The sequence below is a fragment of the Limnoraphis robusta BA-68 BA1 genome, assembly GCF_034932365.1.
In the GTDB taxonomy this organism is placed as follows: domain Bacteria; phylum Cyanobacteriota; class Cyanobacteriia; order Cyanobacteriales; family Microcoleaceae; genus Capilliphycus; species Capilliphycus robustus.
The window spans coordinates 1-57,671 of record NZ_JAYGHR010000014.1 but is presented as its reverse complement, the minus strand read 5'-3'; the positions used below and the strand labels follow the sequence as shown (position 1 = coordinate 57,671).

The following is a 57,671-nucleotide window of genomic DNA, read 5'->3' as shown; positions in this document are numbered from 1 at the left end:
TGCGAAAGGATTAGCCCCGAAAATTCGCGTTGTGGTTCGCAGTCAAGACCCTCAATTTGCCCTGATGGAACAACAAGTATTTGACTTTGAAACGGTTCTCAGTCCGACGGAAATAGCGGCCCCTGCGTTTGCGGCGGCGGCGATTGGAGGGCGAATTTTAGGGAATGGAATTACCGCCGATAGTCTTTGGGTTGCCTTAGCCACGTTGATTACACCGAATCATCCATTTTGTGGGCAACGGGTGCAAGATGTTGCCCGTAGTGTTGATTTTGTGCCGCTTTACATTGAAGCGAATTGTCAGACGATTCACAGTTGGGAGTTGTTAAGTTTTGTCCTGAAGTCGGGAGATGTTCTCTATTTAACCATACCTGCTCATCGCCTCGAACAGTTGTGGAATCCAGTTAAGGATGACTGTCTCAGCGTCAGTCACCAGTCTTTACAGTCACCAGTTTAGGGGCAATTCATCAAGATCCCGTACCAGTCACCAACCCCAAAAACCCGGTTTATGGCTAAATATTGATGAATGTCTATTTATATTATTTAAAATAGATAATTGTTAAGAATCTGTTGAGTATTTATGCTGAATGATTTTAATTGAGAGTTTAATGCAATAATAAAATCAGCTTTACAGATTGAGTCAAATTAAATAGGAGAAATTATGGGTTTATCTGAACTGAAAGCCGGACAAGTTGGCTTTGTTGATTGTATTCAACCCCATCATTCTAATGATGGTTTAGTTCATCGATTAGAAGCAATGGGAATTCTTCCGAATAGACCGATTCAAGTGTTAAGAGTGGCTTGGTTTGGCGGGCCACTGCACGTTCGCATCGGTACAACGACAGAAGTTGCCATTCGCCGACAGGAAGCTGCACAGATTCGGGTAAAAGTCTGTTAAAACTTCATTAAGGTCTTCATTAAAATTTGATAAAGTCTTCAGTGTCATTCTGAGGCTTTATCGTTCACAATCTTTAAGGGGGAAAATACGATGACTTGTCATTCTCCAACCGTCACTCAACCGAGGGACAGCAAAGCGGTTAAACGGGTTGCTTTAATTGGAATGCCCAACACGGGAAAATCCACCTTCTTTAGCCGGATTACTGGGGTGGCTGCCTATGTGGGAAACTGGCCGGGTTTAACTGTAGATTTGCTGCAAGCCAACGTTAAAATTAATGGCGAAACCGTTGAATTTGTAGACTTACCGGGAATCTATGATCTCAACGGTTATTCTGAAGATGAGAACGTTGTCCGAATCTTCTTAGAAAAGTATGCCATTGATTTAGTAATTGTTGTTTTAAATGCTGCCCAAATTGACCGTCAAATTCGCTTGGCACTGCAAGTGAAAGCGTTAGGTTTGCCTGCGGTGGTGATGTTAAATATGTCGGATGAAGCCAAACACTATGGCGTTGAAATTAACTCAAAAGAATTATCCCGACATTTAGAAATGCCTGTTTTTCTGATTAGTGCAAAATACGGGAAAGGCTACATGAAAGCCTATGAAACGATTTGCCATCAGTTAGAACAGATTGAACTTCCGGTTATCGTTAATGATATTCAAAAAACCTTAGCCCTACGGGGAAAAATTTCGGTTGAAGAAATCGAAGTCATCCTCAAAGATGCGGTGGAAATGCCCTCACAATTGGCACAAACATTAACCGCAAGATTGGATAGTGTTTTATTGCATCCTGTCTTGGGTTTACCCGTGTTTTTTATGGGGATGTTTGCCGTTTTTTGGATTGTTTGGAATGTGGGGTTGCCGTCTCAAGATATCATGGATAGCCTCACCGGATGGCTAGAAGAAACGGTAATTTCTCCGGTTTTAAGCGTGTTTCCGGGAGTCGTTCAAGACTTTTTTATTAACGGAATTTGGGCGGGTGTTGCGACGATTTCCTCCTTTGTGCCGTTAATTGTTATCTTCTTTATGGTGATGGCAATTTTAGAAGATAGTGGCTATCTGTCTCGGGCGGCTTATTTGATGGATGCACTGATGGCGCGTCTGGGTTTAGATGGGCGGAGTTTTGTTTTGCAAATGATGGGGTTTGGTTGCAATGTTCCGGCGTTGATGGGAACAAGGGTGATGCGTTCACGGGCGTTGCGACTGTTAACCATGCTGATTATTCCGTTTGGTTTGTGTTCGGCAAGATTGCAAGTTTTTGTGTTTATTATTGCGGCAGTTTTTCCGAATGGAAACGGGGCGCTTGTCTTATTTTCTCTCTATATTCTGAGTTTCTTAGCTGCCTTTTTAACAGCGTTTCTGTTTCAAGGAACGTTCAAAAATGAAGATCCTTTTGTGTTAGAATTGCCGCCTTATCGGTTCCCAACAATTAAACAAGTTGCCCTGCGAGGATGGGGAGAAGTTCGAGAGTTTTTAGTTCGTGCTTCGGGCTTTATTACTATCGGTTGTATTGCGGTTTGGGTGATTACCAGTTTACCTCCCGGTGCAACAGGTTTAGATACCATTGGTGGGCAAATTGGTCAATTTCTCAGTCCGGTTATGCAACCAATTGGCATTGATCCTTATTTGACTTTAGCCTTGATTTTTGGTTTCATTGCGAAAGAAGTTGTTCTGGGTTCGTTAGCGGTTATTTACGGCTTACAATCAGCGAGTGTTGGCGCACATATGGCAGAGAGCATTACCTTTATTCAAGGATATAGTTTTTGTATTTTCTGCTTACTGTACACGCCTTGTCTGACAACGATTGCGACCATTTTAAACGAAGCTAAATCTTGGAAGTTTACGCTATTTTCTCTCGGATTTTCTTTGATTTTAGCTTGGGTTTGTAGCTTTATTTTCTATCAAAGCGCGTTGCTTTTGGGCTTTCAATAATTGTCTTCAATTTGGGGCGAGTTGATTACAGTTTACAATTATCAGTGACCATAGATTTCAGTGCAGATTTTACAGTGATTTCAGCAATCAGTTATCAATATTGATTGGTCAGGTGATTACTGTTCACTGTTAACTGTAAAAACTGGTCACTGGTAACTGTTAACTGTTCACTGTTTAGAACTCGCCCCTACCAAATTATAATTAATGAATCGGAGATGATATCATTCACGATTTGAACAATCTAAACCCGCTTTTTTCGGTGTTGAAAACTCAGTTGGGAGAAAGGTAAGACCATACTCTTGATTTGCACAAGCAGCAACTTTAACAATATCAAGGGGTTGTTCTTTGCGATCGCCTGTTCCCGGTTGAAACTCTATTTTTCCAGTTACGCCGTCAATCTTGAAGCTTTCACTAGAAAGTACCTTTTGAATTCCTTTGCGGGTGGGATTTTGGCGAATTCCTTCAATCAAAACATGGGCTGCATCGTAGGCTAAAGCGGTACGAAGACTCACGAATTCGCCCCAAAGCTGCGAAGTGATTTGCGAAAAATCGGGCTTATAACTGTTTAAATGATGCCAGAAAATGACTAAATATAGTTTTTCTAGATATTCTTGACCGAGCGCTAAAGTTCTGGGCGTGTCAACCGAGGAGTTACCCAACATCCAATATTCACCTTTATTTTCTTTAATGACTTCTACAGAATTAATCACGGAATTTGTGACTTGACCATCAGGTATTAAAACAATCGCCGTTTCCCCAGAATTTTGAACTTTTTCGATCTGGCTTTTAGCATTAAAATTCGGAGCAGCTAGGTTAATAGATTCAATAATCGTTCCTCCTCTCTCTGTGAATTGTTGTCTAAATTGCTTTTGGTAATCACTGGAATAGGGACTCGCAGGGTTATAGAAAACAACAACTCTTTTTTTGTTGATTTGATCACTCATCAAATGATCAACCATTGCTTTTGCTTGAATATCAGTCACAGAAGGAGTTCGGAAGAAAAAAGGTTGAGGTTGGACGGTGAGTTCAGAGGTTGTTGTTCCAGGAGAGACTAAAACCAGTTTATGATTATAAGTCTCTACAGTTTTTAGGGTCATTTCACTAGAATAATGACCGACAACTCCCAGTATTTCCGATTTTTTAACTAAGCTTTTAGCCACATTTAAGGCTTTTTCTTCTAAGTTAGAGTCATCAGAAATTATAACTCGTAAACCTTTTCCATTTAAGTCTCTAGACTTGAGAAAACCTGAACCCGGTAAAGCCAAGTCACTAGACTCCTCCCCATTGAATAAACTTAAGTTAATTTCTGTTTGTATTTGGGCAACTCCCCGCAGGATTTCTTGTGCATTTTCCGTATCTCTAACCTCTCCAGTTTCATTCTTTAAAATAGGAAGCACAACTGCAATGGTATAGTAATCGACTCCTCTGTATTCTAGCAGTGCATTATTGTAATAAATTAAAGTTTCTGGATCTTTTATTTCTTCTTGCCAGCTTTTTTTAAAGTTTTGAGCGGCTTGCTGATAGTTGATTTTAGTCTCAAAACAATCTTTCCATTGTTGTCGAATTTGAGCATTCCATATTGGGATAAAATAATGTAGGGGTTTCTGACAATTTGCAACCCATGTTACACCCCGTTGTTTACCTCGCTGGTTAGACATCAAAATCTCCTCACCCTCACTGATAGCATCTCCGATAACAGCAGGTTTTTTAAATAAGGCTGTAGAAGTTCCCCAGAAAATCCCAATTAAAACACCAATTAATAGTAACCCTAACATCATCATTACTTTGGGTTGGATTAAGGGTTTTTCGGGTTCAGGTTCAGGTTGAGGCCAATACAGTTGGGGGGCTGTCGGATTTTGTAAGAGTATCGGTAGCCAGGATGCTCCCGGATAATAGAATTCATTGTTAACAGTGGGAACTTCTATTCTGTGTAGTTCTTGTCTGGCGTTATGAACAGCAGCATGAAGCGGTTTCCCTTGAGTAAATTCGGCTAAAAAATACTTCAAAAAACTCCTGGCTACTATATCAGGAACGGGTTCTCGCATAACGATAAAATGGGGAATATTAAACTCGGCTAAATATTCCGCCATCCCCAGTCCATCACAGGAATTAAAGATTGCCAGCTTAATCCTGGGAGCCGCTCTTTTCAGGGCATCTTTTAAAAGGGAGACATCGAAATTTAAAGTACCAGCAACTTGCATAGTTTGCCCTGAACTGTGTCCGGCATAGAAAATGATATCCCAATTTCTCAACCAAAGGCTATCACAGAGTTCCTGCGAAGTGAGAACATTTCCTCGCTTGGGAATGCAAGTAATTTCAGCGCCATATTCAGCTAAGTTTTGAATCTCTTTTAAATCTTCTTGGAGTTGCAAACCGCCTTCGTCACTGCCAAAAATAGCTAGAATTCTAACGGGTATTCTGAGCGTTTCTGGAGGTCGATTGTATCGAGACAAAAGAACGAGTTCAGCATTGGGTAAGAAATAATCTCTTTCAAATAAATCCCACCTATCCCAAGACAATCTCCGTAGATAAGGATTAGCCGTATCCAGAATAACCCTTACAGATTCGTTGGATGCTACATCCCTTAAACGTCCCACAATTCGCCCTCGAATATCCCCAAAAATAGGATTATTAAACCAAGTTTCTAGAGTAGATTCAAGGGTTTGAGTAGCCTTTAAACAATCTTCAAATGTCGATTTATGGGTAATTTGTGCGTCTGGAACTTCAAGAATTCTCTCTCCTAAATCTCTATAAATTTTTTGCCATTTGTCATAAATTTGTGGAATTGCAGGTTGAGCAGGAAGTTGAGGACAATCACGGTCTGTAGCAATGATTCTACCATCTTCCCAAAACTCTAGAACAACAGGAAAACCTGTGTCAAAATCGCCCCCTGGTATTTTGATAACAACTTGTGTCATTATGATTCGGTGGATTGAGTTTTCATGGATGAAGTTATTTCACTGGTTATATTATACTCTCCGTTCTCTGTTGAGTTAGTCCTTTACCGGGAAAAACAAGACAGTCTCCAATACTATTCACGATTTGAACAATCTAAACCCGCTTTTTTCGGTGTTGAAAACTCAGTTGGGAGAAAGGTAAGACCATACTCTTGATTTGCACAAGCAACAACTTTAACAATATCAAGGGGTTGCTCTTTGCGATCGCCTGTTCCCGGTTGAAACTCTATTTTTCCAGTTACGCCGTCAATCTTGAAGCTTTCACTAGAAAGTACCTTTTGAATTCCTTTGCGGGTGGGATTTTGGCGAATTCCTTCAATCAAAACATGGGCTGCATCGTAGGCTAAAGCGGTACGAAGACTCACGAATTCGCCCCAAAGCTGCGAAGTGATTTGCGAAAAATCGGGCTGAGAACTGTTTAAATGATGCCAGTAAATCACTAAATGTAGTTTTTTTAGATATTCTTGACCGAGCGCTAAAGTTCTGGGCGTGTCAACCGAGGAGTTACCCAACATAAAATATTCACCTTTATTTTCTTTAATCACTTCTAGCGCTTGATCAACAGAATTTGTCACCTGACCATCAGGTATTAAAATAATCACGGATTCTTCAGCATTTCTCATTTGTTTGAGTGCATCTTTGGCGTTAAAGTTAGGACTAGAAAGGTCAAAATAGGCAACAACTTTTCCTCCTTGTTCTAACAATTTTTTTTCAAAGTGTTTTTTGTAATCACTCGAAAATGGACTGGCAGGATTATAAAAAATCGTGACTTTTTTTTGCTTGGTTTTTTCGTTCAAGAGATCAACCATTTTATAAGCCTGCTCAGAATTCACTGCCGGAATTCGGAAGAAAAACTGTTTCGGGCTTTCACTGAGTTCAGAGGTGCTTGTTCCTGGGGTAACTAAAACCACTTGATTTTTGTTATAAATATCTATAGTAGCGAGGGTCATCTCACTAGCATAATGACCAATTACTCCTATAATTTCTGAGTTGTTAACCAGGCTCTGTGCATTTTTGATAGCTTGAGGTTTGAAGTTAGAATCATCCGCAATAATCACTTTTAAACCTTTTCCATTTAAGTCTCTACGCTGAAGAAAATCTGAACCGGGCAAGGTATACTCAGCAGATTCATCCCCATTGAATAAATTCAAGTTCACTTCTGTTTGGGCTTGAGCAATTCCCCGCAGAATATCTTCAGCCAGTTCGACATCAATGACTTCTCTAGCTTGATTTTTTATCGTGGGAACAACAATAGCAATGGTATAGTAATCGGCTCCTGTCGCTTCTAAGATTGCGTTATTGAGATAGATTAAAGTTTCGGGATCGGGTTTTTCTTCTTGCCAGCTTCTTTGAAGGTGTTGAATGGCTTCCTGATAACTTTTTTTGGTGACAAAACAATCATCCCACTGTTGTCTAATATAATCCTTCCAAAAGGGTAAAAAATACTTCAAGGGTTTCTGACAGTCGGCAACAGGTTCTACACCCCTTTGTTTACGCCGTTGTTGAAACATCTTCACCACAATTTCTTCACCCTGACTGATAGCATCTCCAATCACATTAGGTTTCTTAAAAAAGCGGCAAGTTCCCCAGAAAACACCTATAAAAATACCGATAAATACTAACCCTAACATCATCATTACTTTGGGTTGAATTAAGGATTTTTCAGGTTCCGGTTCAGGTTCCGGTTCAGGTTCCGGTTCAGGTTCCGGTTCAGGTTCCGGTTCAGGCCAATATAGTTGGGGAGCCGTTGGATTTTGTAAGAGTATCGGTAGCCAAGATGCTCCCGGATAATAGGGTTGCTCATTATTTTGAATTTCTACTCGGTGTAACGCTTTTCTCGCTTGATGAACCGCAGCATGAAGCGGTTTTCCTTGAATAAATTCTTCTAAAAAATACTTCAAAAAACTGCGGGCTACTTGATCAGGAACGGGTTCTCGCATGACGATGAGATGGGGAATATTAAACTCCGCTAAATATTCTGCAATATCTAATCCATCACAGGAATTAAAGATGGCAAGCTTAATATTACGAGCCGCTATTCTTAGGGCTTGTCTTAAGTGTGAGTTATTGATGGATAAGTTAGGCTCATTAGAAAGGCAAATGCTTTGTCCTGAACTGTGTCCGGCATAGAAAATTATATCCCAATTTCCCCGAGAAAGGGTATTACACAGTGTTTGGAGAGTGAGAGAATCTCCTTCTTCGGGAATGCAAGTAACTTCTCCTCCATATTCAGCTAAGTTTTGAATTTCTTTTAGATCTTTTTGTAGTTGCAAACCCCCTGCATCGCTGCCAAAAATAGCCAAAATTCTAACAGGTATTCTGAGCGTTTCTGGAGGTCGATTGTATCGAGATAAAAGAACTAACTCCGCATTGGGTAAGAAATAATCCCTTTCAAATAAATCCCACCGATCCCAGGATAATTTTCGTAGATAAGGATTAGCCGTATCCAGAATAACTCTTACAGATTCGTTGGATTCTACATCTTTTAAGCGTCCCACAATTCGCCCTCGGATATCACCGAAAATTGGATTTTTAAACCAAGTTGCTAGAGTATATTCAAGGGTTTCTGTTGCATCTAAACACTCTTGATATGTCGATTGATTCGTAATTTGTACCTCTGCAACTTGAATCATTCGATCTCCCAAAACCCTATAATTTTCTTGCCATTCTTCATAATTTTTTTGTATTTCGGGTTGGGCGGGAAGTGCAGGACATTCGCGGTCTATGGCAATGATTCTACCGTCTTCCCAAAACTCTAGTACAACAGGAAAACCTGTATCAAAATCGCCCCCTGGTATTTTGATAACAACTTGTTTTTTCATTGTTAGTCGGTTGATTGAGTTTTAATCTAGAAAGCTTCTGCACATTACGGGGCTGTAGAAAGGTTGAATGAGTTTTAAACTTGAAGCAGGCTAGATGCCTACACTACAGCTTCTCGAAGATTGTGTTCCTTTAGAAAGGATTTATAACTTGTAGATATCATATCATATATAACATTATATAAGTGATTTTTTACTAAATCAAGTTAAGTTGATTTGTCAAGCTAAAACCGGGTAAAAACTTTATGAAATCAAACCAATATAAAAGCCAAAAAAGTTGATTAACTGATGTCGCTAATCAACCCTTAAACTATTCTATAGTCGCTGTTAAACGATGAAGTATTCTGTTACATTCGCATCATTAAGAACAATCTGAACACTAAACTGATCGCCCGGGTCTGCGGTGAATTTGAACTGAATATAATCATCTCGCTCTCTCGCCCGAACTTCAAATAAACTTTGACCCAATTCATCCAAACCAATCAGTTTTAAATGATCAGGTAAGAAACCTTGTAGGGGATAAACCCTTAAAAGAATGGCAATTCGTTGATCTGGTTTGGGTAAAAGGGCAACCATTAATGCAACAGGAACCCCTAAAAGTTGCATTCCTAAATCAATTGCTCGTCGCACACCCACAGCCGGATGAGTGGGGTTTAGTTCCCATAAGAATTCTGCGGCTTGCCAACGGGTTTCTTCATTGTTAGTGGTTTCTAAAAGCTCCACTAAAACATCACTGAGTTCAGTCTGTGATAAATCTCCTGGGTTTTGATGTCCTAAAGCTCCACTCATTTGTAATGTTTTTAGACTTTTTTCTATTGTTTTTTGTGAGGATAAGTTCCGGGTTCTGAAATTTATTGCTGACGCAAACGGAACAAGAGGTGGTCGGTTTGCCAAAAGTTGTTCAACAGGTTGCCAGTCGGCTGTATAAAGATGTTCCAGCCATTGAGTTAACTGTTGAAAGGATGGTTTAGATAAGCCATTTTTAGGAAGTTCTATGGCTGTTGAATCTAAGTATTTTAGGTTTAAACCTAAATGGCTGGGTTCAGGATTAAATTCTGACAAAGACAGTTCATAATTTCCTGTTTTTGTCTGTTTTAAAGACTGCTGGTTTAATTGATCATAGCGGATAAATCCGATTAAAACAGCCTGTTCTTCTTCCAAAACGACCTGAATTAATGTGTAAAAATGGGCGGCAAACTCTGGCTCATCAATCATTTTTTGAGGAATTTCAATGGTTTGATCACCTATATTCTCACGAGCGATCAAGCAGAGTTTAAATGGCTCAACATTGAGAGGACTAACGGCGTCTAAATTTAAAACTTGAGTTCTCAGGAGAGAATAGGTTTGATAACTCAAGGTTAACTGGCGATCGCTTAACCATTTTTCTAAAGCCAATAACGCCAATGTATTCAAATAGGCTTGCCATTGTTCAGCTTCATTACTAAAATGACGACTGAGGAGAGTAGCTTTCTCAAAGAACTCTGGCTCTAGATCAATCGTTTCTAACTGCAATTCTCGGTAATAATGCGAATTAATTGGAGATTTTTTAGACTCAGAATACGGGCGCAAATTCATTTTATTCTCCGGGTTTGGATTTACTGTTGGTTAGGAAAAATGACAGTATTTAAGAACAATCAAGAGCTAAATTGAGAGGGTCATAACTGAGAAAATCACGCATCTTTTCTGCAAATAAACTGGTCATTTTTCGGTACTGTCCGGCTTGAAGTTCCCTCGCCGCTTCAACAAACACAGTTTCATCTAAATAAGCACTCAAGTGTTGAATTAGATTATTAAAAGCCTGAGCATCTTGGGAAACGGATTTAAAAGACTCTTGACTCAACAAGATTTGAAACAACTCCGCCATCACCTGTTCTCGAATTTGATTGAGCATTTCCTTTAGTTTTAAAAATCGACTGACTTGAGATTGATTGTTCATGTGTAATTCTTCGGCGACCTCACCTTGAGATTTTGCTTCAAAATAAATGAGCCGTAAACAGGGGAAAAAGTAATCAGCGTTCTCAGCATACCAGGAACTCTTTTGGAGTCGATAAAAGCGTTGTAATAGTACCCGATGAATCGCATTAAAAAGGGCTTTATCCCGAGCTTCATTCAGCATAGTTTTTAGGAGATTAATCGGCGGTTCGGGTGACGGTGGCGGGGGTGACGGAGGTAAAGGCTTCTTGAGAAACTCAGCAATCCTTTTTAATTGATCTAACATTTCATCCGAAGAATCGGCTATAATTCCTCGTTGATGAAGGAGATCGCGCATTTCCTGAAGTTGGGCTTCCGAGGGTGTTGGACATTTACCCCGAGCGCCCTGTTCTCGTCTGTCGCGTCGATACACCTGATGGAACACCTCTACCCAATGACGCTCGTGGGGTGAAAGGATTTTCCATTGACTCCCTTGAACTTGATTAAGTTTCGACCAAGAAGTTTCCAGCAAAAGCCCATGTTCTATCCACAATGTCCGAGTCAGTTTTTCATCTTGACGAGTGATTAAACAAGCCCATTTTCCCAGTGCTGTTTTCGTCGGATCGAAGGTTCTCAAAATCTCCACCGATAAAAGAGGGTAAGTAGAAGGTTGAAGATTTCCAAAGCGATCTAGAATTAACTGGGTTTTGCGGTCAGAGTCAAGCCCTATCCACGTTTTCCCGTCATCGGTTAACACCAGGGGTAACAAGTCATAAGGAGAAAAACCATAGCGCTGACCAAATTTTTGAGCTAAAGTTTGACAAGCCGATTGGATCGCATGGGAAACATAACACCGCAAAGAAAGCCCTGCTATCACCCAACTCGGGGGAACCGACGACTCAAAATCCCTAGAATCTTGACGGAGAAACCAAGATAATAATTGAGTTTGAATGTCTTTATCTTCTTGACTGAGGACTTCCTGAGTTTCACAGTAGGATGGAAACCACGCTTGAAACTGTTCCCTAACAACAGGAAGCTCCGAGGCTTGATATCCCCCATGAGAACCGGATCGATGAAAACGCCCATCAACCTTGCAGATTGTCCAGTATTTGTAAAGATTCATCTGTCACCCCTTTGTATACCTCAACAGCCTGTAGACTCAAACTCCTGATATTAGCAATAGGATTCACATTCAAAGTTCATTGTCCTCAATGTTCCATTTTCATCTAGTCCGGGACGATTTGAACCTATGCAGGTTTGATTGAGCGATCGCCAAAATTGCTAGAATTTCCAGAGGTTTACTCCGATCAACTGTTTGGACGAAACCACTGTATAGCAGGTTTAATCTTTCTGGGGTCTAAATCTCATCTTTGAAAAACAAAACTTAAAAAAAGAGAAACAACTTCTTGGGTGATGATATAATTATTGAGCGAGAAGGGTTAAAGTAATATGACCACAACATCTTCAGATTTTGTCAGCGCTATTCCCATTCAAACAACAGAGACTCGCATTGCTGATTTCCTGCAAGAACATGGGGAAATTGAGGCGATTTTGCCTGTGGTTATTGGGATAGTTGTGACTTCCCGCTTTCAACTGCGCGGCGCCCAAGCTCTTTTAGCCAATTTAATCATTGCCAGTCTGATGCGTCAAATCCTGACACATCTTAAAAAACAGTCTCATTTTGTTACAAATGAAGCGGAAACCACAACAAATTCAGTTGAAAATAATCAAGATTCTGAATATACAATTGTTCACTCAATGCCGGGAAGAATTCGCTTAAGAATTCCCCGTTTAGCTAGCGATGCAGATTTTGCCCAACGTCTTGAACAATTACTCTCTCAAGAAGAACAAATTGCCAATATTCGGATTAATCGCGCTGCGGCTTCAATTACAATTAATTATAACGCTCAAGGCGTGAGTGATTGGGAACTGGGAATGCGTTTAATGAATTTGATTGAAACCGCCCTCAACCCAGAAACCCCCGCAAATTCACCCGAAACGACACCATCAGGGGTAACTTCAGATGACACTGACTAATGGTAAATTAATTTCTCTTGCTGCCACCAATGGGGCGATAATAGAATCAGAACGCTTTATTGAACCGGCACCCTATATCGTTCATGCCGTACCCGGACGGGTAAGATTTCGCGTTTATCGTCTGAGTTCTGATGAATATTATGCCCAAACTCTAGAGAAGGTTTTGCAGTCAGAACCCGGAGTCATTCAAGTTAGAATTAACCGTTCTGCGGCTTCTATTGCGATTCATTATCAACATTTAGACTTTCCCGATATTGAGATTTATTCTCGATTATCAGCTTTAATTCAACAAGCCGGAACCACAATTACTGTAGAAGATATTTCCGACTCCCCCCAGCCCGAACCCAACGAACCCGACAACGAAGGAGAATGGTCCAGTTTACTCGCCCCAACGGGTGCAACCCTCCTCGCCCTCCTCAGCAGTTCAACTCGTTTAGCTTGGTTACGTCCTCTGGCTTGGGGTTCTCTGGCGCTCGTCACCTTTCCCGTTGCTCAACGTGCATTTTATAGCCTATTTGTCAAGCAAAAACTGAATATTGACTGCTTAGACTTACTAGCGTTAAGCTTGGGAGGAGCGCAAGGAAAACTCGTGACTCCTGCTTTAGTTCTCACCCTCCACGAACTCGGCGACGTCATCCGCGAACAAACCGCCCGTTCAACCGAACACCAAACCGCAGACCTACTCGACACCATCGGACGCTTTGCTTGGGTGGAACGACAAGGCGAAAAACAATCCATTCCCAGTGACCAAGTGCAACCCGGAGAAATCGTTTTCGTCTATCCCGGCGAACAAATTCCCGTTGATGGCATCGTCACCGAAGGAAAAGCCGTCGTCGATCAACAGCAACTCACAGGCGAATCCATGCCTATTGTTGCAGAAAACGGCACCTTTGTCTATGCCTCTACTTTAGTTCGCTCAGGAAATCTCCACATCAAAGCCGAACGAATAGGCAAAAAAACCAGGGCTGCGGCGAGTTTAGAACTATTACAAAAAGCGCCTGTTCACGATACTCGCATGGCAAATTACGCTGCAAATTTAGCCGATCGCTTAATTACGCCTTCATTAATTTTAGCAGGAATTGTCTTCGCCGCAACCCGTGATCCTGCCAGAGCCGCTTCTATTTTAACCCTTGATTTTGTCACCGGAATTCGAGTGTCTATTCCCACTGCTTTTTTAGGAGCCTTAAACCACACCACCCGACATGGTATTTTAGTTAGAAGTGGTCGAACTTTAGAACAATTAGCCGAACTCGATACCATTGTTTTTGATAAGACGGGAACCCTCACTCAAGGAAATATTTCAGTGGTTAATGTGAAAACCATTTCCGGCCGAATGTCTGCCAAAGACGTGATAAAATATGCAGCAGCCAGCGAACAAAGAATCACTCATCCGGTCGCAGAAGCCATTGTCCGTTATGCCCAAGAACAAATGATAGAAATTCCGCCTCGAGTTGATTGGAATTATGAAGTCGGTTTAGGCATTCGGGCGGAAATAGAAGGTCAAAAGGTGTTAGTGGGAAGTGGAAGATTTCTCACTCAAGAAGGGATTAGTTTAGAAGGATTAGACCAAAGCGAAACGGCAGAGAATTCGGCTTGGATGTCGTTAATTTATGTCGCTTGTAATGGTAAATTGCAAGGGGCGATAGAATACGCTGACCCGTTGCGTCCTGAAAGTTTAGACCTCATTGAAGAATTACAAAATCGCTACGGAATGGAGATTCATTTGTTAACCGGAGATAGTCGTCAACGGGCGGACTTAGTAGCAGATGAATTGAATATTCCTTCAAAACGAGTTCACGCCGAAGCCTTCCCGGAACAAAAAGCTAAAATCGTTCGAGATTTACATCGGTCTGGGCGGACGGTGGCGTTTGTTGGCGATGGGTTAAATGATTCGGTCGCCTTGGCTTATGCCGATGTGTCGGTGTCTTTTGAAGATGGTTCCGATGTCGCGAGGGAAACGGCCGATGTGGTGTTGATGAATAATGATATTAGTAGTTTACTACAAGCGATCGCCATTGCCAAGGAAACTCGCACTTTAATTGATCAAAATACTTTACTGGTAATTGGGCCGAATTTAGTTGCCTTGGGGTTGGCTTCAGCAGTGGGTTTAAACCCATTAATTGCTACTGTAATTCACAACGGTTCGGCGATCGCTGCGGGGTTGAATAGTTTGCGTCCGTTAGTTCAACATCAGCTTGAAAAAGGAAGTTCAACTTCGAGTTAAAATTAACAATTTTTGGTGTTCAATTATTGGTCAAATACCATTGGAGGAACTATGTCTTTAATTCATTGGGATCGATCTGTTTTGTCGTTGCACTTGCGAGAAATTCTCGAAGACGAAAACGCTAACAATCAACTCGCCTTAGCCGGAATTGGGGTAATTGTCTTCGGAACTATTGTGGTTCCGGCTGCAACCAAGTTAGGACGACCCTTGCTAAAAGCCGCCATTAAACAAGGGTTATCCCTGTATAACGAAAGCAAACAAACCTGGACAGACCTCGAACAAGATGGGTTGAATCCCGACAATAATTCGACTCATTCTGCCGAAAAAATTACTTAGTTTTTCGGGGTGCTGGTGTTGGCTAAATAGGCGGTTTTTTGTGGGGATTTTTGTTGAGTTTCGGCGGCGACTTCGGCTTTAGCTTCTGCGACAATATCTCCGAATACTTCGCCGGTTTCTGCGATCGCTGCTTTGGTTTTTTCATACATTGAAACGCCGCCTTTAATGGCTGCTTTTGCAACAGGTTTGAGTAAGGGAATCACCGCCGGAGTCAACACCAATACTCCCACCCCAATTGCAATCGTTCGAGTCGGATTATTTTGATAAGCCGTTCTGATCCGCTCAAGAATTGCCAACCGACCCTGATTTTGAGTTAACATTTTATAATCCTCCGCCAAGTACCTGCGTTAAATCAGGAGAAACTTTTCGCTTGTACAGATTTCATTCTATGGCGATCGCAAGCTGATTTTTCCCCAGATTCTTATTTAAGCACAGGCGGCGATCAAAACACAAGGTTATTGACAATTTCAGGATTCTCTTAAGGTTTTATCCCCCTTTGCCCCCCTTAAAAAGAAGCCCGCCAGACCCGCCAGACCCGCCAGACCCCCCAGAGATTAAAATCTCTGTCTAATACATAAAGTCCGAAGCGTATAGGACTTTGGTTTTTAGACGGGGAATTTATTCCCCGGTTTTAGGGCTTTCCCCCAACCCCTCTCGACCCCCACCCACTGCGATAAGAGCGATCGCAAGGGTTGACAAGTTGCTCGTTTGTGGGACACCATTGCTGTAGTTGGAGGATTATCAGAACGCAGAACAGATTCTATTCTGTTTTTGTAGTGTCCTTAATCTTCTGATAAATATAATCGAGCAATTCTCCAACTGTGAGAGTTGGAGGGCAATAATTTGGTAGTTGAAAGCTCTCTGATGTCGAAACCAGCCAAAGTCTATTGGGAGAACTGTTGGTTTTATAATATGAGAACAAGCCAATTTTTTCTGCTTCACCGTCTGGTATCTCAATTTCAAATTCATTTTCTATAGCGATACTAAGTTCCCATCCATCTAGTCCATCTGCACCTAAATCGTCTGCAAGATGGCTATCTAAATTTACCTTTTCTTCATCGACTGCTAATTGTTCAGCCAATACCCTTCGCAGTTTGAGAAAAATTTCGTCTTTCAACTCGGATAAATGTTTGGCTTCTTCTGCCGCTTGTTGTTCGGCTTGTTTCTGCAACTCGGATAAACGTTTAGCTTCTTCTACCGCTTTTTGTTCGGCTTGTTTCTGCAACTCGGATAAACGTTTGGCTTCTTCTACCGCTTGTTGTTCGGCTTGTTTCTGCAACTCGTCTAAACGTTTGGCTTCTTCTGCCGCTTTTCGTTCGGCTTGTTCTTGCAACTCGGCTTCACATTTAGCCTGTTCTGCCGCTTTTTGTTCGGCTTGTTCTCGCAACTCGGCTAAACGCTTGGCTTCTGCCAGTTTTCCTTCGGCTTGTTCGCGCAACTTGGCTAAACGTTGGGCTTCTGCCAGTTTTCCTTCGGTTTGTTTTCGCAACTCATCTAAACCTTTGGCTTTTGCCACTTTTCGTTCGACTTGTTCTCGCAACTTGGCTAAACGCTTGGCTTCTAACTTCCCTATTTCTGTAGTGTCGTTAATCTTCTGATAAAGATAATCGAACAATTCTCGAACTGTAAAACCAATTTTTTCTATATCTTCGTCTGATATCTCAATTTCAAATTCCTCTCCTATAGCCATAAAAAGTCCGTAGATCTCTAATCCATATGTATCATCTAAACCTAAATCGTCTGCAAGATGGCTGTCTAAATTTACATCTTCTTCATCGACTCCTGATTCTTCAGCCAATACCCTTCGTAGTTGGAGAAAAATTTCGGCTTTCAACTCGGCTTCACGTTTAGTCTTTTCTACCGCTTTTCGTTCGGCTTGTTCTTGCAACTCGGGTTCACGTTTAACTTCTCCTGTCGCTTTTTGTTCGGCTTGTTCTTGCAACTCAGATAAACGTTTGGCTTCTTCTACCGCTTTTCGTTCGGCTTGTTTCTGCAACTCGGATAAACGTTTGGCTTCTTCTACCGCTTTTTGTTCGGCTTGTTTCTGCAACTCGGATAAACGTTTGGCTTCTTCTACCGCTTTTGGTTCAGCTTGTTTTTGCAACTCGGCTAAACGTTTGGCTTCTGCCGCTTTTCGTTCGGCTTCAAGCTGAATTTGATACCTGATATTTTCAAGGCGAGAAATAACGATATTCCTGACCCTAGCCAAATCGGCTTGAAAACCGCTCTGTTGATAGATTTGGGTTGCCACGTCCCAAACAATTTTATCAACATTAGATTCCATGAATCTTAGATTTTCATCCGTTGGAGTGGCGATTTTATCCAAACAAAAATTAGCCGCCATATCCAATATCTTTAATTGATATTCGTTTTCGGATTCATTCATGATCGGATAAGAACTCCAAAAATGAGGGCAGCCAACAGAATTTTAATTTCAAGAGCTACTAACAACTAACCGATCGCACGGGTTGACATCATTTTCTATAGCCATAGGAAGTTGTAGCATATCCATTCCATCTGCATCCAAATCGTTTGAAATATCGCTGTCTAAATTTACATCTTCTGCATCGACTCCTAATTGTTCGGCCAATACCCTTCAAACTTTGAGAAAAATTTCGGGTTTCAACTCGGCTTCACGTTTGGCTTCTTCTGGGACTAGTCGTTCGGCTTGTTGGCGCAACTCGGCTAAACGTGTGGCTTCTGCCAGTTTTTGTTCGGCTTGTTCGCGCAACTCGGCTAAACGTTTGGCTTCTGCTGCTTTTCGTTCGGCTTGTTCGCGCAACTCGGCTAAACGTTTGGCTTCTGGCACTGCTGTTTTTGTAGTGTCGTTAATCTTCGGATAAATATAATCCAGCAATTCTCTAACTCTGCAAGAATTGTAGCCATGAAGACCAATTTTTTCTGCTTCATCGTCTGGTATCTCAATTTCAAATTCCTGTTCTATAGCCACAGAAAGGAGTAGCATATCCGCCCAATCTGCACCCAAATAGTATTTAATATCGCTGTCTAAATTTACCTTTTCTTCATCGATACTTAATTCTTCGAGCAATACCCATCGCAGTTTGAGAAAAATTTCGGCTTTATTTTTATTCCCATCAAATTGTTCTAGAAACTCGGCTTGTTCTAGAAACTCGGCTAAACATTTAGCCTGTTCTGCCGCTTTTCGTTTTCGTTCGGCTTGTTCGCGCAACTCGGCTAAACGTTTACCCTGTTCTGCCGCTTTTCGTTGGGCTTGTTCGCGTAACTCGGCTAAACGTTTGGCTTCTGCCGCTTTTCGTTGGGCTTGTTCGCGCAACTCGGCTAAACGTTTGGCTTCTGCTGCTTTTCGTTCGGTTTGTTCGCGCAACTCGGCTTCACCTTTAGCCTGTTCTGCCGCTTTTCGTTCCCCTTTAAGCTGAATTTGATGCCTGATCTTTTCAAGGCGAGAAATAATGATATCCCTGACCCTTGCAAAATCTGCTTTAAAACCGCTCTGTTGATAGATTTGGGTGCCCACGTCCCAAACAATTTTATCAACGTTAGATTCCATAAATCTTAGATTTTCATCCGTTGGAGTGGCGATTTTATCCAGACAAAGATTAGCTGCCATATCCAGTATCTTTAATTGATATTCGTTTTCTAATTCATTCATAATCGGATAGGAACCTCAAAAAGGAGGGCGGCGAACAGAATTTAAATTTGAAGAGCGATCGCCTCAAAAATAACCGATGATAGACCTTTCTGAATGGGGGAGTTTTCCACTAAAAACTAACCACTTCCCTGTCCTAACCCCCCTTTTCAAAGCAGCAGGGGGGATAAACAAATTGGCATTAAATCATCGGCGTTTCAACGACTTCATGATGGTGTCCGTGACAGTGACCTTGACCTCGGTTACCTTTCCCTTGTCTGCATCCTACCGTTGACGTTAACACCACCTGCTGAAGTTCTGCCAAGAGTTGACGCACTTTTTTCCATTCTACCGCATCCAGCGAAGCCGCATCACATTGTTCTTGCCAACGATTGATGACGTCTTGTAGGTCGTTTTCTGGGAAATTCCCCACCAACTCTCCATGATCCAACTGTCGCGTAATTTCGAGTAACTGGTCTTTTAGCGCCATCGGTACTCGAATGGTTTGCGTCGCCCCATGTCTCCAAGCCCCCCGACGTCCGGCGCCCTGACGACATCCTCCTCTTCCGTGCATATTGGTTAAACTCCTAACGTTCTATGGATTCATCTTAGCCTGTTTTTGATTTTGTGACAATATCTAAAACCAGCCTATAGAGGAAAATATAGATTTTCTGACCTAACCATAGACTTTGAACAATGTTGTAGTGCTTTAGGGCAAATTCCGATAGCCCCACAACAACTTAGTGGAGGTTATTCTCAATAAAATCAACGGTATTAAAAGTTTAACAAAGTTTTCCTTAAGCTGTGACTGATTTATTCCTTGAATTTTGCTTAAAAAAGCCCTGTTTAAAAAATTGCATATTATTCTCAATAGGAGATTTTAGATATTTTAAAACTTTCCTAAATTCCTTGCTACAAAAGGCTTAGGAGACAACACATAGACGTTTGAAATAAATTTTTGTAAAATAAAAACGATTAGACTTGTCATTATAACCCCAAAGGATTAATCTAGAATAATAACGTAACTTAACCTTCGCTTAACCGAACCTGACGCCAAGGGGTTAAGTTTAGCATCTACTTTAGATTCCCCAAGGAGGTGGAAAATGACCAATAGGACCCTGCAACCTTTTCATCCATCAATTGAAGTGGTTCATGCAACGTCAGGGCGTGTGCGAATTAAAGTCACGGGTCACTTAGAAACCATCGCCCAACAGTTGCGACAAATCGAGGGAATTTACAGCGTTATTTTGCATCCTGAAACAAACAATTTAATCTTAAAATTTGACACTCAAAAGCTGTCCCTGTCTGAACTTTTAGCCCAATTAACCGCTTCTCCTTGTGAGTTAGAAAATAATAGCATTTATTCTGCGGAAACCGTGAGATTAACTGCAACACCTCAACCCTCAACAGAAATCATTGAAACGTTAATTCGGATGAGTGCAGCGATGCTATTAAACCGTCATTTAGGAATTAGCGGCTGGGTGTCGCTTCCCGTTTCCTATGCAACCAGTCAAGTCACGGCTAAAGTGATTAATGGAGTTAAACCCCAACTCAAAGCCGTTACACTTTTAAGCTCTAATTCTCAGCCAACAGAAGAAAAAAATCTAGAAATTACCGTGATTCATTCTACACCCGGACGAATCAGATTGCGGGTTCCACAAGTTAAAAAAGATTCGCGCTACGCCAAACGCTTAGAAAGATTCGCCGAACAAATTTCGGGTATTAAAGACATTAATATTAATCTCACAACCGCTTCTGTGACTATCATTCATCAGTTTAAAAATAATGCTATACTAGAATCAGAGTTAAACCGTTTGTTTGAAAAAGTTGCAGAAACTCAACCGAATTTTTCTGAGATTTTAACCCCTGTCGTCCCAACAATTTCTGAAGTAAAAGTCGCCCCAGTTGTTGAGGAAGCTAAACCCGAAGTAAAAGTTGAGAAACTTGTACAGAGAGTTACTGAAAAAACCGTCAATTCTACGCCGAAAGTTCCTGAAAAAACGAGTATATTTTCAGGATTTAAGTCATCCATGCTGACAATGTTTTTAAACTTCATGGCGGGTCGTCCCATGCCTCAAACCGTCAGTTAGTCAAAAAAGTTTTCAATCCCTTTGAATAAAGCGAGGAAATCGATCATGGCACATCTTCATCTATTAAGAACCTTCAAACAAACTTCACTGACAACAGCAGCAGTTGGAGTCGGGGCATTAGTCTTAGTTCCCCTGTTACTTCCGGTTGCCAAAACGGTTGCGAAAGCGAGTATTAAAAGCGGCGTTAAACTCTATCATAACGGACAAAAAACCTTAGCCGAAGTGGGAGAACTTTGGCAAGATACAGTCGCCGAAGCTGAAGCCGAAATTGCGGCTGAAAATCCTGGAAAACAAACCATCAATATTGAAGTTTCTGGGAATTAATCATTGTATTTGGTAGGAGTTCCCCCTCTTATGCCCTGAGAGGGGAGAAATTCAACATTAACATCGAGACGTGAGAACGGTTATAATAAAAGCTCATGTGATTAGCTGTAATAACTCTCACTCCTAAAGCTCTATGGTTTCAACTGTTCCCATCCGCAATAGCGTTAACCTCTCTCAACTGCGATTAGAGATTCGCAATCTGCAACCCCAATTAGTCGAATGGCGGCGCCGTCTTCATCAACGTCCTGAACTTGGGTTTAAAGAACAGTTAACCGCAGAATTTATTTCTGAAAAATTAAAAAGTTGGGGAATCGAACATCAAACTGAAATTGCCAAAACCGGAATCGTCGCAACAATAAATAGTGGTCAACCGGGGCCTGTTTTAGCGATTCGGGCGGATATAGATGCCTTACCTATTCAAGAACAAAATCAAGTGTCTTATAAGTCCCAACATGATGGAATCATGCACGCTTGCGGACATGACGGACACACGGCAATTGCATTAGGAACAGCTTATTATTTAGCCCATCATCGCCAAGACTTCAAAGGAATTGTTAAAATCATCTTTCAACCCGCAGAAGAAGGCCCCGGCGGCGCTAAACCGATGGTTGAAGCAGGAGTGTTAAAAAATCCTGATGTTGATGGGATTATTGGGTTGCATTTATGGAATAATTTACCATTAGGAACAGTCGGAGTGAGAAGTGGTGCATTAATGGCAGCCGTAGAACTGTTTGAATGCACCATTCAAGGCAAAGGCGGACATGGCGCTATGCCTCATCAAACCGTTGATTCAATTGTAGTTGCTTCCCAAATTGTTAACGCTTTACAAACCATTGTAGGTCGCAATGTTGACCCGTTAGATGCCGCAGTTGTTACAGTCGGTTCATTTCATGCCGGACACGCGAATAACGTGATTGCAGACTCGGCAAAAATGACCGGAACCGTGCGATATTTTAACCCCAAATATGCGGGATTTTTTGGCAAACGCATCGAAGATATTATCGCTGGAATTTGTCAGGGTCAAGGGGCGAGTTATGACTTGAATTATTACTCCTTTTATCCGCCTGTAATTAATGATAGTCAGATGGCAGATTTAGTCAAAAGTGTCGCAGAAACCGTTATCGAAACCCCACTCGGAATTGTTCCCGACTGTCAAACAATGGGCGGGGAAGATATGGCATTTTTCCTGCAAGAAATTCCCGGTTGCTATTTCTTTTTAGGTTCAGCAAACCCTGAGAAAGATTTAGCCTACCCTCATCATCATCCCCGATTTGATTTCGATGAAACAGCATTAGGAATGGGCGTCGAAATATTTGTCCGTTGTGTCGAAAAATTTTGTCATTAAAAACGACTAAACCATGAAAAAAATCGTAATAGGATTAATTCGGGGATACAAGATGTTTATCTCACCCTTGTTACCCCCCTCTTGTCGATATCACCCCACTTGTTCAGTCTATGCGATGCAGGCTGTTGAACGATTTGGGGTGATGCAAGGCGGTTGGTTAGCCATTCGACGAATTTTGCGTTGTCATCCGTTTCACCCCGGCGGATATGACCCCGTTCCGCCAAAAAATAAGAAGTCAAACACAAACTCTTAGACACAGAAAATACCACAAGCAACTCTTTGTGTCTTTGTTTCTTCGTGGTGAATTTATCCATTTTTCCTTAACTTTCAATCACTTCTAAAACGCTTTTAGGAGATAACTTATCTTTAAACCAAACAATCCGAGCGGGAATATTATTCAGTTTAACTCCCGCTTTTTCTAGGTTTAAACGTTCGGAAATCGCTAAGACTAAATTATCACAGTCAGAATGACGAACTTGATAAAATTTCTTTTGTAAATATTCAGGACGCCAATACCCGACAATTTCTAATAAAAAGACCCGTCCATCGGGATGAACTAAACGAAAATCAGGAATCATTACACTTCCAGGAAGGGGAATTAGATCAACTTCTCGTTCAAGTTTCCAGTCTGTTTTGAGTGATTTCCAACGAGTTGCAAAAGACTCTTCTAACAGACTATCATAGGGCTTTCCTGGTGGATAATGACTGACTAAATCACAATCAGAATTCAGGCTAAAATAACCTGTACGCAAGACTCGACTATAAGGATCACGCTGTTGTAAAGTCGCTTTGAGACTCCATCGAGTCACATGAAGTAAAGCAGGAATCATTTTAGCTAAGGCTAAACCATAACGGGTACTGGGTTTAAATAAACTGGTTGGCCCGTCTAAAGTGAGCGTAAAACCATGTTCTGCATCTCCTTCAATATAAGTCATAACTTGAAATAATTTTAGATAGCGAAATAAGAGTTTATATTCGCCGGGATCATTTCGATAAGCGTTAATTTGAATGTCACTCGCTCGATAAAAAATTCCCTGAACTTGAGATAAATTATAGCGATGTAACAAGGCTTCTGGAGTCGGAGTATCAAACTGAGTTAGAATTTTATTTTCTTGTAAATCGGCATATAAACCCGCTCTAATTTCATCTAAAACTACTTCTCGTTTGAGTGTTTGAGATAAAGTTAAAGCCAGTTTTTCTAGGGTTTTTTCTGTATTTTCAGGACTAGGGATGGTTTGAGCGGCTAAGGTAAAAACCTGTTCTCGCAACTCAACAGGTTCGAGTGGACTGATAATTTCAAACGTACAAAAACCACTTTTCAGTAAATGAGCAAGTCCTCGTTTTATGCGATAATTTGGGCTATCTCCTTCAAATTCACTGAGACGTTGGTTGAGTTCTCCCTGTGTGGAATTTACGGAGTCTTGAAAACAGGAAATTACCTGATTTGCAACATCTAAATTTTGGGAGTCTATTTTGAGATGCAGGGGAATTAGGGTTTCTCCTAGTTGGCGATAACTTAATAAATCACTGGGTAACATTGGCTTGAAAACTATTGTAAATTAATTTCGCTAGCGCAAGTGTCTGGCTTGCTAGACATAAATTTTAGATGAACGGTTAAACGAACCCCAATCGTTTTAAATAAACCCCCTGTATATAAAATAAATGTAAATCTTTGGTAAAAGTGACGCTTTCTCTTTTACTTCTTAATACCTGCTTAACCTATACCCTATAAGTTTTACAGAAGATAATGCTCAAAAAATAATACCTTGACATCTTGATATTGCATTCAGTAAAAATTTATGGTATGAAACAATCAACACCAAGCAAAATTATTGATGTGATTTTAGAATCTTATGCTTGACTTCACAGTGGTAATCTGCACTTATAACGGAGAACATCGTTTACCTCAAGTTCTAGATCGTCTGCTTGCTCAAGAAACAACCAAACCTCTCGTTTGGGAAATTTTAGTTATTGATAATAATAGCACAGATAATACTGAAAAAGTGGTTCGCAAGTATCAATCAGAATCTTCCCAAAATTCTCCTAAAATTAGATACTGCTTTGAACGGCAACAAGGAATTACATTTGCTCGACGTCTAGCGATTAAGGAAGCACAAAGCCCTTTAATTGGCTTTCTAGATGATGATAACTTACCTCGTAATGATTGGGTTAACTCAGCTTATTCGTTTGCTCAATTGCATCCTAAAGCGGGAGCCTATGGCAGTCAAATTCAAGCGTTATATGAGGCGAACCCCCCGCAAAACTTTCATCGAATTGCTTGCTTTTTAGCGATTATTAATCGGGGAGAAGAAGCCTTTCGTTATGACTTATTAGAACGTTGGTTATTTCCGCCCGGTGCGGGTTTAGTGATTCGTAAACAAGTTTGGTTAGACTGCGTACCTGAAAAACCTTTTTTCACCGGAGTATCAGCACAGTCTTTACAAAATAAAGGCGAAGATATTGAAATTCTGTCTTATTTTAGAAAAAAAAGTTGGGAAATTTGGCACAATCCCCAGATGAAAGTTGATCATCATATTCCTAATAATCGTTTACAACAATCTTATCTCGTCAAACTTTTACGGGGAATTGGTTTGAGTCGCTATTACACTCGAATGCTGCAACTTCCAGCTTGGAAAAAGCCTTTTTTTACGGTTATTTATCTTTTGAACGATCTTCGTAAATTTATCGTTCATTACTGGGCTTATCGCAAAATTATCAATACAGATTTAGTAGCTCGTTGTGAATTAGAATTTTTTTGGAGTAGCTTAATGAGTCCCTTTTATTATTTTTTTGTGAGAAAAGTATCATAAATTTATGCAAAAACCGAGCATCTATTTTTACATACCTCGTGATTTATTCCCTAAACAGTTTCCTCAAAATATCAATGAAAATTGGGCTGGATTTTGTCTAGGAATTTATGCTTGGACATTGCAAACTTATCTTCGTTTAAAAGCGGATGGTTTTCCTTGTCAATTAGTTGATGAATTACCTCAGTCTGGAATTGTGATCGTTCATCGCAACTGTTTATCGATTCACAAATCACTAAAACCTCAAAATAATTTACTTTTTATTTGTATCAAAGCTGAATCAAATTCCTATCCCTACGCTCAACTTCATGTGGTACAAAATCCTCAAGAAGCATCAACAATAAACTCCAGATATTATATCCCTCATTGGACACAACCGGGATTAATTCCTCGGGATCATCAACGAGGAGAAACATTTAAAAATATTGTTTTTTTTGGACACATCAAAAATCTAACACCTGAACTTTCTAGTATTGAATGGCAAAATAAACTTGAGAAACTCGGCTTAAATTGGTGTCCAATTATTAATCAAAATCACTGGGCAGATTATGAAAAAATTGATAATCGTTGGAATGACTACAGTCAAGTTGACGCTGTGGTTGCTATTCGTAGTTTTGGAAAAGGAAATCAATATACCAATAAACCTGCAACGAAACTTTTTAATGCTTGGTTAGCGGGTGTTCCTGCTATTTTAGGGTATGAGTCAGCCTATCAAACTGAGGGAAAACCGAACTTAAATTATTTAGAAGTGACTTCGATGAATGAGTTGATTTCCGCTTTAAAAAAATTGAAATCTGATAGTAACTTTCGTCAAAACATAGTTGAAAAGGGTCAATTACAAGCACAAAAAATTCATCCTGAACGAATTACCAAAAAGTGGCGTTACTTTCTCACAGAAATTGCCATTCCTGCTTTTGAAGATTGGTGTTCAAAACCTCGTCGAGTTCAAAATATGATTCTCGAAACTCGTTATTTATCTTGGTTTATTCATCGAGGACAGTCTAAAATTGCATCTTTAGCATTAAATATTAAACGATGAAACTATTTTATTATCAGCGAAAAGATAGAGCTAGTAATTTTGGAGATCAACTGAATAACTGGTTATGGCCCCAACTCCTACCCGGATTTTTTGATGAAGACGAAACAACGACGTTTATCGGTATTGGAACCTTACTAAATCAACTATTACCTCAACGAATACCCCAAGCCAAACAGTTCATTATTTTTAGTACAGGTGTGGGTTATGAACAGCCTTTAAAAACGTTAGATAAAAATTGGCAAGTTTACTGTGTTAGAGGAAAATTATCGGCAAAAAAATTAGGCTTATCAACCGATTTAGCAATTACAGATGGTGCCATTTTAACAAGACGTTTATATCAACCTTCCTTACAAAAAAGTTATCGTTATTCCTATATGCCGCACATTCATCATGCCACTTTTGCGGGGGAAATCTGGCAACGGATTTGTGAACAAATTGGCTTTCATTATATTGATCCTCGCGCCTCTGTTGATCAGGTTTTCTCTAGTATTAGCCAAACAGAGGTTTTACTGGCTGAAGCGATGCACGGTGCAATTATTGCTGATACTTTTAGGGTGCCTTGGATTCCGATGATTACCAGTCCGAGAATTCTAGCCTTTAAATGGCAAGATTGGTGTTCTTCAATGGGTGTAAAATACTCTCCTTATTCTCTTTCTCCCTTGGTGAAATATTATCCCAAATATGCCCGGGGAATTCGTTCAACATTTCCAGCTTTAATTCATTGGAAAAATAGTTTCCTGCAATTTCCAAACTTGAGTCAAATTTGGCAAGAACAAGAACAACTTTATGGAATACAACTGCTAAAAATTGCTGAAACGGGACGACAACAACTTAGTTCAGATGCAAAACTTGAACGCTTAACAGTTCAACTGGAAGAAAAGCTTGATTTATTGAGAACAGATTGGAGTTCTAAGTCTTGAGAATGAGTCAGTTGTTGTTCAACCCATTTTAGGTTAAAGACCTGGCGATAAATAGGATTTTTAACTTTTAGTAATCCTTCCTGTTTAGCCACTAACCCGCTTAATAAAAGTTCAGTCTGTTCCCGACTATCATCAACTTCAATGTTTAAACCCTGTAGGATTTTCTGATAAATTTTGAGGAGAGTTTGAGTTTGCTTTGGATTGTAAATTAGTCGATTTTTTATCGTTCGTAAATGTTCAGGTTCATCTTTGATTTCCCAGGATCTTATAAGATAAGACTGCACAATATTTTCAATCCATAATCTTTCTTTTCCCTGGGGAATAGTAAGTATTTTATTAGGGTTTTGTAGACTTATTTTCCAAAGAATCTGACAAATTTTTTGGGTTAAAAAAGGTTGTCCGCCTGTCCAAAAGAGAATTTCTTTTAGTACCGTTTCAGGCTGAGACACTTTTCCTTCTAATCCTTTGATGAGCGGTTGAATTTCTGTGCTTTTAAACCCTTGAAGTTCGATAGATGTACCAATCGAAAAAGGACTCTCAAGGATATCTGTGACTAAATCTGAGGGTGTCACTACGCCAAATACAGCAAAAATCAGACGGTTGTATTCAGGAGCAATCGTTCGTTGATCGTAGTAGAGTCGAATCAAGCTGAAAAAATTATCTAAAGAAAACGGTAAACGCAGAAGACTGTCTACTTCATCGATTAAAAACAATAGTTTTTTTTGAGGTAAATAAATGGTAATAATTTCTCGGATAAACTGATGAAATCGCTGAATCGGAGTTAGGGTTTTATATTTTTCCCACCAAGTATGAAACTGAATTGTTTTAATTAAGTCTAACTCGATTAAAATTTGAAATAACAAGCATTTATACCAGCTTTCATCCTGTTTTTGTTCACCCGAAATACTGCTCATATCTAAAGAGATACAACAAAACCCTTCTGCTTCTAGATTTCGCTTCATTCTCACTAATAAAGATGACTTTCCCATCTGACGAGCTTCAAAAACAGAACAAAATTTTCCGCACTTGAGAGCGGTATAAAGTTGTCTGTCTGCGGCACGGATAACATAGCTGGGATCGTCACTTTTAAGACTTCCACCGACTTGATACTTAGAGAAAAACATTAGCACCCACCCGGTTTTTTCGTTAATATTAAACAGTCTAACTGACTGTACTCGCTTGAAACTGACTAACAGTGACTCGATTGCGCCCCTTTCTCTTGGATTGATACAATGCTCGTTCAGTTGCCTGTACAATGGCTCTATAATTTTCTTCTGCATTGGGAATCGTATTAGATACACCCAAACTCACCGTGACAAACTCTTCTGGAAAACCACCAAACTTCTGACTCTTAATTTCAATCGCTAAAGATTTTACCTTTTCACGGATTCTTTCAGCCACACAAACCGCCCCAGACAAATCAGTTCGAGGTAGCAAAATAGAAAATTCTTCTCCACCATAACGAGCAACAACATCATCTGGACGGTTAACACATTCTCGAATTGCTCTAGCAATTTGCCGCAAACAATCATCCCCGGCTGAGTAGCCGTAAATTGTATTATAGATTTTGAAATAGTCAATATCACATAAGATAAAGGATAGGTTTGTTTGATCTCGAGAGGCACGTTGCCATTCCATTTGAAGATAGCTATTGAAGTAACGTTGATTTGCCAATTGTGTCAACTCGTCTAAATTACATAACTGTTGTAACTCTAGATTCTCTTTTTTTAACTGTTCAGAATCCGAAGATTCTTCAATCTTACTTATATCAGCAGGTGGGATAAAATTCGAGAGGGGAGTTTCCCCGTAGGTGGGTAAAAGTTGTTTGGTCAAATACAGACGGTACAATGCACAGCAAATCTGAACGCGATCGCCTTCTAAATTCACCAATCCTAAACTCTCTAATTGATGGGCTAAAATAGACTCAATCGTTACACCGATCTCGCTTGCCACTATCTTTTGAAGTGCAGCTTTTAATTGAGGTTCGGCTTGAATTATCGCCAGCAAACGACGCAGATAATCATTATAAATTCCGGCTTCTGTTGAGGCTTGTTCTAACAATTTTTGCAAGCGATTTTGAGGATGATCAGAGGTTTCATTCTCGGAAATGGGGTCAGCCGATTGCCAAGTTGATCTTTGATTGAGAGGATGTTCAGGAAAGGTCAAATGATAAAATGCAAGCTGAATTAAATAAGGATGTCCTCCGACCATATTCATCAGTTGTTCAATTTGAGTATTCCCCATCCAAGTCAATTCATATTGTTCAGCCAGTTGTTGAACTTGCTGAGGGGTAAAGGGGGGTAATGTTAAAGGTAAACCCACATTAAACGGCGATTGATGCAGTTTGAGCGGCAGGTAAATTTCTGTAGAATAGGTAACAATCAACCGCAGTTTTTGCCAAATATTGACCTTGCGAGCTTGTTCATGCCAAAATCGCAACAACGGAAAAAATTCTCCGGCTATTTCGGGGAATTCAAACACCCGATCCACTTCGGTAAAAGCCAGAACAATTGGAGACTGAATTTGAGTCAAAATATAGCCTTGAAAATAGCTTGTGCAGCTCACTTTGCTCCCCATTTCTTCATCCCAATATTCATCGATCCTTGACTCTAAGTTTAATTCTCGCGTGACATTCATACTCAACCAACGCAAGAATTTATTGAGATCGCTAAAAATCACCCGATCCGCTTGTTGAAAGTCGATAATCACACTCTGGTAATTTTCCACTTCCGCTTGAGCCAGTAGATAAAAAATCAGAGAGCTTTTTCCCATTTTATGGGGCGCTCTGATGCGGATTAAACTACCCGGTTGAATCATTTCCCCATAAGCAAGTTCCTCAATCGGAGGTCGAGGAATATAAAAGCTAGAATTGTGCAGTAAAGGACGATTGGGAAATTCTACAATGTTTGTTACCGAAAAGTCCGATGGGTTCTGGAGCAACTGCTGTTGAGCGAGGGTCAAGGAACGAGACTCCAATATTTGACGAAAACTGGTTTTGTTGATGGGTTCTCCCCAAGTTTCACTCAGTAATAACCATAATCGGGCTGCAACTTTCCGAATTCGTTCGGCTCCGTAAAAGGCATCCTTGGCAATTACTGTATAGGTTTTTCCCTCCCATGCTTGACGGAGTATGAGTTCTTGGAGAGAGGTTAAAGATTCCGACAGGGTAGCATTAAGCACCTGTATCACTTCGTCAATTGTCATTGAGAAGGCACACGAAGAAATTTTACGATGGTTTAGGTTCTGAGTATTCGACGATGATACTCGATATTTAATGTTATCTGAAAGTGGATAGCGGTTATTGATCTAACTTGATATCCTAGTGATGCGAGGTCGATTGTGTCTCCCCTGGAGAATCGCCTTTATGTAATCCTTTGAGCAATGCTTGATTGACTCCTCTGATTGAGTTTAGAACACTTAACAGGCACAATCTTCTCATAGATTGTTGGGAAAGTTTGTAGCTCTTTACAAATAAATTTCAGATTTTTCTGTTTGATAATGACTACAAAACAAGCTTGACAATTTCCGTAATATGTGATAGCCTCTGCCCTGTTGGAAGACTTTAAAAGTTTGAGCCAGTTTCTAAAGAGAATCAGAAGAACAGAGAGAGAAAAATTCAATACCAGTGTTTTTAAACAGAAGGAAATTCGGTCATTCTATTCCAGTTTAATACTCAACTCCCGGCGGTTTTAGTGATTAGATTCCCAATTCTAACAGAATACACAAAAATCCGGTGAATGATTAACCCCCCTAGCCGTAAACCCAGCAGTTAACTCAGACCCAAGTTTACTCTAGTTGTACCTGAGAAGTCGGATAGCTGGGAGATAAAGCTACAATTTATAAAGACAATAAGAACAAATAGAACTGCTGAAAAAAAGCAGAACCCGTCATTGATAGGCTTAATGACTCCCACATTTATAGCAGAAATCAGGAGACACCGAGACAGGAGACAGAATTGAAACCTTTATCATAAAAGGATTCGACAGAAAAACAGTGTCCTAATCAACTCTTTCTCTGCTATAGGTGCAGTTGTCAGCCTTTTCCCCAGGCAAAAGGGTGTAACCCCTGCCAATTAATTGTATTCTCCACTTGATCATCAGTTGAACAAACTTCCATGTGGAAAATCATTGTACAAAACCAGTTAGCTCTAAGTCTTCCGCTCGATCTCTGCACCAAGAAGCAATTTTCCTTCCTTTTATTACACGCAGGCGGCGATACCTTAATTGCTCTGATCTATTATTTGATCGCCCTGATGCTCTATCGGGTTCAACAGCGACAGGATTTTCCCCATCAACGCTTCTACATCTGGATCAGTGTCTTTCTGTTTACTTGTGGAACCACAAAAATTCTTGACCTTTGGACATTCTGCTATCCTAACCCCTGGCTTACTGAACTCAGCAGAGCGATTTTCATTCTGGTGTTTGTTTACACCGCCAGGATCTTGTTCCTCAAACTGCCGAAACTCCTAACGTTATCCACCCAACCTCAGTTTACAGCCCTTGACAAAACCCAAGAAGCCAATATTCAGCAACCCATCAAAACCGAAGAAGTCCTGAAAAAACTCGTCGCCGATACCGCCGCAGTCACCGGAACCCAATTCTTTTCGACTTTAGTCAAGCAACTCGCCACCATCCTAGAAGTTCCCAACGTTCTGATTACCCAAGTCAACCCTCAAAACCCAAACCAACTGAATATTATCGCTTTTTACTCCAACGGACAACTCCAACCCCAACTCCAATATCAGATGCTTGGGATGCCCTGTGAACTTGTCCTCAAAACCGCCAAAATCCAATTTTTAAACGATCACCTGCCAGAGCAATTTCCCCAAGCCTCAATCCTCAAAACCCTGGGCGTCGTCTCCTATCTGGGTGTTCCGCTATTAGATGGAGAACAACAAGCCATTGGTACTCTGTGCATTCTCAGCGACAAGCCCCTCACAGACGAAAACACCCTAACCGCGATTTTAAGCCTGTTTGCAGCCCGAGTCGTCGCCGAAATTCAACGTCAGCAAGCAGAAATTGCCCGCAATCAAGCCTATAATCAGTTAGAGATGCGAGTTCACCAAGCCACCGTCGGACTGCGATCGCGAACCGCCGAACTCGAACAAGAAATCCTTGAACGAGTCGCCGCCGAATTTAGCATCCTCACCAGTGGAATTCGCCTGAGAAAACAACAAACCGGACTCCTCGAACTCGCCCAAAGTCAAAGCATTTTTGAGGGAAATCTGGCGATCGCCATGAGCGAAATTACTCAAATTGCCGCCCGTACCCTAAATGTAGCCCGTTCCGGCATCTGGTTCTATAACACAGATCAATCAGAACTCTATTGTGCCTATTTGTACCCCAACTCAAGCGATCTGGCCCCAAAAACAGAAATCACCCTCCAGCGATCGCAATGTTCGGCCTACTTTGAAGCCATTAACGCTCAACGAGTGATCAGCGCTTCCAACGCCCACACCGACGAATGTACCCAACAACTGACTGTCTACCTGCAAAAAAACGCCATGATCGCCTTACTGACTGTTCCCATTCGCTGCAAAGGGCAAATTCTCGGTGTGATCAGCTTAGAAGACAGTCTAATCCGAGATTGGGCCATAGAAGAACAAAACTTTACCAGCTACCTGGCACAGATGACCTCTCTAGCTCTCGAAGCCCGCGATCGCAAACAAGCCGAAGCCGCCTTACAATCAAGTCAGCGCTGGGTGCAGCAAATCGCCGATGCTAGCCCCGGAATTTTGTATCTCTACGATCTCTCTCAACAACGCAACCTCTACACCAACCGTACCGTTGTCGATCTTTTGGGCTACACTGCCGCTCAAATTCAAGCAATGGATCAAACCCTATTTCAAATCTTGATGCACCCCGAGGACTTGGCAAGATTATCCGATTACTACTCTCAAATGCTGATTGGTTGTCAAGGCGATGTCTTTGAAATAGAATATCGCATCCAACACCGAGACGGACATTACCTGTGGTTCGTTAGTCGAGATACCGTTTTTAGTTACAGCGAGTCTGGACAACTCAAACAAATTCTCGGAACCGCAAATGATATTACCGAAATCAAGCAAGCCGAAGAAAAACTTCGCGCCAGCCAAGCCAGCCTCGCCACCGCTCAACAAGTGGCTCATGTGGGAAACTGGCAGTTAGACCTTCAGACTCACCAGATTATTTGGTCAGAAGAATTATTCCGCATCTTTGGTCTTGATCCGACTCAAAGAGAACCCCGTTATACTCAACTGATTAAGCAAATTCATCCTCAAGATCGACCCCTCTGGCGAAGTCAGCTTAAGCAACTCTTGAAGTTCGGAAAAGCCACTGAATTTGATTGTCGCATTATTCGACCTGATGGTTTGATCCGTCATATTGAAGCGCGAGGACAGGGCATTTTTAACGCTCAAAACCAAATTATCCAGGCGGTGGGTACAATTCTCGATATTACTGAACGCAAGCGTTCTGAACAAGCCCTGCGAAATATGGCTGAACGAGAGCGGGCTTTTTCCCAAGTCTTGCAACGAATGCGTCAGTCCCTAGATTTACAGAAAATTTTTAGTAGCACCACGGCTGAACTCCTACAAGCCCTCAACAGTCATCGAGTCGTTATTTATCAATTTTTACCCGACTGGAGTGGGGAATTTGTTGCTGAGTCTGTGACTCCCCAATGGCAGGCTTTACTCGGCTCAACGGCTTCTGCGGCTAGCATCGAAAATCTAGTTAATCAAACCCAATGCACCGTTCAACAGTTAGTCAGTATTCAAGACACCTATCTCCAAGAAACCCAAGGGGGTTTATATCAACAGGGCGTCACTTATCTCTGTATTAATGATATTTACAAAACTGATTTTTCGAGTTGTTACATTGAATTATTAGAGAAATTTCACGCCCGAGCCTATATTACCGTTCCCATTTTTTGCGGAACTCAACTCTGGGGACTCTTAGCCACCTATCAAAATGATAGCCCCCGTCATTGGGAAGAATCTGAAATTCGCATGATGGTACAAATTGGCATTCAGTTAGGCGTCGCGGTTCAACAAGCTGAACTTTTAAGCACCACTCAACAGCAAGCCCAAGAACTTAAATACGCTAAAGAAATCGCTGATGCTGCTAACCGAGCCAAAAGCGAATTTTTAGCCAATATGAGTCACGAACTTCGTACCCCTCTGAATGCAATTCTCGGTTTTACTCAACTGATGCACCATGATCCGGCTTTATCTGGAGAGTATCAGCAATATCTCGATATTATTAGTCATTCCGGCGAACATCTGCTGAATTTGATTAACGATATTTTGGAAATGTCGAAAATAGAAGCCGGAGAGGTCACACTCAACGAAAAAAGCTTTGATTTACACTATTTAATTAATAGTCTTGAAGAAATGCTGCGACTCAAAGCCCGCTCTAAACGCCTAGAATTGCGATTGGATTGTGATGTTAATGTGCCTCAATATGTGATAACAGACGAGAATAAGCTGCGTCAGGTTCTGATTAATTTATTAAATAATGCAATTAAATTCACAGAAAAAGGCACTGTCATCTTGCGCGTGAGTTCTCTGGAGTTTCCCCAACCCAACACCCTGATGTTTGAAGTCGAAGATACAGGTTTAGGGATTGCAGCTTCTGAATTTGATCGGTTATTTAAAGCCTTTAGTCAAACAGAAGCTGGCTTAAAATCTGGTGAAGGAACGGGCTTAGGTTTACCGATCAGTCAACGGTTTGTCCAACTGATGGGCGGAGAAATTACCGTTCGTTCTCAACCGGGAGTCGGGAGTATTTTTGCGTTTAAGATTCCGGTTAAACTCACCGAAAAATCATCCGTTGAACCCGTTCATCCGACTCAAAAAGTTATCGGTTTAGCACCTCAGCAAAAAAGTTATCGAATTTTAGTCGTTGAGGATAAACTCACCAATCGTTTACTGTTACACAAATTGCTGCACTCGATAGGATTTGCAGTCAAAGAAGCCCAGAATGGACAAGAAGCAATTAAGATTTGGTCAAGTTGGCAACCGGATTTAATCTTCATGGATATCCGAATGCCGATAATGAATGGTTATGAAGCCACTCAACATATCAAATCTACACCGAATGGCAATCCTACGATCATCATAGCATTAACCGCCAGCGCCTTTGAACAAGACCGACAAATGATTTTATCCGCCGGATGTGATGATTTTATTCGCAAGCCTTTTCAAGAAGAAGAACTACTAACTTTAATCAGTCGGCATTTGGGTGTACAATATGTTTATGCAAATTCTACAGATCAGAAACATTCCACTCAATCTAATCATGCTGAGTCAGAATTTGTCTTAGATTCCAATGCTTTAAATGTCATGTCTCAAGACTGGATTCAACAACTCTATCATGGGGCCGCTCAATGTAGCGATGTGCTAACGAATGAATTAATCGATCAAATTCCGCCAGAAAATATACAACTCGCCAATGAACTCCGAGAATTAGTTGATAATTTCCGCTTTGATCGAATTATGGAACTTGTTCAAAATTGAGCGATTTTTCATTAACTTTGATGGACGGTTCTTACTTTTATCCCGGTTTGAGCGTGAATATTTTCCGCTAAAGCTTCTAAAACAGCCGGACTCACACATTTTAACTGACGAACTTCGTAAAGACGATCCTCTGTGATGCTATGATTTTCTCGTCCATCGAGTTGACGTTTAACAGGTTTAGGACGAGTTGGAGTATTCAGTTGAATTTCCCTTGGGGCGATCGCTTGAATTCGGCGAATATATTCAGCCACAGTGGATTCATCCCAAGCCGATAAGATCATCGTTTGAATCCCTAATTCTCCCGGATACTCCGCCGAAAACTGTTCAATTCCCGCCCCTAAATCCGTAAAATTTACCCGATGATCCGCTCGGTTGACTCGTCTTAAGCCAGCCGCCGAAACGGCATCCAGTTTAACCGAGACTCGATCGGCTAATGCTAATTCTGAACGCACTGTAGGATCATTTAACAGCGTCCCATTGGTTAATACTAAAGTCGGACGATGGGTTAATGCTTTAATTTCCCTTAACATTTCCCCTAAATTCACCGCTAACGTCGGTTCACCACTTCCACTCAGGGTAATCACATCCACATCCCAAGGGGTAAACTGTTTTAACTCCTCTAAAATTTGTGAGGTGGGAATATATTCTCGGCGATCGCAAGTGATCTGTTCAATTTCTCCGAGTTGACAATAAACACAATTAAACGAACAAGTTGACACCCCACCAATCGGATCAATACCCAGCGATCGCCCATATCGCCAAGAGGAAACCGGGCCGTAAACCGCAGAAAAGGAGTCTGCTTCTAGATTTGCCATAATCGCTTCTCCTGTGGCATTATGCCCTAAGCGAGAGGGTAGACAGTCCACAATAGAGCTGCCACCATCAACAACATCACGATTCCCATCGCTCCCGCTAACGGTTGATCGGCGATACCTGTAACCCACTGCGGAACCCGACGACTATAGGTTAATCTTCCCAGGGTTTGTAAACTCGTCATTCCCCAAATCAAACCTGCGTGTAAACCGATAGCTAAACCCAGTTGACCCTGATCGCAGACACAAGCAAGGGTTAATACCATTCCCATTAACCAGAGTCCAGGGAGTTGGGGAATTACGTCTCGAACTTGCCAAATTAAGTGAGTCACGGCAAAAATCAGACTGGTAATTGCTGCCGAAATGATGATGGCGTAGTCTTGTTGAAGTTGATACTGTACAAAACCTCGAAAGACAAATTCCTCTGTTGTACTAATCCAAAATGCGAGTAATAGAATTGACAGCGCTGTACCGATGATTGCTGGGGTGGGTTTAAGATGGGGGTGCCAGTTCATCCAGCCAAAAACCCACTCGACTCCAAATAACACGATTAAGCTGAGAATTGCTAAACTCCAACCGATCATTAAAGAAATCCCCGTTTGGGCTTGCCACACCCAGCCATAATCTAAAAATGACTGATGTTCAACCTTAGAGATGTTCCAGATAATCAAGGGAACCATCAAATAAAGTGAAGCCAGCAAAATCGACTTTTGTTTTTCGTTCAAGGGTTGAGGCGGATGCCAATTCAGTGCGATCGCGGTACCGATAGCAATTGGCAACCACAACAGTCCCCAAACCCAGAAAAATAGAGTCACCTTGATGATCGCACCTGCATTCAGCAGTTCCGTGAGATTCATGTTCCCGTTGCGATCAATAAACGAGTGTTTTACTCTTCTTCAGCTTCACTGCCATTTTTCTCATCACCGTCATCAACTTGAATCAGATGAATATGTTTGTATCCTAACTTAATATCAAATTCATCACCCGGCCTTAATCCCATTTCTTTGGTATAAGTTGAACCGATGACGATTTGACCATTTTTGTGAACGCTGACCATATAGGTTGGGGCGCGTCCACGACCATCGCCCGTACCATCTGGACTCAGAGGAATTCCCCGTGCTTTGAGAACGGCATCATAAAAATCCGTCAGATTCACACGGACTTGGTTATCTTTTGTAACACTGTAATATCCACAGAGTCTTGCTGTTTCTCGGCGCGGAAGGTGAGAAAGTTCTTTGACTTTTTGAAGTAAAGCCTTTCCGGTCAGGGGTGCTGTTGCTGCTTTAGACATCGTTTGACAAAATCTCCATTTGGCATTAAAAACATTCAGTCAGTCCTATGTATGTTTCGGGCTGCTAAAAATAATATATACTTAAATTTATCAATTTGACAAAATTTTTTTGGTTAATCTTGTGAAGATTGTGATTATTCCGTAAAGTCATTGCTCAACAGAAGAAAAATTGCTATCCTCCTGGGGATTTAAGGGAAAAATCTCGGCTGAAATTCTGCCCAAGGGATAGGCTGTCTGGGCTGATATCCGACAATTTCAGTAATAGGTTATAGGCATCTTGACTCAATTTGTCCAGCCCGGAACGCCAAGAGCTGCCTCTATTTTAAAACCGACAAATCGGCTATAGGGTCTCAATACGAGGTCAGGAGAGCGTTAATTTCCGGGCAACAGCTTCAGCCAGATGAAACGGTCTGGTCTGGTGTGACTTGCCAATATTGGGTCAGTTTGTCTTGACAACAACAGCAAGGGTAGACCAGCAATTGCCAATCCCCTCAGAAAATAGACGGAATTCTTAAAAATTTCCAATGATCAAACGTCCTCACTCTGTTCTGGATCGCTCAAACCCTTGACAGAAGAAACCCCAGGGGCGGTTTACAGTCGTTTACACCTTTCTAAGTTTCCCTGTTTCCCGAAGCGTTAAGGATTATGATTGACAACTCATTCACAAAGCTGTATCACTTCCTACGACAAATCATCAAGAATCATTAAACTGACGTTGCAGTTCTTTAAGAGATTGGTAAATTTCGGGTAGACGCTTGCGAATCGCAGAAACTTTCAGATAGAGTTTATTGGGAATAGCGGGTGAATCCGAAACAATCTCTCCGGCTTTTACACTGTTATGAATTCCGGCTTGGGCTGTGGCGATCGCACCGTCTCCAATTTGCGCTTGGTTGGCGACTCCCACCTGACCTGCTAAAATCACTTGATTTCCCACAATTACCCCCCCAGCCAAGCCCACTTGCGCCGCAAACGCACAATTTTTCCCCACCTGACAACCGTGACCAATATGCACAAAATTATCGAGTTTTGTATTTTTTCCGATGCGCGTTTCTCCGACTGCGGGACGATCGATGGCACTATTAGAACCCACTTCCACCCCATCTTCTAACACCGTCACCCCGGACTGTTCCATCTTGAACCAGCCTTCAGGGGTGGGAACGAAGCCAAACCCTTCGCCGCCAATTACCGCCCCGCTCTGAATCACACAGTCAGCCCCAATTTGGCTGCGTTCGTGAATGGTACAATTGGCATGAAGAATACTGCGATCGCCAATTGTGACTTGAGGATAAATCGTCACATGGGGATGAATACAGACGCCATCACCAATGCTTACACCTGCTTGAATCACCACATAAGGGCCGATATAAACTTCAGTCCCAATGGTTGTATCTGGGTCAATAATCGCAGTCGGATGAATACTCGGTGCAGGTCGAAACGGTTGATAAAATAAGCGAATGGCTTCAGCGAAGACTAAACGCGGTTGAGGCGTTGATAACCAAGCAATCCCCAATTGGGTCGCTTGAGTTTGTAGCGTTTCATCCACAGGTAAAATTAAGGCACTGGCAGCAGTTTTCTGGAGGTGGGCGGCAAATTTCGGCCCTTCAATATAACTCAGCATTCCCGGTAAGGCGCGATCAATCGCATCTACGCCGAAAAGATCTTGATCGCTCGACGAGGCCGTTATCAGACTATGCTGAGTGATAGAAGAACTGAGTTTTTTAAGCAATTCACTAAATTTCATCTTTTCTCTCGGCGGTCGACCCTCGCTAAAAGCGACGGGAGGAAAGCCGTGCCTCCCATAGTTGTATAATTGAAAAATACCGAAATACAAAAATCAAGTAATCGGTTTAGCACCTTGAAAACTCGAGTTAGGGGGTTCCAATCAGGAAAGCTTGATTGGGTAAAAACTCTAAGCAACAAGTACAAAGTCTGACAAGACACCGTACCGCCGGGCTGGCGGAATCGGGACTCTGCAATGGGTCGAAAGTCTGTGGACATGACGTAAGACGGGGACATAATCAACCCAGGTTGGTAGTGTACGCAGATGTGGGTGAAGCAGAAACCTAGATTGTGAAGTCTAGGAATCCCTCGCTAAAAGCGAGGGGAGGATGTCAAGGAAGACTTGATTCTATTAAACTCCACACACCATTCCTAAAAATAAAACCTACCTTTGTAGGTTTAGCCTGACAACCGCACAAAGCCGTTTAATCGGCTAGCCTAAACAGCAGTTGTCTGTTTAAGCTCAACAAAAGTTCCTGACTGCCATTTGATTCATGGCGTCTTTTGGGGCAATTGTACGATTAAAACAGAACAATCAGCATGATGGAGTGCATAATTGCTGACACTCCCCAAAATCAATTCACTTAAGCCTGAATATCCTCGACGTCCCATAATGATTAAATCGGCATTCCATTCCCTAGCGGCTTGGCAAATTTGCCGCCCTGGTTTACCGGAGAGTTGAGAATACTCGGCGATCACTCCCGAGTCAATCCCTTGTTGGCTATAGGTTTTCAGCGTCTCCAACCCCTTTTCTACATATTCTTGCCATCGTTTTTGATAGCTTTTGAGAGTCTCTAATTCTACCATTTCGTAGTAGCTTAAACCCGTTATTCCTTCGACAATTGCACTTCCTTGTTCATCCGACGAGAGAACGTGCAGTATCATTAGCTTGGCTTGAGAGAGTTTTGCCATTGATAACGCTTTCTCAAACACGATCTCACTGACTGGAGACAGATCGATAGCCACTAAAATTTTTTCAAACATCTTGCTATCCTCCCTAAGTTTGACGATGGAATTGAGGAAATCCAACCGCCAACCCAAGTCGAGCGATTGTTAGTTTTTCCTGACTTTCCTGCAAAAATCGATGATTTCTTCGACTAGAACCTCGGCCTAGCGATCGTCAAATGAGGGAGACAGTCCCCCTAGCAGATGCACAAAAAGTGTATCCGTTTCTTCGGGAGATTGTCTGGAACAAAAGAGCAACTTTTGTGACCAGACCGACGCTCTATAAATTTTCACTGTCCGCTTTTAATTTAATCATACTATAAACCGATTAACCCCTTCTATTTGTGTAAGTTTTCTTAAAACTTTTCAGCATGATCAAAAAAAATCTCCCTGAAAAAACGGGTTACAGGTTACAGGCTACAGGTTACCGAAAAAATTGGGTTTAAAGCCCCGTCCGTGATTGACGGCTTTATGCTAAACTTTCTCTTGTGGTCATGGTAATCAACCACACTAAAAACCCAGTCGCCGAAAGGCAGCGCACCTTGAAAACTGAAGTTATGGGGTTCCGTGCAGGAAAGCTTGTGCGGGTAAAAGCTTCAAGCAACAAGTACAGAGAAACCAAGATTTTAGGTTTTCCACTGTACGGTAGGGCATACCGAAACAGGCTTCTGAAATGGAGCAAAACGCCTCCGGAGAGACTGATCTCGGCAGTAATGGGGAAACCCAATTAAGTAAGTCAACGAGGCAGTTAGAGGAAGCCCAAACCGTGAGGTTTGGAATCCTCTTCCTTTAGGGAGAGGAGGATGTCAAAGTGTAGAAGTGGGTTGAATTGCCCAATCAAATTATTCCTCAGAATCAAGCAAACCTGCCTGTATCTTCAAAGATCAATCAATCGTCTCAGCTTCGACATCGACAACGGTTTGACTCGCCGTTGAACCTTGACTGACTTTTGCGTTAGAGTCTTCTTCAGAGACTTGACCTGTTAAAGATCGAGTATAATCAACGAACATCTGATATACTTCAGAAAACAAAATCGTCAAGAGAACAACATCATCAATTTGTCCGACAATCGGGATGATGTCAGGAGAGATATCAAGGGGACTGAGTAAGTAGACCAACGATCCCAAAATCACCCATCCCCGATATTTAGGATTACGGATGATACCTCGATAGAGGTTATACAAAGCTTGAATAGAAATACGCATAGAATCAGAAAAGAACAATTGCCTACAATATTTTATTGTGCCGAACCTTAAACAGTGACCAGCTTTTACAGTTTACAGTTTACAGTTTACTGTTACCAGCTTTTACAGTTTACAGTTTACAGTTATTAGTTATTAGTTACCCAACGGGATAGGCAGTTGCTCCTTGATGGAAACCACCAAGACCGCACTGCCTCACCAGTTTTTACAGTTATCACTGTTCCCTGTTCCCTGTTGACTGGTCACTGGTCACTGGTTACTGGTCACTGTAAACTGGTCACTGTAAACTGGTCACTGCTAACTGTAAAAAAGCCACACATTCAACGTGAGGGGTTTGGGGAAAGAAATCAACGGGCTGAACCTGAGTTAAGTGATAAAATCCATTTTCACAGAGTATTTTTAAATCACGGGCGAGGGTAGAAGGCTTACAACTGACATAAACAATCTGAGTCGGTTGCAACTTTAACAACATCTCGAGAACGCTGCGATCGCATCCTTTGCGGGGCGGATCGAGTAAGATTATATCAGGTTGAATGCTTAAGCGAGATAAAATTGTTTCTACCGTTCCCACCTCAAACGAAACGTTATCAATGCCATTTAACCGAGCATTTTGGTAAGCAAGCTGTACAGCAGTCGGTTGCATTTCAATCCCAATCACCTGTTTTTGGGCAGTTTTTTGTGCAGAGGAGGCAAGTAACTGTAACTGTTTAGCCAGGGGTAGCGTTAACGTTCCGATGCCACAATAGGCATCAATAATGATCTCCTCCCCAAGTAAGTTTAACTGCGGTTGAATCACTTTCAGCACCGCTTCCGCCGCTTCGGTATTCACCTGAAAAAACGTTTCAGGAGTCAGATGAAAATTCAACCCCGCAAATTCTTCTCGCAAGAACCCTTGACCCTTGACACAGTTAGTCTGTTCTCCAAAAATAACATTGGTTTTCTCCGGGTTAATATTCAGACAAACCCCGACTAAATTAGGATATTGCTGTAACCAGGTTTCGGCTTGTTCTTCAAGTCGGGGTAAGGGGCGACAGGCCACTAGGGTTAACAAAATTTCTCCGGTTCGTCGTCCAATTCGCAGCGATAGATGTCGGATCAGACCCCGATGTTGCTGTTCATTATAAATCGACCAGCCTTGCTCTTGAATATCTTGTTTAATATTGGCAAGGAACGGATCAAGATTTTCGTCTTGTACCGGACATTGATTGAGATTAATCAGACGATGAGATCCTTTTTGATAATATCCTGCCTGCACTTGACCCGTCGATGACCGACTCAGGGGGTAAGTCGCTTTATTGCGATAATGGAGTGCAGAGGGCGAGGGTAAAATCGGACTCACAGGGGGTTGAGGAAAGCCGCCAATATGTTCTAAAGCTTCAACCACTAAATGCTGTTTTGTGGTCAGTTGAGCGTCATAATCAATATGTTGCCACTGACAACCGCCGCATTTATCCGCGACAATACAAGCGGGGCGAATGCGTTGAGGAGAATGGGTGATCAGTTTTTCCAGTCTAGCGATCGCGTATTTGCGCTTAACGTGAATGAGTCGGGCTATAATGCGATCGCCAGGAATCGTATCAGGAACAAACACCACCTGGTCTTGGTAGCGTCCTATCCCTTCGCCTGTGTCGGTCAAGTCGGTAATTTCCAGTTCAAGCCGTTGACCCTGTTGGTAGTCGGAATCAGTCATGGATTTGGAGTTCAGGTAAAATTTGTCAGATGTTAAGTTTTACACAAATAACAATAAGGATTATTACTCACTGTTTTGTTAAAATTAGCGACCTATTGGTTTGTGTATCCGAGAATCGCTAAACTACTTAATGTTATCTTGACAAAATGTAATTACAGATGACTGTAGTAAGCCAAGTTATTCTCAAAGCTGACGATGAACTCCGTTATCCTAGCACTGGTGAACTCCAAGCCATCAGTGACTTCTTAAAAACGGGCGAACAGCGCGTGCGGATTGCCAGCACCTTATCTGAAAACGAAAAGAAAATTGTTGACCGCGCCAGTGGTCAACTGTGGAAAAAGCGTCCTGACTTCATTGCCCCCGGTGGTAACGCTGCCGGACAACGGGAACGGGCGCTGTGTCTACGGGATTATGGCTGGTATTTGCGTTTGATTACCTACGGGATTCTCTCTGGAGACAAAGACCCGATTGAAAGCATTGGCTTAATTGGGGTCAAAGAGATGTATAATTCTCTCGGCGTTCCGATGCCTGGAATGGTTGAGGCAATTCGCTGTTTGAAGGATGCTTCCCTTGGGTTGCTAGATGAAGACGATGCCCGTGAAGCGGCGCCTTATTTCGACTTGATTATTCAAGCCATGTCTTAATTTGTTTGGTATTAACCTACCTGCCTGTACTGTCAGGCTTAAAAACCCGGTTTCGTAGGAGTTACCGGGTTTTTTAGGTGTAATCATCAAAACGGTTCATATTATGTCCGGTTGATTAATTCTGTTATGGGGTGGGTTTAAACAGTGAACAGTGAACAGTAACCAGTGATAACTGTAAAAACTGGTAACTGCATAACTGTAAACTGTAAACTGTAATGAACCCGCCCCTACAGAATCATTATTGATTAGTCGGACATGATATCACAAATGGCTTCCGGGTTAATTTTGCCTTGATATTCACAGGAAAATCCATCTTCGCACCATTGTTGAAGATTAACATCTTGAAGATGAACCACGTTAGAACAAGAGGGTTGAACGAATTGACTCACCAGCGCCCAAATGACAGCGCGAGTCAGATCAAGTCCTGTTTTGATCACAGACTCTCGATTTCCTGGAATACCACTTTCAGGAACCAGTTGGGGTTCAACCCAAATTCCATGAGCGCCTAAGATAATTTGCGCCATCCACAGCGCCCGAGGAAGATGACTTTTTGAAGTAATTAACTGAATATGACGGGCTTTCCACCGACTGAGAAGCGGCTGAGAGAAGACAAAATTACCCAAGGTTGAGTCCGCGCATTTTTCTAACCAAACCTGTTCTACGGGGCTTCTGTTGCGTTCAAACAGCTTTAAAATACAAGGGTCATCCGAACCCGTTGAAATTAAAATGCGAGTGTTGGGAGACTGGGTAGCTAGCTGAGAGACAAATATTTCTCGCTTGATGCTTCCCCCCAAAACAAAAAAGGTATCGACAGGCTGTTGGGCGGCGGAGGGTAAAGCCATCACTTGATGAATCAGTCGAACAGAAGTCACCATCAGCAAAATTCCCAGAACAATCAATAGAACCTTTTGAAAAAGTCTACGTCTGAATACTGAGTGTTTGCTCGAGTGATGGCTCATAGAAATTGAGTGAACGTTGAAACTGTCTCGATTGTACTTAATTTAATCCCATCTAACACCAGATTAATCTCACACAGCATTAGGACATATTAATCTGAAAACAGAAAGAAGAAAACCACGAAGACACAGAGAACACAAAGCGAACAAATATTCGTGACTTTTTGTCTTTTTAATCGATAAACAGTTTCTCGCTACTAGGGAGAGATGCAAATCACAAGAGATACTCTTCGTGTCTTTGTGTCTTTGTGGTGATTATAATGATAAAATTATGATTCTGCTTTCTCCGTTTCATAGGATTGAGGAGAAAGCATAGGATAAGAAATTCCTTCTTTTGCAAAAACTTGTTTAGCTCGCTTAATTAAGTCCGTTTTATAAATAAATTCATCCCGTGCATCAATGGGATAACATTTGAGTTTAAAGTTAGTTACCCAAGGTTTTTCATCCATAATTACCAAAATCGGTAACATTAATTGTGTATATTTACTTGTATAGGCGACTCGATATAAAATTTTCATTACGATTTCAACATCAACAGTATGCTCAAAATAAAAGTCCGCGACAACTTGAGCTTCTACATCTCCTTTATTGGAATTTGAAATCGCTTCTGTCCAGATTTTATTATGGGGAATTGAGACAATATTATCATCGGGTGTCTGTAAACGAATCCCTCGTAAACCATAGTCAACAATCTCACCATATTCATCTCCTATTTTAACACGATCACCGAGTTGATAGGGGCGTTCAAACAAACCAATAATTCCCGCAATGACTGAACTGATATAATCCTTAAACGCAAAACCCAAAGCAACAGCAATCGTTCCCGTTAAAGCCAAAACATTGTTAGAAGAAAGCTTCAAAAATAACTGAATCAACAGAATGCTAGCTAAACCGAGTAAAAACGCTCTCAAAAAGGGTAAAGATTGCTTCACAGTCAAGCGAAATCTTAGAGGAACTTCTTCTGCTAACCAATGAATTAACTTATCAATAGCAAACATCCCCAAGTAAGCAACAGCAATAATAATAACAGCCTGAATGACTTTAGAAGTCGTAATTTCTGAGAGGAGTTCAGAAGCGTCTTCTAAGCTGTTAGCATTATTTATTTGAACCCCAAAATATTCGAGTAGCATTAATCCTTTTCTCCAGCTAAAATTTTATTATTAATTAAATCTTGTTTGAGTCGAGAATAATAAACTGGACTTAATTTTAATAATTCCTGTTGTCGCATAATAATTCCTGTTCGTAATAACTTCTGTACTTGAATTCTTATCCGACTTTCTGGCTCGGCTAAACTCACGGCTAAAGCAGATAAACTGATTTCTCCATGTAAGGCAATAGAAGATAATAAATATTGATCTTCTTTCGTCAGTTCAGGTAAATTTCGGAGCGTTGCTCGTTTGAGAATTAAACGTTTTTCGGGTTTATTTTCCTGAATTTCTACCGTTTGTGAGTCCGTTTCTTCTGGCTGTTTAACATATTGTAGAGAATCTAACCAAAGATAAGCAGCAGTCTGACTTAATCCCTCTGAAATACTAGCTAAACGCTCAAAATATTGCTTTTCATCTTGAGAAATCCAGGTGGTATCTTGCTCTTTCCATTCTTCTGATTTATGATGATCATTCTCTTGATTATCATCACCAAACTCGATCTCAAGGGTTTCATAAATTGGAGTTAACCAATGTTTGAGTTCAACTGCATTCAAACTCGGTAAAGGGAAAATTTGCTCAAAGCAAGTATTCACTTTATAAATAGATTTAAAATAGTTCCAAGCCCATTTATTACAACCCACAACCCAAAAACAAGACGAATCTTTGAGAATCAAATCATACAAATATTCGACTGCATCTAATCCCTCAACACAGCGTAAAAAACATAAACTCAAGTCAGGAATAATCACTAAAGATTGGGGATTTATGTTCTTCTCAATATCCTCAGAATTGTCTGTTGATTCTATTTGGCTTTGAAGCTGACTTTTGAGTGTCGCATAGTCGTCAGGGCGAGTCGTCCAAGATAAGAATTTTAGGGGTAAAGCTTGCTCATTAACTTGCTTAAATATTTCATTAAAAACACCGTTTTTAGGTTCAATAGAGTCGAATAAGATAAACAAATGATTATCAGAATATTGGTTTTTTTTCCAGGGCGTTAAAACTTCTGAAAGTTTAGTTTTAATTGCGTTTTGATAAGCTTCAGGTAAGGATAAAGACTGAATTTTAGTTTGAAAATTTGCAACTTCTTCAGAGGAAAGCGGAATATAATTCTGATCATTAAAGCGGGCTTCAAGTTCAGCCGCTTGAGCCTCAATCTGGGCTTGAGCTTTAGGAAACCAAGCCTTAACCTTTTGAATAAGATCTCCGATCTGGAAGTTCATCTGAATAGTTAGTTTACAACTGCGTTACACTTGATCAAAATGATTACCAGTATCTAAACTAACTGGCCCTGATCCAAAATAGGATACCATTAATAAAGCTCCAATTAAACCTAAATTTTTAAGAAAAGCTGTTGTTTCTGTCGGATCAGCGAGGAAATTATGAAAGACTAATGTTGTGGGAATCAAAAAGGCAATTAAAAGACAAGCCCCGATACGGGTTTTATATCCTAATATTAACGAGATTCCCCCGACTAATTGAAAAACAATATTCCCCAGTAACATTAAAGCCGGAAAAGGTAATCCTCGATCTGCTATCATTTGTTGAGTTGCTGCAAAGCTAAAAATTTTACTAATCGCTGAATAGAGAAAGATAGTCGATAAAAATGAACGTCCAATTAAAGGAATATATTTCATCGGTTTAGACCCTCGACTAACAGTTAAAATGGGTTGAGATGCTGATGGAAAAGACTTGAACTCAGGGTAAGGCGGAGTGATGGGTTTAACAAAGCGAGAATGTAGCAAACAATCACAAATCCAACTATAAGCAACATTCAAACGATTACGCCCACCAGGAAGATAATATAAATGAATTCCTAGCCACATGAGCCATCCAGAAATTCCCTTCAGTTGTAATTCGTCTTTGCTAACAACACCCGCATTTCGACCAATAATAGCCGCTTTACCTTTATCAATATATTGAAACGGTTGGGGAGACTCGCCGCGAATTTGTTTGAGAATATTATGAGCGGCTGCTTCTCCCTGTTGCAAAGCTTCCGGTGCCACTCCTGCTAACACCTCATCTCGCAATTTGACATAAGCAACATCGCCAATCGCATAAACATTAGCATAGTTAGGAATTTGCAGAGTAGACTGTACAACGATTTTTCCTTTACGGGCAGTGGGAATATCTGTTGTATCTGTTACTGGGTTAGCTTCCACTCCGGCAGTCCAAATTGTAGTCACAGTCGAGATTGTTGTACCGTCTTCTAATTCTACAACCTCTGGAGTAACACGCTTAACTCGTCGTCGGGTCGAAAATTGCAATTTCACGCCTTTGCGATGTAGATGTCGGGCGGTGTAGGTACTGAGAATTTCTGGGAAATTTACCAGTAAGCGATCGCGAGATTGTAGTAAAATAACTTCAGATTGTTGTCGTAATTTAGGATAATCTGCCAGTAAAGTTTGCAACAATTCCGACAAACCACCCGCTATTTCTACTCCAGTCGGGCCGCCTCCAACAATCACAAACGTTAACAGACTTTGAAGCTGTTCGGGGATTAATTCTTGTTTAGCTTGTTCGATGCAAGTGAGTAAATGTTGTCGCAATTTTACCGCATCTGAGAGGGAAACAACAGGTTTGCTATGTTCAGAAGCACCGGGAACTTCGGAAAACTGCGGTTGACTTCCAGTGGCTAAAATCAGAAAGTCGTAGTCAATTTCTCCTGCATTTGTGTAAGCAATTTGACGCTCAAAGTCAATATCATTAACTTCAGCTTGTAAAAATCGAGCCTGTGGATAATTTTTCAAGACTCGACCCACTGGGTAAATCACCTGTTGGGGTTGTAGAAGTCCGGTTGCGACTTGATACAGTAAGGGAATAAAGGTGTGATAGCTGTTCCTGTCAATTAAGAGAACATTTATTCCCGCCCGGGCGAGAACTCGGCTAGCCGTAATTCCACTAAACCCAGCACCGACAATAACAACCTGATGACTTCCAGACACGCTAAGGGGTTTTGTTCATAACTTAATACATTTTAATAATCTAACAGAATCTTGATTTTAGTGATATCTATCTAAAGGCTGTTGCGTGTTAGAGCAGATATACCCTCATCAGCCAACGACGTGAAAAAAAAACCCCAACATCAAAGCTGGGGTTAGACTATACGGGAATTTTTATAAAGATTAGAACAACCTGCAATTGAGAAGTTGCATCACTTTTGTCTTGGAAAAGCTGAGGGATTCAAAATTTTAATCGACGACTGTATATCCACCTTGGCTTGACACTCCTCTGCCTAAAGGCAAGAGGATTCTTGGTTCAACGAATTCACTTAACACACACAGGTTGCCCTGTCTATGCCAGAGATGATTTTCTCCTCAAGCGTTTTGCTCCATTACAGAAGCCTGTTTGGGTATGCCCTACCCTACAGTTCAAAACCTCAAAATGTCGGTTTCTCTGTACTTGTTGCTTGTACGCGCAGCGTTGCCGCAGGCTAGTTTTTACCCGATGCACGCTTTCCTACACAGAACCCCATAACTTCAGTTTTCAAGGTGCATTGCCTTTCAGCGACTGGGTTTTTAATGTGGTTGATTACCCTTGCCACATCTCAATCCTAGCAAAAAGTTGCCCTAGAAGGGCGAGGCGCCTACCCCAATTTTTTGGTAAAACCCAAGACCCCTGCATTTCTTTCATCTCCTCTGTCTTGCGTAACTTGTACCCAATAGATTCAGTCTAGAGTTGGTGGCTTTTGGCTAAATTGAATTAGAGTAACTGGTTTTATTGAGTCTATTCAGCTTCAGAACGACTTGAGTCATGTTGCTATTGTACGAGTTCGCTCAGAGGAAATCTACGGGGGAAATACGGATTTTTCTCGCTACTATTTGCCAAAAACACCCGAGAAATTACGGAGGACACTTGAGGTTTGTTTATGCTATAATACATAGCTGATTTTTCAGTCTTTTGAATTCTCACGGTTTTTACGGGCAGACAAAAAACCCAGTTTCTCTAAAAAACCGGGCTTCTGGGGTTTATGGCGTTGTCGGATTACTCGTTATTGGGTTCAGGAGTTTCTTCTACATTTTCCACCGCTTCCGGTTGAGGTTCGCTCGGACTGTCCGGTTGAGCATTAGGAGCCGTTTGAGGAGCAGGGGTGACTTCAGTCGGCGTTGCAACGATACCTGCCGCCTGTTGAATTTGGTCTTTAAACGCTGCGGGTGCGAGGTCTGAAGCCTTACCAAACAAGGGTTCAGCCTCATCTAAATTCCCTTGATCCTTGAGAACCATCGCTTTAGCCAGAACGGGACGAAAATCTTGCTGATTGTTGCGGATGGCTTCATCATAGATAGCGATCGCCTCCTCGTAGCGTTTTTGTTCAGCATAGACTTGTCCGAGGATCAACTGAACAGAGGTTTCATCAATCGTATTGGGTTGAGCTTGATTTGCTTGTGGAGCGGCTTTGAGAGTATCCTGTAACAATCCGATCGCCGCTTCCGGACGTTTTTGAGCAAGCTGTAAATTGACTAAACCTTGCAAGGCTTGAATTTGTCCTGGTTGTTTTTCCAGAATTTGGCGATAGGTTTGAGCCGCCCCTTCCTGATCCCCCGTATATTGTTGAGACTGAGCTAATAAAATGCTATATTCAGTAGCCTCTGGATTCATTTGGGAGAGCTTTTGCAAGGGTTCAACAACATCCTTGACATTGCCTTGACCCATGCTGATCAACTCTAACCTTGCCTGTAAAATCCCCCGCAGGGCCGTTTCATTATCAGGTTCTCGCTGCAAAACTAACTCATAGCCTCGGGCTTGAGCTTCTAAATCAGCTTGTTTAGCTTGAGCCGTTTGAGTCGGGGTTGGGGTTGTTTGACTATTTGAGCGGTTTCCCCCTAACAAACTGCCAATCAAAGGCCCCATAGAAAATCCTACGAAAGCAATCACAGACAGTATCAATATGACACCAATAAACCCACGACGTTTGTCTACCATAGAAATTAGACCCCTGCGCTCTCTCTCAGTACAGATTCAACTCTAAAGTTGGATAAAGCAGTTTGTGCCTTGCAGCTAATATAGTAGCAGACCCATCACTACTATCTGTCAATTAACTTCCTGGCGATCTTCGCTCAGACCGAATTGATAGAGGTATTGGATAACAAGAGGTTTGTCAAAAGCATTCGGATTCGTCCGTTGAGCAAATGGATTCAGTAAAATAGGCAAATCGACAAAATTTTGAGAGCGTTAGCCTGCTACTCGAACCCCATCAATTGACAATCATCTAAAACCCATTGTGTTGTTGAGTTTCACAGTGAGCTGTCTTCAACGGTACAGGAGTCAAGGTGCAATTCAAAAAAAACATCTGACTCTCCTCAATCACTGACAGTTTAAGGTCTAACTTCAACTCAATGTCTCTGACCGAGTTGTGTGTCCACTGAATATTTTAATATTCCCAAATGGGATGTGTCTGTGCTGCTATCAGGTTCTATGAGTCCTTCTCCGAATCGATCCTCCCAAATGCCTAATTCCTCATCCTCTCAGCCGGTTCAATCCAGCGAACCTGCCGTTGATCTGTCCGTTGATCTGCCCATGAGTGCAAAGCAACTTCAAGAAAATCCCCAATCCGATCAAACGGTGATGCCCCCTGATTCTTCATCAGAACAGGCCAGCGAAACGACCTCTGAAGCTTCAGTCTCCGACACCGACTCCTCCGAAAGCGAGGATCAGCTTCTCAATGATCAGAGTCGTCTTTGGCATCCAATACCCCCTCCTAGTGAACCTCGGCAATATCGGGCAATCGGCTTGATTCGGGGGCGATACACCGCTTCGCAAGATCAATTTACTCAGGGAATATTACTCACCGCCGACGGAACGGTGATTGATGCGGTTCTTCTCGGTCGTGTTATGAGTTTGGTTAAAAAGCATATTGACCTTGACCAAGAACATCTCTGGGTTGTTTATCCCCGTACTCGCCAAAAACAAGAAAACCTGCACGTTCAGATTATGGGAGTCTGGGAACCGGAAACCTTAAAAAAAGAGGATGAAGAGTCACCCTCTACAGAAACAACGGATCTCGAATCATCCCCAACTCCAGAGACACCGCCTGTTAAACCTCCAAGCCCGACTAAAGTTGATCCCAATGCCTTACCTGATATTGAACATGGCTATTTTTCCATTCGGGGCGAAGTGGTTTACCAGTCTCAAGATGAAGAAAAATACGTGATTGTCAAAATTCGCCAATCCTCTCGGGGCGACAAAGAAAAGCCGAAGTTCTTCAAACTCAAGCTTGATGGTATGGCAGGCCCCAAAGCCGTCGGTCATTTCTGTGATCTACACGTTCAACTCGAACAAGATTGCCTTGTTATTCAAGAAAGCCATGATATTGGCCTGATTCCTGTCAACAAAGGCAGAAAACCCTTTCCGGGTCGAGGAGGATCATTCCGAGGCGGTGGAGACAGAAGAGACAACTTCTCTCGTTCCTCTCGTCCTCCCGTCAAGCCGAGAACCGCTTCTTCCTCTCCGACCCGCTCACAACCGATTTCTAAGCCCGTCAAGCCCAAGCCGAAAACGGAAAATTAATCGAGTTTTGGTCTGCTTAATGCTTCTGTAGCTGACTCCTAATCAAGATTGATCTGAGATCCCCAGACATCTTGGGGAATAAAGGCTCTATCCATCGGAATAGACGCCACAGGTTCGGTGAGGGTAAACTGTCCCAATTCAATCCATTGTTTGAGTTGTTGCGCGACTTGACGAGAACGAGCTAAACTGGCTACAGGAGCAGTCCGCACCGGTTTACCCTCAATCGAAATACGGCCTTTTTTCAGTTGGGCATAACTGACTAACCCAAAAGTCGGACGCACTCGCCGAGGAATTGAAAAATCAACGACAGGAGCGACAATATCTTTATCTTGAACCGCACAATGAGCAATCACTTCTTCCCGCAAGACAGGTAACGGAATCCCCACGCCAATCATAATAGACGGCCCGTAGTTTTTGAAGTAGCAACCCCTGACCCAGTAGGAATTCATCTGTTTAGCATCCCCAATCAAGGCTAGGGTAGCCGCAGGGCCGATAGGAGTCCGGTTTGCTAGACGTTTTTGTAAAGGAAAATGTTGGGTACCTTCCCAGGTAATATACCCAATTCCGCCCCCAAAGAAAATCCGGGTGCCGATTCCAACCACTTCTAAGTCCGGATCGTTGATCAGAGGGGAAATGGCTCCCGGATTGGAATAGACGGCATTTCCTAAACGGGGTTGCAATGGCCCGAGATAGGTAAACAGTTGGCGATCGCCTCCATTTACGCCAACAATAAAATTTTGATACAGGTTTCGCGGGTTAAATAAATAAAACTGATTAATGGTGTCGCGGCTAATGGTGGTTTCTAAGGAATTGCGGGGATAACAGTCAGAGACTAATCCCGTTGAGCGCAGGGAAACGGGCTTTCCGGCGATTAAATCTTCAATTACGTGTCCCCCTCCGCGATCGCCGGATTCATCCCCATTCTCGGCGATTTGAGTGGCTCCCAGATACAAATCAACCGCCCCAAACCCACTGTAAGCTTGCACACCATCCAGCCAACAATTCCGAATATTAATCGGAGGATCGGTTTGTCCCAGGTTAATGATCGCCCCCGAAGATTCCATCGGTTCAAAGGTGCCTGTGGTAATTACATCCACCTCCTGAGCGACTTGGGCGACACTGGTTTCAATTACTCGGGCTTTGACTTCCTCTGCGGTTAACACAACGACAGATGAGGCGCGAATTTTCTCATTAATTTCAGCGATCGTTCTCATTATTTTAGACAGGGAACAGCTTTTACAGTGAACAGTGAACAGTGAACAGTTACCAGTTAAGAGGTTACAGTGAACAGTTTACAGGTGATCGCTCAAAAAACTGATAACTGTAAAAACTGGTAGCTGTGGTTACTGCACAACTGATAACTGTAAAAACTGGTAACTAATAACTAATAACTGTAAACTGTAAACTGTAAAAACTGGTCACTGATAACTGTAAACTGATAACTGTAATGAACCCGCCCCTACGTTGAGAACTGATAACTGTTCACTGTTTTTCGGTTTCCCATCCATCTAGAATATCTTTAACTAAGATTTCTTTGATTAAAACTTGACCGACGACGGCTAAGGGTAAAGCCAGAAACAAGCCTAAAAATCCGAAGAAGGTTAGAAAGAAGCCTTGAGCCAGTAAGGTAATAGCAGGTAACAATGCCAATTGTTGAGCCATAACATAGGGAATTAAAAAGGCAGTTTCTAGTTGTTGGATAATAAAATAAAGCAGCACAACCAACCAGGCTTTCCAAGGGGCGTATAATAATGCGATCGCCATTGGGGGAATAACGCTTAAAACAGGCCCGACATTGGGAATAAAGTTGAGAAATCCCGCTAAAATAGCGTTAGCAAAGGCAAAGGGAATTTGCAAGACTGACAAGGCAATTAAACTACAAAGCGTCACAACACTCATATCGATTAAAGCGCCAATCACCCAACGTCCGATCGCCAATTCACACAAATGCAAAATCTCACCCATGCGATCGCGATAAAATGAGGGAATGAGTCTGATCAATGCTTGACGGTAAGCGTGAGGATCAGCCAGCAGCATGATGGTTAAAATCAGCACCAGAATAATACTGAGAACTCCCCCGACTGTTGTTCCGACAAAGACTCCCACACCGCCAATCAATTGATTTCCCAGACTTTGCAGTTGGGTGATAATCTGGTTAACATCTATCTCGGTGATGTCGCGGTTGATCAGATGCAGGTATTTTCTATACTGTTGCGGAACTTGGGTTTTCAGATACTCGATCCAAAGATCAAACCGATACAAGCCTCGTTCTATCCCTCGGGGAACTTTGGTGGTGAGTTCTTGGAATTGATCAAGTAGCGGTGGAACCACTAAGAGAAAACCAGTAACAAAAAACAGGACGAATAGGCTAATTGACAGGAAAACCGCTAGACTTCGCTTAATTTTTAATCCCTTAATTTGAAACCGTTGAAACCAACGCGCTAGTTTGTTCAGAACCGTTGCTAGGACAATGGCGGCAAAAACAAGCAAAATTGCCTGTCGGACTTGCCACAGGATGTATATCGAGGCGATAATCGCATAAAAGCCAAGCCATTGACCAAGGTTCACGGGAAGTTCAGGAGTTTAGAGTTAGGGAATGGTGTAGGGGCGGGCTTATACAGTTTACAGTTTACAGTTTACAGTGACCAGTTTTTACAGTTTACAGTTTACAGTTATTAGTTATTAGTTACCAGTTTTTACAGTTATCACTGGTTACTGTTCACTGTTCACTGTTCACTGGTTACTGTTCACTGTTCACTGGTTACTGTTCACTGTTCACTGGTTACTGTTCACTGGTTACTGGTTACTGTTCACTGTTCACTGGTTACTGTTCACTGGTTACTGGTTACTGTTCACTGTTCACTGGTTACTGTTCACTGTTCACTGGTTACTGTTCACTGTTCACTGGTTACTGTTCACTGTTCACTGTTGACTGTAACTGCGGGTACCTCGCCAGAGGAATATTAGGGCGATCGCAATACTGGGGAAGAAAACAGCAATTAAAGTATTTGTTACGGATAATGGAATAGATAGATCAGGGCCAACATATTTAATGAAAACCGATATTGCTGCTGAGAGCAATAAGACTTTGAGGAGAAATCCGACTTTATTATCCATCAAGAAACCTCCGGGGTACTGCGACCATAGCCAGAGGCTTGGTCGTATGGGGGATAGGAGGGTAGTTGAGTGGGGTTCAATGCCCCCGAAACTACCAATCCAGTATTGCGCTGAATGATTCGACATTTTGAGTTAGCAAATCTACCAAGTCGTGACCAATTAGCATCACTCAAAGATAGATTCTTACCTGTATAACCAGAACAATAACCAATCACTTTTTTGGTAACTCCTTTAGATTTTGTTGAGTATTCAATCAAATCTCCTTTTCTTGCTTTAAACGGTGTTGTAGAACCTCCGTATCTTTCTCTTACACCACCTTTGCTAGGTACAGCATCATGTAATCTGCGTCTCGTAATTCGAGGTTTCGAGATTACTTTGAATGCGGATAGTGTTACTGCAATTTTACCTTGCCAAATACATCCTCTACTGTTGGCTGTATGAAAAGGCTTGTATTGAATAAAATGTCCAGAAGCGAGAGCGACTGCATCGACTGCGTGTGTTTCTGGTACCTGTAATTCTTTTTTTTCTTTATTTTTGAACAGGTTCAGATGTTTCCGTATTTGACTCGTGCCGTTTCCCCCTTTTTGCCACCCTTCAATTGTTACGACTTTAGCTATTTTGGACAACTGCTCAGTTAGGAAGTTTTGACCAACCATAACTGGAGAAAAACCCTTACCTGATTGAGCTTTTTTCGGCCTGATGTTTTGTCTACATCTGCTTTGACTCGTTCCACGCGAATTACAGAAACAGGATAGATTTTTGCTAATTCACGGATTACCCTAATTTCTAACAAGCGGTTAGAGCGAATTGAGGGGGGTAGCTTGCCTTTTTTGCGGTTAGAGAAGCGTTTTTGTCGATGATTTCTCAGCTTAAATGGCAAGATCCTGTCGATTCTTCGACCTCTACGCCCACGTCTTAGCATTGCTCGGTAAGACATCTTTTCAGTGATGCCTGCTATTGCTGTGCCTCGTTTGGGGATAAACCCCATCAAGACTAAGTGGGACATGAATAAGGTGTATTTTGCTGACTGAACAGCTATTCCGGAATATCGTTTTCCTGGATCATTACCAATTACTATGTCTTGGGTTTGAGTGCTTGAAGGCTCAACCAGTAATTGGACACACCAGATACCCAACTTATTCCAGAAGGGTTTAGCGAACCCTTGTTTAATCCAACGCCTCGCCCGTGAGCTTTTAGTGGGCATCAAGGGCTTGCCAAATGAATCTACAACAGGAACTCTTAGATTTTCTTTCTGCATGGTGATAAACCTCGAAAGAATCAGTTTAGGTCACTTACCTCACTCAACAATGCGTGTCTTGGCTTTACCCAACCTCCAGATACCCCTGGAGCTACAGAGATCAGGGCGAGTGAAGTACCCCGACGTGATCAACACCGTTGAGCTTTTACTTGGTTTTAACGAGTTGGCTTCTCAACTCTCCCAAGATGTAACCTGGTAATAACGAACCCTCGCTCTCCCAGGTGAGGTATTGAAGCATTACTTTCTAGAGAGTGTTTCTAGAATCTAAGACTATAGCGAAGCTTAGTCTTAGAGCTTCAATATTCTCTATTTTCGTTTTTGTTAGTCCTCGACCCCCACCAACCTCCCCCTACAAAGGGAGGCTACTTCCTGTCTTCTTACTGCCGAGTAACCCCCACCAACCTCCCCCTAGAAGGAGGAGGCTACTGACTGTCTTCTTACTCCCCTCTCCTGACCCCCCTTTCTAAGGGCAGGGCCGTTTCGTTCTAAAATTTGGCGATCGCTAAACCTTTGATGGGGGGCAAGTTTTAGGCTCTATTTAAACAGAAAATATCAAAACTGTTGAAATAATCCTCCTTTTCTTTACAGAGA

Annotated in this window: 44 protein-coding genes (1 of these 44 running past the window's edge); 16 read left to right on the top strand and 28 right to left on the bottom strand. The window is 41.8% G+C overall.

Annotated features, from left to right (window positions below):
* The 3 genes from VB836_RS08445 to feoB all read left to right on the top strand — a co-directional run.
* Window positions 1-454 carry the final stretch of an NAD-binding protein gene (locus VB836_RS08445; RefSeq protein WP_323218923.1) on the top strand. It extends 1,262 nt beyond the left edge of the window, so the window shows 454 of its 1,716 coding nt (coding positions 1,263-1,716); the start codon falls outside the window, past its left edge; it ends in the stop codon at window positions 452-454.
* Between the two features lie 204 nt (window positions 455-658).
* Window positions 659-895 (top strand): FeoA family protein, encoded by a 237-nt coding sequence (locus VB836_RS08440; protein WP_323218922.1) that lies wholly within the window; start codon window positions 659-661, stop codon window positions 893-895.
* A gap of 90 nt (window positions 896-985) precedes the next feature.
* Window positions 986-2,824: a ferrous iron transport protein B gene (gene feoB / locus VB836_RS08435; protein ID WP_046280860.1), complete on the top strand. Its 1,839-nt coding sequence runs from the start codon at window positions 986-988 to the stop codon at window positions 2,822-2,824.
* Window positions 2,825-3,045: 221 nt separating this feature from the next.
* Here feoB and VB836_RS08430 read toward each other — a convergent pair whose 3' ends face one another.
* The 4 genes from VB836_RS08430 to VB836_RS08415 form a co-directional block, all read right to left on the bottom strand.
* Complete coding sequence (locus VB836_RS08430) at window positions 3,046-5,742, bottom strand: ABC transporter substrate-binding protein (protein ID WP_323218921.1); 2,697 nt, start codon at window positions 5,740-5,742, stop codon at window positions 3,046-3,048.
* 113 nt (window positions 5,743-5,855) lie between these two features.
* A complete protein-coding gene (locus VB836_RS08425; RefSeq protein ID WP_323218920.1) occupies window positions 5,856-8,603 on the bottom strand; it encodes an ABC transporter substrate-binding protein in 2,748 nt (915 codons plus the stop codon).
* 324 nt (window positions 8,604-8,927) lie between these two features.
* Window positions 8,928-10,175: a DUF1822 family protein gene (locus VB836_RS08420; protein ID WP_323218919.1), complete on the bottom strand. Its 1,248-nt coding sequence runs from the start codon at window positions 10,173-10,175 to the stop codon at window positions 8,928-8,930.
* A 49-nt stretch (window positions 10,176-10,224) separates the two neighbouring features.
* A complete protein-coding gene (locus VB836_RS08415) occupies window positions 10,225-11,634 on the bottom strand; it encodes a hypothetical protein (protein WP_323218918.1) in 1,410 nt (469 codons plus the stop codon).
* Between the two features lie 326 nt (window positions 11,635-11,960).
* Between VB836_RS08415 and VB836_RS08410 the strand changes: the two genes are divergently transcribed.
* From VB836_RS08410 to VB836_RS08400, 3 genes are read left to right on the top strand one after another with little or no spacing between them, the layout of a single operon-like run.
* Window positions 11,961-12,548 carry an HMA2 domain-containing protein gene (locus tag VB836_RS08410; protein ID WP_323218917.1) on the top strand — a complete coding sequence of 196 codons (588 nt, stop codon included), beginning with the start codon at window positions 11,961-11,963 and terminating at the stop codon, window positions 12,546-12,548.
* Complete coding sequence (locus tag VB836_RS08405) at window positions 12,535-14,772, top strand: heavy metal translocating P-type ATPase (RefSeq protein WP_323218916.1); 2,238 nt, start codon at window positions 12,535-12,537, stop codon at window positions 14,770-14,772. The genes VB836_RS08410 and VB836_RS08405 overlap by 14 nt, the downstream gene beginning before the upstream one ends.
* 51 nt (window positions 14,773-14,823) lie before the next feature.
* Entirely contained in the window at window positions 14,824-15,108 is a 285-nt protein-coding gene (locus VB836_RS08400) for a hypothetical protein (RefSeq protein ID WP_323218915.1), read from the top strand.
* Here VB836_RS08400 and VB836_RS08395 read toward each other — a convergent pair.
* The 4 genes from VB836_RS08395 to VB836_RS08380 form a co-directional block, all read right to left on the bottom strand.
* On the bottom strand, window positions 15,105-15,428 hold the full coding sequence (locus VB836_RS08395) for a DUF5132 domain-containing protein (RefSeq protein WP_323218913.1): 324 nt from the start codon (window positions 15,426-15,428) through the stop codon (window positions 15,105-15,107). The genes VB836_RS08400 and VB836_RS08395 overlap by 4 nt on opposite strands.
* 440 nt (window positions 15,429-15,868) lie before the next feature.
* Window positions 15,869-17,494, bottom strand: a complete 1,626-nt coding sequence (locus VB836_RS30485; protein WP_323218912.1) for an acyl carrier protein — start codon at window positions 17,492-17,494, stop codon at window positions 15,869-15,871.
* Between the two features lie 210 nt (window positions 17,495-17,704).
* The gene (locus tag VB836_RS08385; RefSeq protein ID WP_323218911.1) at window positions 17,705-18,739 is read right to left on the bottom strand and encodes an acyl carrier protein; all 1,035 of its coding nucleotides are present in this window, start codon (window positions 18,737-18,739) and stop codon (window positions 17,705-17,707) included.
* 178 nt (window positions 18,740-18,917) lie between these two features.
* Window positions 18,918-19,289, bottom strand: a complete 372-nt coding sequence (locus tag VB836_RS08380) for a hypothetical protein (RefSeq protein WP_323218910.1) — start codon at window positions 19,287-19,289, stop codon at window positions 18,918-18,920.
* 529 nt (window positions 19,290-19,818) lie between these two features.
* Between VB836_RS08380 and VB836_RS08375 the strand changes: the two genes are divergently transcribed.
* The 4 genes from VB836_RS08375 to yidD all read left to right on the top strand — a co-directional run bounded on the left by VB836_RS08375 (window position 19,819) and on the right by yidD (window position 22,727).
* Window positions 19,819-20,805 (top strand): HMA2 domain-containing protein, encoded by a 987-nt coding sequence (locus VB836_RS08375; RefSeq protein ID WP_323218908.1) that lies wholly within the window; start codon window positions 19,819-19,821, stop codon window positions 20,803-20,805.
* A gap of 45 nt (window positions 20,806-20,850) precedes the next feature.
* Window positions 20,851-21,129, top strand: coding sequence for a DUF5132 domain-containing protein (locus tag VB836_RS08370; RefSeq protein ID WP_323218907.1), 279 nt, complete (start codon window positions 20,851-20,853; stop codon window positions 21,127-21,129).
* A 133-nt stretch (window positions 21,130-21,262) separates the two neighbouring features.
* A complete protein-coding gene (locus tag VB836_RS08365) occupies window positions 21,263-22,474 on the top strand; it encodes a M20 metallopeptidase family protein (protein ID WP_323218906.1) in 1,212 nt (403 codons plus the stop codon).
* A 13-nt stretch (window positions 22,475-22,487) separates the two neighbouring features.
* Window positions 22,488-22,727 (top strand): membrane protein insertion efficiency factor YidD, encoded by a 240-nt coding sequence (yidD, locus tag VB836_RS08360; protein WP_323218905.1) that lies wholly within the window; start codon window positions 22,488-22,490, stop codon window positions 22,725-22,727.
* A gap of 67 nt (window positions 22,728-22,794) precedes the next feature.
* On the opposite strand, the gene VB836_RS08355 is transcribed toward yidD, so the two are convergent.
* The gene (locus tag VB836_RS08355; RefSeq protein WP_323218904.1) at window positions 22,795-24,012 is read right to left on the bottom strand and encodes a DUF790 family protein; all 1,218 of its coding nucleotides are present in this window, start codon (window positions 24,010-24,012) and stop codon (window positions 22,795-22,797) included.
* Window positions 24,013-24,327: 315 nt separating this feature from the next.
* Here VB836_RS08355 and hpsE point away from each other — a divergent pair, with 315 nt between their 5' ends.
* Genes hpsE through VB836_RS08340 form a run of 3 tightly spaced genes read left to right on the top strand, consistent with a single transcriptional unit; the run spans window position 24,328 to window position 27,240 of the window.
* On the top strand, window positions 24,328-25,284 hold the full coding sequence (gene hpsE / locus VB836_RS08350; protein WP_323218903.1) for a hormogonium polysaccharide biosynthesis glycosyltransferase HpsE: 957 nt from the start codon (window positions 24,328-24,330) through the stop codon (window positions 25,282-25,284).
* Window positions 25,285-25,288: 4 nt separating this feature from the next.
* Window positions 25,289-26,320 (top strand): hypothetical protein, encoded by a 1,032-nt coding sequence (locus VB836_RS08345; protein WP_323218902.1) that lies wholly within the window; start codon window positions 25,289-25,291, stop codon window positions 26,318-26,320.
* Complete coding sequence (locus VB836_RS08340; RefSeq protein WP_323218901.1) at window positions 26,317-27,240, top strand: polysaccharide pyruvyl transferase family protein; 924 nt, start codon at window positions 26,317-26,319, stop codon at window positions 27,238-27,240. Before VB836_RS08345 ends, VB836_RS08340 begins: the two co-directional genes overlap by 4 nt.
* On the opposite strand, the gene VB836_RS08335 is transcribed toward VB836_RS08340, so the two are convergent.
* Together VB836_RS08335 and VB836_RS08330 are read right to left on the bottom strand one after the other, a co-directional pair.
* Window positions 27,186-28,364, bottom strand: a complete 1,179-nt coding sequence (locus tag VB836_RS08335; protein ID WP_323218900.1) for an AAA-like domain-containing protein — start codon at window positions 28,362-28,364, stop codon at window positions 27,186-27,188. The two genes, VB836_RS08340 and VB836_RS08335, sit on opposite strands and share 55 nt — an antisense overlap.
* A gap of 37 nt (window positions 28,365-28,401) precedes the next feature.
* Window positions 28,402-30,444, bottom strand: a complete 2,043-nt coding sequence (locus tag VB836_RS08330; RefSeq protein ID WP_323218899.1) for an AAA-like domain-containing protein — start codon at window positions 30,442-30,444, stop codon at window positions 28,402-28,404.
* Between the two features lie 910 nt (window positions 30,445-31,354).
* Here VB836_RS08330 and VB836_RS08325 point away from each other — a divergent pair.
* Complete coding sequence (locus VB836_RS08325) at window positions 31,355-35,734, top strand: GAF domain-containing protein (protein WP_323218898.1); 4,380 nt, start codon at window positions 31,355-31,357, stop codon at window positions 35,732-35,734.
* Between the two features lie 11 nt (window positions 35,735-35,745).
* Here the strand turns inward: VB836_RS08325 and VB836_RS08320 are convergent, their stop codons facing one another.
* From VB836_RS08320 to rlmD, 7 genes are all read right to left on the bottom strand, one after another.
* Window positions 35,746-36,549 (bottom strand): radical SAM protein, encoded by an 804-nt coding sequence (locus tag VB836_RS08320; RefSeq protein WP_323218933.1) that lies wholly within the window; start codon window positions 36,547-36,549, stop codon window positions 35,746-35,748.
* Between the two features lie 26 nt (window positions 36,550-36,575).
* Window positions 36,576-37,403, bottom strand: a complete 828-nt coding sequence (locus tag VB836_RS08315) for a CPBP family intramembrane glutamic endopeptidase (RefSeq protein WP_323218897.1) — start codon at window positions 37,401-37,403, stop codon at window positions 36,576-36,578.
* A gap of 29 nt (window positions 37,404-37,432) precedes the next feature.
* Complete coding sequence (locus tag VB836_RS08310) at window positions 37,433-37,837, bottom strand: AbrB family transcriptional regulator (RefSeq protein WP_046281187.1); 405 nt, start codon at window positions 37,835-37,837, stop codon at window positions 37,433-37,435.
* A gap of 694 nt (window positions 37,838-38,531) precedes the next feature.
* Window positions 38,532-39,578, bottom strand: a complete 1,047-nt coding sequence (gene lpxD, locus VB836_RS08305) for a UDP-3-O-(3-hydroxymyristoyl)glucosamine N-acyltransferase (RefSeq protein WP_046281188.1) — start codon at window positions 39,576-39,578, stop codon at window positions 38,532-38,534.
* Between the two features lie 530 nt (window positions 39,579-40,108).
* Window positions 40,109-40,600 carry a universal stress protein gene (locus VB836_RS08300; protein WP_323218896.1) on the bottom strand — a complete coding sequence of 164 codons (492 nt, stop codon included), beginning with the start codon at window positions 40,598-40,600 and terminating at the stop codon, window positions 40,109-40,111.
* Window positions 40,601-41,445: 845 nt separating this feature from the next.
* Window positions 41,446-41,766: a YkvA family protein gene (locus VB836_RS08295; protein WP_323218895.1), complete on the bottom strand. Its 321-nt coding sequence runs from the start codon at window positions 41,764-41,766 to the stop codon at window positions 41,446-41,448.
* A gap of 274 nt (window positions 41,767-42,040) precedes the next feature.
* Entirely contained in the window at window positions 42,041-43,453 is a 1,413-nt protein-coding gene (rlmD, locus tag VB836_RS08290; RefSeq protein WP_323218893.1) for a 23S rRNA (uracil(1939)-C(5))-methyltransferase RlmD, read from the bottom strand.
* A gap of 158 nt (window positions 43,454-43,611) precedes the next feature.
* Here rlmD and VB836_RS08285 point away from each other — a divergent pair, with 158 nt between their 5' ends.
* Window positions 43,612-44,097, top strand: coding sequence for an allophycocyanin subunit alpha-B (locus VB836_RS08285; protein ID WP_323218892.1), 486 nt, complete (start codon window positions 43,612-43,614; stop codon window positions 44,095-44,097).
* A gap of 245 nt (window positions 44,098-44,342) precedes the next feature.
* Here VB836_RS08285 and VB836_RS08280 read toward each other — a convergent pair whose 3' ends face one another.
* The 5 genes from VB836_RS08280 to VB836_RS08260 all read right to left on the bottom strand — a co-directional run bounded on the left by VB836_RS08280 (window position 44,343) and on the right by VB836_RS08260 (window position 51,121).
* Window positions 44,343-44,972: a YdcF family protein gene (locus VB836_RS08280; protein ID WP_323218891.1), complete on the bottom strand. Its 630-nt coding sequence runs from the start codon at window positions 44,970-44,972 to the stop codon at window positions 44,343-44,345.
* 350 nt (window positions 44,973-45,322) lie between these two features.
* A complete protein-coding gene (locus VB836_RS08275; RefSeq protein WP_323218890.1) occupies window positions 45,323-46,183 on the bottom strand; it encodes a mechanosensitive ion channel family protein in 861 nt (286 codons plus the stop codon).
* Entirely contained in the window at window positions 46,183-47,421 is a 1,239-nt protein-coding gene (locus tag VB836_RS08270) for a hypothetical protein (protein WP_323218889.1), read from the bottom strand. Before VB836_RS08270 ends, VB836_RS08275 begins: the two co-directional genes overlap by 1 nt.
* 24 nt (window positions 47,422-47,445) lie before the next feature.
* Window positions 47,446-49,143 carry an FAD-dependent oxidoreductase gene (locus tag VB836_RS08265; RefSeq protein WP_323218888.1) on the bottom strand — a complete coding sequence of 566 codons (1,698 nt, stop codon included), beginning with the start codon at window positions 49,141-49,143 and terminating at the stop codon, window positions 47,446-47,448.
* 1,039 nt (window positions 49,144-50,182) lie between these two features.
* The gene (locus tag VB836_RS08260; protein ID WP_046280268.1) at window positions 50,183-51,121 is read right to left on the bottom strand and encodes a tetratricopeptide repeat protein; all 939 of its coding nucleotides are present in this window, start codon (window positions 51,119-51,121) and stop codon (window positions 50,183-50,185) included.
* Window positions 51,122-51,553: 432 nt separating this feature from the next.
* Here VB836_RS08260 and VB836_RS08255 point away from each other — a divergent pair, with 432 nt between their 5' ends.
* Complete coding sequence (locus VB836_RS08255; protein ID WP_323218886.1) at window positions 51,554-52,705, top strand: hypothetical protein; 1,152 nt, start codon at window positions 51,554-51,556, stop codon at window positions 52,703-52,705.
* 38 nt (window positions 52,706-52,743) lie between these two features.
* Here the strand turns inward: VB836_RS08255 and VB836_RS08250 are convergent, their stop codons facing one another.
* The 5 genes from VB836_RS08250 to VB836_RS08230 form a co-directional block, all read right to left on the bottom strand.
* Entirely contained in the window at window positions 52,744-53,919 is a 1,176-nt protein-coding gene (locus VB836_RS08250; protein ID WP_046280270.1) for a homocysteine biosynthesis protein, read from the bottom strand.
* Between the two features lie 268 nt (window positions 53,920-54,187).
* On the bottom strand, window positions 54,188-55,273 hold the full coding sequence (locus tag VB836_RS08245; protein WP_323218884.1) for an AI-2E family transporter: 1,086 nt from the start codon (window positions 55,271-55,273) through the stop codon (window positions 54,188-54,190).
* Window positions 55,274-55,627: 354 nt separating this feature from the next.
* Entirely contained in the window at window positions 55,628-55,822 is a 195-nt protein-coding gene (locus VB836_RS08240; RefSeq protein ID WP_323218883.1) for a hypothetical protein, read from the bottom strand.
* Window positions 55,822-56,478 (bottom strand): hypothetical protein, encoded by a 657-nt coding sequence (locus VB836_RS08235; protein ID WP_323218882.1) that lies wholly within the window; start codon window positions 56,476-56,478, stop codon window positions 55,822-55,824. The genes VB836_RS08240 and VB836_RS08235 overlap by 1 nt, the downstream gene beginning before the upstream one ends.
* Entirely contained in the window at window positions 56,457-57,080 is a 624-nt protein-coding gene (locus VB836_RS08230; protein WP_323218880.1) for an RRXRR domain-containing protein, read from the bottom strand. Before VB836_RS08230 ends, VB836_RS08235 begins: the two co-directional genes overlap by 22 nt.
* Window positions 57,081-57,671 lie beyond the last annotated feature (591 nt).

Bases quoted from the DNA above. Each gene is read 5' to 3' on its own strand.
- VB836_RS08440 (WP_323218922.1), top strand. From the start codon at position 659: ATGGGTTTATCTGAACTGAAAGCCGGACAAGTTGGCTTTGTTGATTGT.
- feoB (WP_046280860.1), top strand. From the start codon at position 986: ATGACTTGTCATTCTCCAACCGTCACTCAACCGAGGGACAGCAAAGCG.
- VB836_RS08430 (WP_323218921.1), bottom strand. From the start codon at position 5,742: ATGACACAAGTTGTTATCAAAATACCAGGGGGCGATTTTGACACAGGT.
- VB836_RS08425 (WP_323218920.1), bottom strand. From the start codon at position 8,603: ATGAAAAAACAAGTTGTTATCAAAATACCAGGGGGCGATTTTGATACA.
- VB836_RS08420 (WP_323218919.1), bottom strand. From the start codon at position 10,175: ATGAATTTGCGCCCGTATTCTGAGTCTAAAAAATCTCCAATTAATTCG.
- VB836_RS08415 (WP_323218918.1), bottom strand. From the start codon at position 11,634: ATGAATCTTTACAAATACTGGACAATCTGCAAGGTTGATGGGCGTTTT.
- VB836_RS08410 (WP_323218917.1), top strand. From the start codon at position 11,961: ATGACCACAACATCTTCAGATTTTGTCAGCGCTATTCCCATTCAAACA.
- VB836_RS08405 (WP_323218916.1), top strand. From the start codon at position 12,535: ATGACACTGACTAATGGTAAATTAATTTCTCTTGCTGCCACCAATGGG.
- VB836_RS08400 (WP_323218915.1), top strand. From the start codon at position 14,824: ATGTCTTTAATTCATTGGGATCGATCTGTTTTGTCGTTGCACTTGCGA.
- VB836_RS08395 (WP_323218913.1), bottom strand. From the start codon at position 15,428: ATGTTAACTCAAAATCAGGGTCGGTTGGCAATTCTTGAGCGGATCAGA.
- VB836_RS30485 (WP_323218912.1), bottom strand. From the start codon at position 17,494: ATGAATGAATCCGAAAACGAATATCAATTAAAGATATTGGATATGGCG.
- VB836_RS08385 (WP_323218911.1), bottom strand. From the start codon at position 18,739: ATGAATGAATTAGAAAACGAATATCAATTAAAGATACTGGATATGGCA.
- VB836_RS08380 (WP_323218910.1), bottom strand. From the start codon at position 19,289: ATGCACGGAAGAGGAGGATGTCGTCAGGGCGCCGGACGTCGGGGGGCT.
- VB836_RS08375 (WP_323218908.1), top strand. From the start codon at position 19,819: ATGACCAATAGGACCCTGCAACCTTTTCATCCATCAATTGAAGTGGTT.
- VB836_RS08370 (WP_323218907.1), top strand. From the start codon at position 20,851: ATGGCACATCTTCATCTATTAAGAACCTTCAAACAAACTTCACTGACA.
- VB836_RS08365 (WP_323218906.1), top strand. From the start codon at position 21,263: ATGGTTTCAACTGTTCCCATCCGCAATAGCGTTAACCTCTCTCAACTG.
- yidD (WP_323218905.1), top strand. From the start codon at position 22,488: ATGAAAAAAATCGTAATAGGATTAATTCGGGGATACAAGATGTTTATC.
- VB836_RS08355 (WP_323218904.1), bottom strand. From the start codon at position 24,012: ATGTTACCCAGTGATTTATTAAGTTATCGCCAACTAGGAGAAACCCTA.
- hpsE (WP_323218903.1), top strand. From the start codon at position 24,328: ATGCTTGACTTCACAGTGGTAATCTGCACTTATAACGGAGAACATCGT.
- VB836_RS08345 (WP_323218902.1), top strand. From the start codon at position 25,289: ATGCAAAAACCGAGCATCTATTTTTACATACCTCGTGATTTATTCCCT.
- VB836_RS08340 (WP_323218901.1), top strand. From the start codon at position 26,317: ATGAAACTATTTTATTATCAGCGAAAAGATAGAGCTAGTAATTTTGGA.
- VB836_RS08335 (WP_323218900.1), bottom strand. From the start codon at position 28,364: ATGTTTTTCTCTAAGTATCAAGTCGGTGGAAGTCTTAAAAGTGACGAT.
- VB836_RS08330 (WP_323218899.1), bottom strand. From the start codon at position 30,444: ATGACAATTGACGAAGTGATACAGGTGCTTAATGCTACCCTGTCGGAA.
- VB836_RS08325 (WP_323218898.1), top strand. From the start codon at position 31,355: ATGTGGAAAATCATTGTACAAAACCAGTTAGCTCTAAGTCTTCCGCTC.
- VB836_RS08320 (WP_323218933.1), bottom strand. From the start codon at position 36,549: ATGGCAAATCTAGAAGCAGACTCCTTTTCTGCGGTTTACGGCCCGGTT.
- VB836_RS08315 (WP_323218897.1), bottom strand. From the start codon at position 37,403: ATGAATCTCACGGAACTGCTGAATGCAGGTGCGATCATCAAGGTGACT.
- VB836_RS08310 (WP_046281187.1), bottom strand. From the start codon at position 37,837: ATGTCTAAAGCAGCAACAGCACCCCTGACCGGAAAGGCTTTACTTCAA.
- lpxD (WP_046281188.1), bottom strand. From the start codon at position 39,578: ATGAAATTTAGTGAATTGCTTAAAAAACTCAGTTCTTCTATCACTCAG.
- VB836_RS08300 (WP_323218896.1), bottom strand. From the start codon at position 40,600: ATGTTTGAAAAAATTTTAGTGGCTATCGATCTGTCTCCAGTCAGTGAG.
- VB836_RS08295 (WP_323218895.1), bottom strand. From the start codon at position 41,766: ATGCGTATTTCTATTCAAGCTTTGTATAACCTCTATCGAGGTATCATC.
- rlmD (WP_323218893.1), bottom strand. From the start codon at position 43,453: ATGACTGATTCCGACTACCAACAGGGTCAACGGCTTGAACTGGAAATT.
- VB836_RS08285 (WP_323218892.1), top strand. From the start codon at position 43,612: ATGACTGTAGTAAGCCAAGTTATTCTCAAAGCTGACGATGAACTCCGT.
- VB836_RS08280 (WP_323218891.1), bottom strand. From the start codon at position 44,972: ATGGTGACTTCTGTTCGACTGATTCATCAAGTGATGGCTTTACCCTCC.
- VB836_RS08275 (WP_323218890.1), bottom strand. From the start codon at position 46,183: ATGCTACTCGAATATTTTGGGGTTCAAATAAATAATGCTAACAGCTTA.
- VB836_RS08270 (WP_323218889.1), bottom strand. From the start codon at position 47,421: ATGAACTTCCAGATCGGAGATCTTATTCAAAAGGTTAAGGCTTGGTTT.
- VB836_RS08260 (WP_046280268.1), bottom strand. From the start codon at position 51,121: ATGGTAGACAAACGTCGTGGGTTTATTGGTGTCATATTGATACTGTCT.
- VB836_RS08250 (WP_046280270.1), bottom strand. From the start codon at position 53,919: ATGAGAACGATCGCTGAAATTAATGAGAAAATTCGCGCCTCATCTGTC.
- VB836_RS08240 (WP_323218883.1), bottom strand. From the start codon at position 55,822: ATGGATAATAAAGTCGGATTTCTCCTCAAAGTCTTATTGCTCTCAGCA.
- VB836_RS08235 (WP_323218882.1), bottom strand. From the start codon at position 56,478: ATGGTTGGTCAAAACTTCCTAACTGAGCAGTTGTCCAAAATAGCTAAA.
- VB836_RS08230 (WP_323218880.1), bottom strand. From the start codon at position 57,080: ATGCAGAAAGAAAATCTAAGAGTTCCTGTTGTAGATTCATTTGGCAAG.